Source organism: Duganella sp. FT27W (genome assembly GCF_009295655.1).
GTDB classification, from domain to species: Bacteria; Pseudomonadota; Gammaproteobacteria; order Burkholderiales; family Burkholderiaceae_D; genus Rugamonas; species Rugamonas zoogloeoides.
Genome location: NZ_WHIV01000001.1, coordinates 228,284 through 285,954 on the forward strand (window position 1 = coordinate 228,284; position 57,671 = coordinate 285,954).

General features: G+C 66.8%; 45 protein-coding genes (2 of these 45 running past the window's edge). 27 read left to right on the top strand and 18 right to left on the bottom strand.

Going from position 1 to position 57,671, the window contains the following annotated elements; translation table 11 throughout:
- The 4 genes in view from F8197_RS01025 to F8197_RS01040 are tightly spaced (at most 51 nt apart) and all read left to right on the top strand, a layout consistent with a single transcriptional unit that may run on beyond the window.
- Nucleotides 1–642, top strand: the 3' portion of a protein-coding gene (locus F8197_RS01025) for a transketolase family protein (RefSeq protein ID WP_152879274.1). The gene continues 360 nt to the left of window position 1, outside the view; only the last 642 of its 1,002 coding nucleotides appear in the window; its start codon lies off the left edge, out of view; its stop codon occupies nucleotides 640–642.
- 51 nt (nucleotides 643–693) lie between these two features.
- A complete protein-coding gene (locus tag F8197_RS01030; RefSeq protein ID WP_152879276.1) occupies nucleotides 694–1,989 on the top strand; it encodes an MFS transporter in 1,296 nt (431 codons plus the stop codon).
- Between the two features lie 28 nt (nucleotides 1,990–2,017).
- A complete protein-coding gene (locus F8197_RS01035) occupies nucleotides 2,018–4,483 on the top strand; it encodes a pyrroloquinoline quinone-dependent dehydrogenase (protein WP_152879279.1) in 2,466 nt (821 codons plus the stop codon).
- The gene (locus tag F8197_RS01040) at nucleotides 4,480–5,631 is read left to right on the top strand and encodes a porin (RefSeq protein WP_227012004.1); all 1,152 of its coding nucleotides are present in this window, start codon (nucleotides 4,480–4,482) and stop codon (nucleotides 5,629–5,631) included. Before F8197_RS01035 ends, F8197_RS01040 begins: the two co-directional genes overlap by 4 nt.
- Here F8197_RS01040 and F8197_RS01045 read toward each other — a convergent pair.
- The 3 genes from F8197_RS01045 to F8197_RS01055 all read right to left on the bottom strand — a co-directional run bounded on the left by F8197_RS01045 (nucleotide 5,603) and on the right by F8197_RS01055 (nucleotide 8,079).
- Entirely contained in the window at nucleotides 5,603–5,947 is a 345-nt protein-coding gene (locus F8197_RS01045) for an XRE family transcriptional regulator (RefSeq protein WP_152879281.1), read from the bottom strand. The genes F8197_RS01040 and F8197_RS01045 overlap by 29 nt on opposite strands.
- A gap of 2 nt (nucleotides 5,948–5,949) precedes the next feature.
- Complete coding sequence (locus F8197_RS01050) at nucleotides 5,950–6,360, bottom strand: type II toxin-antitoxin system RelE/ParE family toxin (protein WP_152879283.1); 411 nt, start codon at nucleotides 6,358–6,360, stop codon at nucleotides 5,950–5,952.
- Nucleotides 6,361–6,549: 189 nt separating this feature from the next.
- Nucleotides 6,550–8,079 carry a tetratricopeptide repeat protein gene (locus tag F8197_RS01055; protein WP_152879285.1) on the bottom strand — a complete coding sequence of 510 codons (1,530 nt, stop codon included), beginning with the start codon at nucleotides 8,077–8,079 and terminating at the stop codon, nucleotides 6,550–6,552.
- A gap of 194 nt (nucleotides 8,080–8,273) precedes the next feature.
- On the opposite strand from F8197_RS01055, the gene F8197_RS01060 reads away from it, so the two are divergent.
- Nucleotides 8,274–10,079, top strand: a complete 1,806-nt coding sequence (locus tag F8197_RS01060) for a sensor domain-containing phosphodiesterase (protein WP_227012005.1) — start codon at nucleotides 8,274–8,276, stop codon at nucleotides 10,077–10,079.
- On the opposite strand, the gene F8197_RS01065 is transcribed toward F8197_RS01060, so the two are convergent.
- The gene (locus F8197_RS01065; protein ID WP_152879287.1) at nucleotides 10,055–11,251 is read right to left on the bottom strand and encodes an MFS transporter; all 1,197 of its coding nucleotides are present in this window, start codon (nucleotides 11,249–11,251) and stop codon (nucleotides 10,055–10,057) included. The genes F8197_RS01060 and F8197_RS01065 overlap by 25 nt on opposite strands.
- Nucleotides 11,252–11,390: 139 nt before the next feature.
- Here F8197_RS01065 and F8197_RS01070 point away from each other — a divergent pair, with 139 nt between their 5' ends.
- Complete coding sequence (locus F8197_RS01070) at nucleotides 11,391–12,062, top strand: hypothetical protein (protein ID WP_152879289.1); 672 nt, start codon at nucleotides 11,391–11,393, stop codon at nucleotides 12,060–12,062.
- Between the two features lie 9 nt (nucleotides 12,063–12,071).
- On the opposite strand, the gene F8197_RS01075 is transcribed toward F8197_RS01070, so the two are convergent.
- The 3 genes from F8197_RS01075 to F8197_RS01085 are packed head-to-tail and all read right to left on the bottom strand — an operon-like array spanning nucleotide 12,072 to nucleotide 15,551.
- Nucleotides 12,072–13,484, bottom strand: coding sequence for an amidase (locus F8197_RS01075; RefSeq protein ID WP_152879291.1), 1,413 nt, complete (start codon nucleotides 13,482–13,484; stop codon nucleotides 12,072–12,074).
- The gene (locus F8197_RS01080; RefSeq protein WP_152879292.1) at nucleotides 13,481–14,878 is read right to left on the bottom strand and encodes a cell wall metabolism sensor histidine kinase WalK; all 1,398 of its coding nucleotides are present in this window, start codon (nucleotides 14,876–14,878) and stop codon (nucleotides 13,481–13,483) included. The genes F8197_RS01075 and F8197_RS01080 overlap by 4 nt, the downstream gene beginning before the upstream one ends.
- On the bottom strand, nucleotides 14,871–15,551 hold the full coding sequence (locus F8197_RS01085) for a response regulator transcription factor (protein WP_152879294.1): 681 nt from the start codon (nucleotides 15,549–15,551) through the stop codon (nucleotides 14,871–14,873). The genes F8197_RS01080 and F8197_RS01085 overlap by 8 nt, the downstream gene beginning before the upstream one ends.
- A gap of 122 nt (nucleotides 15,552–15,673) precedes the next feature.
- On the opposite strand from F8197_RS01085, the gene F8197_RS01090 reads away from it, so the two are divergent.
- The 3 genes from F8197_RS01090 to F8197_RS01100 are packed head-to-tail and all read left to right on the top strand — an operon-like array spanning nucleotide 15,674 to nucleotide 21,394.
- Nucleotides 15,674–16,855, top strand: coding sequence for an efflux RND transporter periplasmic adaptor subunit (locus F8197_RS01090; protein ID WP_152879296.1), 1,182 nt, complete (start codon nucleotides 15,674–15,676; stop codon nucleotides 16,853–16,855).
- Complete coding sequence (locus F8197_RS01095; RefSeq protein ID WP_152879299.1) at nucleotides 16,848–19,922, top strand: efflux RND transporter permease subunit; 3,075 nt, start codon at nucleotides 16,848–16,850, stop codon at nucleotides 19,920–19,922. The genes F8197_RS01090 and F8197_RS01095 overlap by 8 nt, the downstream gene beginning before the upstream one ends.
- The gene (locus F8197_RS01100; protein WP_152879301.1) at nucleotides 19,919–21,394 is read left to right on the top strand and encodes an efflux transporter outer membrane subunit; all 1,476 of its coding nucleotides are present in this window, start codon (nucleotides 19,919–19,921) and stop codon (nucleotides 21,392–21,394) included. Before F8197_RS01095 ends, F8197_RS01100 begins: the two co-directional genes overlap by 4 nt.
- Here F8197_RS01100 and F8197_RS01105 read toward each other — a convergent pair.
- The 5 genes from F8197_RS01105 to F8197_RS01125 form a co-directional block, all read right to left on the bottom strand.
- Complete coding sequence (locus tag F8197_RS01105) at nucleotides 21,375–22,655, bottom strand: MFS transporter (protein WP_152879303.1); 1,281 nt, start codon at nucleotides 22,653–22,655, stop codon at nucleotides 21,375–21,377. The two genes, F8197_RS01100 and F8197_RS01105, sit on opposite strands and share 20 nt — an antisense overlap.
- A gap of 57 nt (nucleotides 22,656–22,712) precedes the next feature.
- Nucleotides 22,713–23,945 carry an HD-GYP domain-containing protein gene (locus tag F8197_RS01110; protein ID WP_152879305.1) on the bottom strand — a complete coding sequence of 411 codons (1,233 nt, stop codon included), beginning with the start codon at nucleotides 23,943–23,945 and terminating at the stop codon, nucleotides 22,713–22,715.
- 96 nt (nucleotides 23,946–24,041) lie between these two features.
- The gene (locus F8197_RS01115; protein ID WP_152879307.1) at nucleotides 24,042–26,243 is read right to left on the bottom strand and encodes a hybrid sensor histidine kinase/response regulator; all 2,202 of its coding nucleotides are present in this window, start codon (nucleotides 26,241–26,243) and stop codon (nucleotides 24,042–24,044) included.
- Between the two features lie 13 nt (nucleotides 26,244–26,256).
- The gene (locus F8197_RS01120) at nucleotides 26,257–26,616 is read right to left on the bottom strand and encodes an Hpt domain-containing protein (RefSeq protein WP_056146418.1); all 360 of its coding nucleotides are present in this window, start codon (nucleotides 26,614–26,616) and stop codon (nucleotides 26,257–26,259) included.
- The gene (locus tag F8197_RS01125) at nucleotides 26,613–27,239 is read right to left on the bottom strand and encodes a response regulator (protein ID WP_152879309.1); all 627 of its coding nucleotides are present in this window, start codon (nucleotides 27,237–27,239) and stop codon (nucleotides 26,613–26,615) included. The genes F8197_RS01120 and F8197_RS01125 overlap by 4 nt, the downstream gene beginning before the upstream one ends.
- A 211-nt stretch (nucleotides 27,240–27,450) precedes the next feature.
- Here F8197_RS01125 and F8197_RS01130 point away from each other — a divergent pair, with 211 nt between their 5' ends.
- The 5 genes from F8197_RS01130 (at nucleotide 27,451) to F8197_RS01150 (ending at nucleotide 35,811) form a co-directional block, all read left to right on the top strand.
- On the top strand, nucleotides 27,451–28,812 hold the full coding sequence (locus tag F8197_RS01130; RefSeq protein ID WP_152879311.1) for a hypothetical protein: 1,362 nt from the start codon (nucleotides 27,451–27,453) through the stop codon (nucleotides 28,810–28,812).
- Nucleotides 28,813–28,966: 154 nt separating this feature from the next.
- Nucleotides 28,967–31,714: a TonB-dependent receptor gene (locus F8197_RS01135; RefSeq protein WP_227012006.1), complete on the top strand. Its 2,748-nt coding sequence runs from the start codon at nucleotides 28,967–28,969 to the stop codon at nucleotides 31,712–31,714.
- 1 nt (nucleotide 31,715) lies between these two features.
- Complete coding sequence (locus F8197_RS01140; RefSeq protein WP_152879313.1) at nucleotides 31,716–32,690, top strand: glycerophosphodiester phosphodiesterase family protein; 975 nt, start codon at nucleotides 31,716–31,718, stop codon at nucleotides 32,688–32,690.
- Between the two features lie 52 nt (nucleotides 32,691–32,742).
- Nucleotides 32,743–35,199: a pectinesterase family protein gene (locus F8197_RS01145; RefSeq protein ID WP_152879315.1), complete on the top strand. Its 2,457-nt coding sequence runs from the start codon at nucleotides 32,743–32,745 to the stop codon at nucleotides 35,197–35,199.
- A gap of 87 nt (nucleotides 35,200–35,286) precedes the next feature.
- Nucleotides 35,287–35,811, top strand: a complete 525-nt coding sequence (locus F8197_RS01150; RefSeq protein ID WP_152879317.1) for a M23 family metallopeptidase — start codon at nucleotides 35,287–35,289, stop codon at nucleotides 35,809–35,811.
- Between the two features lie 37 nt (nucleotides 35,812–35,848).
- Here the strand turns inward: F8197_RS01150 and F8197_RS01155 are convergent, their stop codons facing one another.
- Nucleotides 35,849–36,448 carry a GbsR/MarR family transcriptional regulator gene (locus tag F8197_RS01155; RefSeq protein ID WP_019920031.1) on the bottom strand — a complete coding sequence of 200 codons (600 nt, stop codon included), beginning with the start codon at nucleotides 36,446–36,448 and terminating at the stop codon, nucleotides 35,849–35,851.
- A gap of 113 nt (nucleotides 36,449–36,561) precedes the next feature.
- Between F8197_RS01155 and cydD the strand changes: the two genes are divergently transcribed.
- From cydD to F8197_RS01195, 8 genes are all read left to right on the top strand, one after another.
- Entirely contained in the window at nucleotides 36,562–38,343 is a 1,782-nt protein-coding gene (gene cydD / locus F8197_RS01160; protein WP_152879319.1) for a thiol reductant ABC exporter subunit CydD, read from the top strand.
- Nucleotides 38,340–40,118 carry an amino acid ABC transporter ATP-binding/permease protein gene (locus F8197_RS01165; RefSeq protein WP_152879321.1) on the top strand — a complete coding sequence of 593 codons (1,779 nt, stop codon included), beginning with the start codon at nucleotides 38,340–38,342 and terminating at the stop codon, nucleotides 40,116–40,118. Before cydD ends, F8197_RS01165 begins: the two co-directional genes overlap by 4 nt.
- Nucleotides 40,119–40,162: 44 nt before the next feature.
- Complete coding sequence (locus F8197_RS01170; protein WP_152879323.1) at nucleotides 40,163–41,767, top strand: cytochrome ubiquinol oxidase subunit I; 1,605 nt, start codon at nucleotides 40,163–40,165, stop codon at nucleotides 41,765–41,767.
- 10 nt (nucleotides 41,768–41,777) lie between these two features.
- Complete coding sequence (cydB, locus tag F8197_RS01175; RefSeq protein ID WP_152879325.1) at nucleotides 41,778–42,932, top strand: cytochrome d ubiquinol oxidase subunit II; 1,155 nt, start codon at nucleotides 41,778–41,780, stop codon at nucleotides 42,930–42,932.
- A 21-nt stretch (nucleotides 42,933–42,953) separates the two neighbouring features.
- Complete coding sequence (gene cydX, locus F8197_RS01180) at nucleotides 42,954–43,055, top strand: cytochrome bd-I oxidase subunit CydX (RefSeq protein ID WP_152879327.1); 102 nt, start codon at nucleotides 42,954–42,956, stop codon at nucleotides 43,053–43,055.
- 89 nt (nucleotides 43,056–43,144) lie between these two features.
- Entirely contained in the window at nucleotides 43,145–44,788 is a 1,644-nt protein-coding gene (locus tag F8197_RS01185) for a nuclease-related domain-containing DEAD/DEAH box helicase (RefSeq protein WP_152879328.1), read from the top strand.
- Between the two features lie 93 nt (nucleotides 44,789–44,881).
- Nucleotides 44,882–45,133, top strand: coding sequence for a hypothetical protein (locus F8197_RS01190; protein WP_152879330.1), 252 nt, complete (start codon nucleotides 44,882–44,884; stop codon nucleotides 45,131–45,133).
- Nucleotides 45,134–45,146: 13 nt separating this feature from the next.
- Entirely contained in the window at nucleotides 45,147–46,169 is a 1,023-nt protein-coding gene (locus F8197_RS01195; RefSeq protein WP_152879332.1) for a YafY family protein, read from the top strand.
- A 3-nt stretch (nucleotides 46,170–46,172) separates the two neighbouring features.
- On the opposite strand, the gene F8197_RS01200 is transcribed toward F8197_RS01195, so the two are convergent.
- Nucleotides 46,173–47,033 carry an MBL fold metallo-hydrolase gene (locus F8197_RS01200; protein WP_193333297.1) on the bottom strand — a complete coding sequence of 287 codons (861 nt, stop codon included), beginning with the start codon at nucleotides 47,031–47,033 and terminating at the stop codon, nucleotides 46,173–46,175.
- 134 nt (nucleotides 47,034–47,167) lie between these two features.
- Between F8197_RS01200 and F8197_RS01205 the strand changes: the two genes are divergently transcribed.
- A complete protein-coding gene (locus tag F8197_RS01205) occupies nucleotides 47,168–47,422 on the top strand; it encodes a hypothetical protein (RefSeq protein ID WP_152879335.1) in 255 nt (84 codons plus the stop codon).
- Here the strand turns inward: F8197_RS01205 and F8197_RS01210 are convergent.
- The 3 genes from F8197_RS01210 to F8197_RS01220 are packed head-to-tail and all read right to left on the bottom strand — an operon-like array spanning nucleotide 47,419 to nucleotide 53,141.
- A complete protein-coding gene (locus F8197_RS01210) occupies nucleotides 47,419–48,831 on the bottom strand; it encodes an efflux transporter outer membrane subunit (protein WP_152880745.1) in 1,413 nt (470 codons plus the stop codon). The two genes, F8197_RS01205 and F8197_RS01210, sit on opposite strands and share 4 nt — an antisense overlap.
- Nucleotides 48,831–51,980 carry a multidrug efflux RND transporter permease subunit gene (locus tag F8197_RS01215; protein ID WP_152879337.1) on the bottom strand — a complete coding sequence of 1,050 codons (3,150 nt, stop codon included), beginning with the start codon at nucleotides 51,978–51,980 and terminating at the stop codon, nucleotides 48,831–48,833. The genes F8197_RS01210 and F8197_RS01215 overlap by 1 nt, the downstream gene beginning before the upstream one ends.
- Before the next feature lie 21 nt (nucleotides 51,981–52,001).
- Nucleotides 52,002–53,141, bottom strand: coding sequence for an efflux RND transporter periplasmic adaptor subunit (locus tag F8197_RS01220; protein WP_152879339.1), 1,140 nt, complete (start codon nucleotides 53,139–53,141; stop codon nucleotides 52,002–52,004).
- Between the two features lie 164 nt (nucleotides 53,142–53,305).
- On the opposite strand from F8197_RS01220, the gene F8197_RS01225 reads away from it, so the two are divergent.
- Genes F8197_RS01225 through F8197_RS01240 form a run of 4 tightly spaced genes read left to right on the top strand, consistent with a single transcriptional unit; the run spans nucleotide 53,306 to nucleotide 57,636 of the window.
- The gene (locus F8197_RS01225) at nucleotides 53,306–54,022 is read left to right on the top strand and encodes a response regulator (RefSeq protein ID WP_227012007.1); all 717 of its coding nucleotides are present in this window, start codon (nucleotides 53,306–53,308) and stop codon (nucleotides 54,020–54,022) included.
- Entirely contained in the window at nucleotides 54,019–55,113 is a 1,095-nt protein-coding gene (locus F8197_RS01230) for an ATP-binding protein (protein ID WP_152879343.1), read from the top strand. The genes F8197_RS01225 and F8197_RS01230 overlap by 4 nt, the downstream gene beginning before the upstream one ends.
- Before the next feature lie 58 nt (nucleotides 55,114–55,171).
- Entirely contained in the window at nucleotides 55,172–57,247 is a 2,076-nt protein-coding gene (locus F8197_RS01235; RefSeq protein WP_152879345.1) for a TonB-dependent receptor domain-containing protein, read from the top strand.
- A gap of 2 nt (nucleotides 57,248–57,249) precedes the next feature.
- Nucleotides 57,250–57,636 carry a MerC domain-containing protein gene (locus F8197_RS01240; RefSeq protein ID WP_227012008.1) on the top strand — a complete coding sequence of 129 codons (387 nt, stop codon included), beginning with the start codon at nucleotides 57,250–57,252 and terminating at the stop codon, nucleotides 57,634–57,636.
- Nucleotide 57,637: 1 nt separating this feature from the next.
- Here F8197_RS01240 and F8197_RS01245 read toward each other — a convergent pair whose 3' ends face one another.
- A protein-coding gene (locus F8197_RS01245; protein ID WP_019920021.1) for a Fur family transcriptional regulator crosses the window boundary here: on the bottom strand, nucleotides 57,638–57,671 show its 3' portion. The gene runs 335 nt beyond the window's last position; only the last 34 of its 369 coding nucleotides appear in the window; the start codon falls outside the window, past its right edge — the gene reads right to left on this strand; its stop codon occupies nucleotides 57,638–57,640.

Sequence of the window (57,671 nt, forward strand, 5' to 3'; positions counted from 1 at the left end):
AACGTCAAGATCTGCGCGGCCCTGCCGGGACTGACCACCGGCTATGGCCCCAGCCACCAGGCCACCGACGACCTGGCGATGATGCGCGCCATTCCTAATCTTACCGTGATCGACCCGTGCGATGCGCTGGAAACCGCGCAGTGCGTGGCGGCCATGGCCAGGCACGAGGGGCCGGTCTATATGCGCCTGCCGCGCGGCCGGGTGCCGCTGGTGCTCGACGAATTCGATTCCAGCTTCGAAATCGGCAAGGCGCGCCTGCTGCGCGACGGTCGCGACGTGCTGGTGATCGCCAGTGGCCTGATGACCATGCGCGCGCTGGAGGTGGCGACCCTGCTGGCGTCCAGCGATATCGCGGTGGCGGTGCTGCACGTGGCCACCATCAAGCCGCTCGACACCGAGACCATCGTGGCCGAGTGCCGGCGCGCGGGCCGCCTGGTGGTGATCGCCGAGAACCACAGCGAGATCGGCGGCCTGGGCGAAGCCATCGCCATGGCCCTGTTGCAGGCGCGGGTGCAGCCGACGGTGCGCCACGTGGCCTTGCCCGACCGCTTCCTCGACGCCGGCGCGCTGCCCACGCTGCACGACCGCTACGGCATTTCCACCGAAACCATGGCCGCCAATATCCGGCGCTGGCTGGGCTGATGCGCCTGACGTAATCACGCAGTACCATTAAAACTACAAGGAGACACGGCCATGAGCCTGAACCAGTCGGTGGCGTTGACGCCCAAACAATCAATCGGACAGAAAAAGCGGATCTGGATTTACGTCTTCCTGTTTACACTCACCCTGATCAACTACGTCGACCGGGTCTCGCTCTCGGTGGCGTCGCATGCGCTCAAGGAGGAGTTCGACATTTCGCCGATCGCGATGGGCTACCTGTTCTCGTCCTTCGTCTGGCTGTACTTCATCGCGCTGATCCCGATGGGCTACCTGGTGGGCCGCTATGGTCCGAAAAGCGTCAACAGCTACGGCATCGGCGTGTGGTCGATCGCCACCGTGTGCACGGCATTCACCACCGGTTTTACCTCGTTGATCACCTGCCGGCTGATCATGGGCGCCGGCGAAGCCACCACCTATCCGGCCGGGGCACGCGTGGTGCGCGACTGGATGCCGGTGGGCGAGCGTGGCCTGGCCACCGCCGTCTTCCACAGCGGCAGCCTGGTGGGGCCGGCCGTGGGCGCGATCGGCTTCGGCTGGCTGATCACCGCGTTCGGCTGGCGCATCGCCTTCGTGGTGGCCGGCGCCATCGGCTTTGTCTGGCTGGCGGCCTGGCTCAAGTGGTACCAGCATCCGTCGAAGGCGCCGTGGTTGAGCGCTGCCGAACTGGCCGAGATCACCGCCGACGAAACCGCAGCGGCCAGCCGCGCGTCGGCTGCTCCAGCGCTCGGCTTCGCCGGCCTGGTACGCTCGCGCACGATGTGGGCGATCGGCCTGTCGCATGGCTGCGCCGTGTACGCCACTTATTTTTTCCTGACCTGGCTGCCGACCTACCTGCAAGCCGAAAAAGGCCTGACCGTGATGACCAGCAGTTTTTACACCGCCATTCCCTACCTGGGCGCGGCGGTGCTGGCGGTGCTGATCGGGCGCCTGAGCGACAAGTTGGTACGCCCGCAAGCGGCTGCCAACGGCCAGCGACGCTTTGTCGTCGGCGCGGTGCTGGTGGCGTCGTCGGCGATTTTCCTGGTGCCTCTGCTGGCCAGCACCTGGGCCATCCTGCTGGTGATCACGCTGTCGCTGGCCACGTGCGCCTCGGCGATCTCGCTCAATCTCTCGCTGGTCAACGACCTGGTGCGTTCCGGCGAGGACGTGGGTACCGCCGCCGGCTTCATCACGGCCGTGGGCAACCTGTTCGGATTGCTGGCGCCGATTGCCACCGGCTACCTGGTGGCCAATACCGGCGGCTTCGCGATGGCATTTACCGTGGTCGGCGCCTTGCTGATCGTGGGCGCCGTGCTGTCGGTATTCGGCGCGCGCCGTCCGGTGCAGTAATCATCTTTCAAATTCAATTCGGAGTGTCATGAGTACTACCAATCAAGCAGCCGGCGGCGCCGGCGGGACCAGTGTCGTCTGGCGCATTGCGGCCATCGCACTGCCGCTGTTTATCGGCGTGTTCGGCCTGGCCATGGCCGCAGGCGGCATCTGGCTGGTCGCCGTGGGCGGCAGCAGTTATTACGCGCTGGCCGGACTGGCGTTGCTGGCGGCCACCTGGCTGCTGCTGCGCCGCCGGCGCGCCGGCCAGTCGGTGATGGCCGCCGTGTGGGGCGCCTCGCTGGCGTGGGCGTTGTGGGAAGTCGGTTTCAATGGCTGGGGCCTGGTGCCGCGCGTGGTGGGCGTGACCGGGCTGTTCATGCTGGCGCTGGTGCTGTCGCCGGTGATCAATGTGGCCAGTGCCACCGCTAGCGGCGGGCGGCGGCTCAAGTTCGACCTGGCGCAGCGGTGCGGCCTGGGCCTGGCGGTCGCGGTGCTGCTCGGATTGCTGTTCCTGGTGTCGCGCGAGACGTTCCCGGATGTCGCCGGCCAGCCGGTCGCGGCGTCGGGTGCCTCCGGTGCCGGCGGCGCCGGCGCCGACTGGGCTTACTACGGCGGCGACGCCAAGGCCCAGCGGTACAGCACCGTGGCGCAGATCACGCCTGCCAACGTGGACCGGCTCGAGCGTGCCTTCGTGTTCCATACCGGCGACCTGCCGGCCAGGGGCGAGCGCTATTCTCCGGCCAACACCCCGCTCAAGATCGGCAATGACCTGCTGGTGTGCTCGGCCAAAAACATCCTGATCGCGGTCGATGCCGCCAGCGGCAAGGAAAAATGGCGCTTCGATCCCAAGGTGCCGAGCCAGGCCATCGCCCATGCGGCCGTGTGTCGCGGCGTGGCCGTGTACACCGCGCCCGATTTGCCGCCCGATGCCGCGTGCAAGACGCGCGTGATCAGCAACACGCTCGATGCGCGCCTGGTGGCGGTGGACATCCGCGACGGCAAACCGTGCGCCGACTTCGGCGTCAACGGCCAGGTGGACCTGTGGCAGGACCTGGGCAAGAAGGTGCCTGGCTGGTACTCGCCCACCGCCGTGCCCACCGTGGTGCGCGGCATGATCGTCACCGGCGCCCAAGTACGCGACGGCCAGGACGAAGATGCCCCATCGGGCGTGGTCCGTGGTTACCACGCCGTGACCGGCAAGCTGGCCTGGGCCTGGGACCTCGGCAACCCCGACAATGTGCACGGCCCCAAGCCGGGCCAGACCTACACGCGCGGTACGCCGAACATGTGGACCAGCGCCGTCGGCGACGAGCAGCTGGGACTGGTGTATCTGCCGATCAGCAATTCGTCGATCGACTATTACGGCTCCAACCGCAGCGCGGCGGAAAACAAGTACTCCGATTCGCTGGTGGCGGTGGACGTGACGACCGGGCGCGACGTGTGGCACTTCCAGGCCATGCGCCACGACCTGTGGGACTACGACCTGGGCAGTCAGCCGACCCTGCTCGACTACCCGGGCGCCGACGGCAAGCCGGTGGCGGCGGTCCTGCTGCCCACCAAGCAGGGCGACCTGTACATCCTCGACCGCGCCACCGGCAAGCCGTTGATCCCGGTCGGCGAGGTGAAGGCGCCCAAGCTCGGTTCCGTCGAACCCGCATTTGTTGCGGCCACCCAGCCTATCTCCGGCTGGCACAGCTTGCGCAAGGCGGACAAGACCGAAGCCGACATGTGGGGCTTTTCGCCGGTGGACCAGCTGATGTGCCGCATCCAGTTCCGCCAGTCGAATTACGCCGGCTACCTGACGCCGCCGTCGGTGGACCGGCCGTGGATCCAGTACCCCGGCTATAACGGCGGGTCGGACTGGGGCTCGGTGGCGATCGACCCGGTGCGCCGCGTGCTGATCGCCAACTACAACGACATTCCGAACCGCAGCCAGCTGGTGCCACGCGCCACGGCCGACGCCATGGGCGTGCAACCGATCTATGCCAGCAAGGACGCCAACGCCAAGGCCGCCGGCAAGGGCGAGGGCGAGGGCGGGGCGTCGGTGTACCCGCAGATCAATGCGCCGTATGCGATCAGCGTCAACGCCGGCTGGCGCAATCTCGGCACCGGGGTACCGTGCACCGCGCCCCCGTATGGCGGCATCCGCGCGATCAGCCTCGATACCGGCAAGACGCTGTGGGATGGTCCGCTCGGTACCGCGCGCCGTAACGGTCCGTTCGGCATCCCTTCGGGCATCCCGTTCAATATCGGCCTGCCAAATAACGGCGGCGCGGTGGTCACGGCCGGCGGCCTGGTGTTCATTGCCGCCGCCACCGACAACCTGTTCCGCGCGATCGATATCCGCACCGGTCGCACCGTGTGGCAGGACGTGCTGCCCGCCGGCGGCCAGGCCAACCCGATGGCCTATGAGATCAACGGCCAGCAGTACATCGTGATCGCCGCCACCGGCCATGCCTTCATGGAGACCGGTAACAGCGACGCCATCATCGCCTACAAGTTGCGGCCATGAGCGCGTACGGCAAGCGCGTGATGGTACTGGGCGCCGTGGTCGTGGCAGCGATCGTGCCGGCGGCGGCGACTGCGGCGACCGGTGCAGGCGCAGGCGCACAGGTCGCGGCGGTTTCGGCGGTTTCGGCGGCATCCGCAACCACGCTGACGGTCTACGGCCTGCTCGACATGGGACTGGTACGCGAAAGCGGCGGCGCGGCCGGCGCCGTCACCAGGCTGACCAGCGGCCTGTCGAATGGCTCGCGGCTCGGCTTCAAGGGCACGGAGAGTTTGGGCAACGGCTGGTCGGCGCTGTTCGTGCTGGAGTCGGGCGTGCAGCTCGACAGCGGCGTGATCGGCCAGGGCGGGGTGCTGTTCGGACGCCAGAGTTTCGTGGGCCTGAGCGGCCCGGCAGGCACATTGACCCTGGGCCGCCAGTACACGGCGCACTTCGATACGCTGGCGCTGGCCGATCCGTTTGCCAGCGGCACCGTGGGCGACGCCAAGAACCTGCTGCCCAGCACCGGCGACGCCGCCACCCGCCTGACCAACGCCATTCATTACGCCTGGCAGGGACAGCGCGGCTGGCGGCTGGAGGTGCAGCATGCGCCGGGCGAAGTGGCCGGCAGCGCCAGTGCCGGGCGCCAGTGGGGCGGCGCCGTCGGCTACACGATGGGGGCGCTACAGTTGCGACTGGGCTACCACTACCGCAACAACGATACGCCGACCACGCATCTCTCCGCCGCCCGCAACACCTTGCTGGCGGCAGTGGTGAACCTTGGCGCGGTCAAGCTGCATGCCGCGTACGGCATCGATCGCGGCATCAACAGTGCGTTGCCGCGCAACGGCGGCAATCCGTACGGTTACCCGGCGCTGGCGATTGCCGGCCAGACCACGGACAGCACCGATGTGCTGCTGGGCGTGTCCGCGCCGTGGGGGCCGCACACGGTGCTGGCATCGTACGTGCGCAAGGACGACCACGGCGCCACCGCGCGCGACGCCCGCCAGGTCGCACTCGGCCACCGCTACGCGCTCGCCCCGCGCCTGGACACCTACATGGTGCTGGCGCGCCTGCGCAACCACAACGGCGCCAGCTACACGCTGGGCAACGCTAGCGAAACCGGCACCGGCAACCGCGCGGTCAGTGCGGGGATTCGGTATCGGTTTTGAGGAAGTTGGGCAGGTCGATGCGCACGCCGTTCTTGTTGACGACCGACATTTCCAGCGTCAGGTCGAGCGACTTCAGGAAGCGGCGCAAGGTTGAAACATAGGTATCCGAGCGTTGCTCCAGCTGGGAGACGGCATTCTGGTTGATGCCGAGCTCCCTGGCCACTTCGGCCTGGGTTTTGCCCATCGCTTTGCGAAACTCGGACAGCGTGCTGGCGCTGGCCAGGGTTTCCTGGATTTTTTTCTCGGCCAGCGCGGCAATTTTGGCTTGCCGCTGCGGCGACAGGTCGTCGAGGATGTGGTTGAGATCGGTAGTCATGGTTACCTCCTGAAATAGTTGACCAGCTTGGCCCCGGCCCCAGTAACTTGCCTGAGCGTTCCCAGGTGCCGGTCGTAGCGGGCGTTGGCAATTTTCAGCAAGCCTTTGTAAAACTTTTCCTGATTGATGCCCTGCTTGTCTGCGGCAACCAGGATGACCGCTTGCTGGACCGGGTCGAAAGCAAAGATCGCGCGCCAGATTTCCGCACCGTTGTTGGCCTTGAACCGCAGCTCTTTCATGTTCGGATGCCTGGGGTTGTGCAGTGTTCCCACGTGCGGCCGATCGGCGGCAGGGCCCAGCGTTCTGACGATAATTGCCGAAGCCAATAATTCATCCTGAACGTCGGGAGAGAATCGCTTGAATTCTGCAACGAAATCGTCGTGGAACGTCACCTTCCATTCAGTATTTTTCAATTATCATCTCCAGATGATATCATGTCAAGGTGATTTTTATCGTCAGCCGCAAATTGCGGCTCCCGATTGTTTTGACGCGACAGTGCCGACAAGGTTCCGGCGTCAGCCGGACTTGTTGCGATGGCGGGAGGGAGAGGAGAGTGGGCGGCGGGTCGTCGGACAACGACACCGCCGCAGCAGCCGAGAGCGCTACCTGGTTTTCGTACCGGAACCGGGCTTGAGCAACGCGTCTGCCCTGGCCAGTTCCGCCTGCGACAGCTGTGGCTTCACGTCGGCCAGCGCCGCGTCGGCTTCCGGGTAGCGCGCCTGCTTGGCCAGGCTGAACCAGACGTAGGCCATCGACAGGTCCTTGGCGCCGCCTTCGCCGTTGCGGGTCATGATGGCCAGGTTGTACATGGCGTCGGGCTGCGCCTGCATGGCGGCGGCGTTGAACAGCTTGCGCGCGGTTTCCAGGTTTTGCCCCACCACTTCGCCCTTGTAGAAATAGGTGCCCAGTGCGTTTTGCGCCGCCGGCACGCCCTTGATGGCGGCTTCCCTGTAATAGACCAGCGCGCGCTTGGGATCGGGCGCCACGCTTTCGCCGAAGTCGTACATGCGGGCCGCCGCCAGCTGCGCGCCCGGGTGGCCTTCCTTGGCGCCGGCGGTGAAGTAGGCGCCCGCCATTTTCAGGTCCTTGGGTACCTCGTTACCATCGTAATAGGCTTTGCCGAGCTGGAACAGCGCCGGTGCATAGCCCGCCTCTCCGGCTTCCTTCAGGTACTTGATGCCCTTGTTGACATCCTTCTGGCCGGCAAAGCCGGACAGGTAGGCGCTGCCCAGCATGGCGGTGGCCGGCGTGTAGCCGGAGTCGGCCGCCACTTCATAGAATTCGAGGGCCTTGCGTGGATCGCGCTGCATGCCGGAGCCCACCATGTACACCTTGGCCAGCGTCATCGCCGCTTCGGCCCGCGTGTTCATCAGTTGCGGATGTTTCGGGTCGAAGCGCATGCGGTCGTTCGGCCCGAAGCGCTGGTTGACAGACTTGTCGAGCCAGTAGAGGGCCTGCTTGTTGTCGACGGCGGTGCCCTTGCCTTCGAGGTACATGCGGCCCAGCATCAGCGCGGAGAAATCGTTGCCCAGCTTGCTGTAGTTCTGCTTGAATTGCGCCATTGCTTCCACGTAGTCGCCCTTGTCGTAGGCGTCCAGGGCCAGGTTCAGCGTCTTGTCCTTGCGCGCGATGCTGTTGCGGCCGGCGGCGAAACGGCGGTCGGTATTCGAGCACTGCACCGACGGCGTCATGGCGTCCGGGGCCTGCGTCGTGCCGGTGCCGAAGTCGGAGCCGGACGGCTTCTCGGCGAAGTCATCGCCCATGGTGTTTTTGCCGGAGGCATCGCCCATCGGCGCCACGTCGCGGATGGTATTGATGTCGTTCGAGATGCCATGGAAGCTCATGATGTAGTCGATGACGAGGTCGTCATCCTTGGCGTCGTAGCCGGACATGAAGGCGCACGACGACGCGAACTTGCGGCCCAGCACGCGGCTGTCGGCAGCGATGAACTCGGTCGGATCCTGCAATTTGCGCTTGCCGGTCACAACGACTTCCGGCCGGGTGGCAGTCTCTCCGGCAGACTGCGCCGCTTGCTGCGCGCCTGCGGGGGAACACAGTAGTGCGGATTGCAGGGCTAACAACAGACCCAGTAACTTGAAAGGACTGCCCATCACCCGCATGGCTGGCAACATGATATCTCCAGAGTATTTGTTATCGGAAAGCTAAATATAACGCTTTCCCGTGGCTTTGGCTGCATGATCTCAGGAAACAATCAGCAGCCTGACCATGTGCCAGTGCCGTATGTTGCAAAAAATATCTTTATATTGTTAAGAAGAAATTTAGCGGACGCTGGGTTACAATGAGCGATCGTCCGAATTTTCATACCATGACATTTTCTCCTCCCGTATTGCGCAGCGAAAACGAGCGTCTTGCCGCCTTGCGCGAGTTGTGCCTGCTCGACACGCCGACCGACCCGGCGTTCGACGAGATGACTTTGCTTGCCACGCATGTTTTCGGCACCTCGATGGCGCTCATTTCGCTGGTGGACGATGGGCGGCAATGGTTCAAGTCGCGCATCGGCATGGCCGTGCGGGAAACGCCGCGCTCGCAGGCATTTTGCGCCTATGCGCTCCATAGCGTCGAGCCGCTGATCGTGCTCGACACGCTGCTCGATCCGCGCTTTGTCGACAATCCGCTGGTGACCGGATCGCCCGGACTGCGGTTTTATGCCGGCGCGCCCTTGATTACAAAAGAAGGCCTGTGCCTGGGAACGTTCTGCGTGCTGGACGCCGCGCCGCGCACTGCGTTCGATGCGCGGCAGGTGACCCAGTTGCGCCACTTCGCGCGGCTGGCCATGATGCGCATCGAAACCCTGCGCAGCATTGGCTATGCCGATACGCTTACCCAGTTGCCCAATCGCACCCGCTTCCTCGAAGACGTGGGGTTGTGGATCAACGATGCGCCGGATGATGGCCGCCACCTGTTCGCGGTGGCCGTGGACGTTTGCGGCCCTGCTTATTTTCAGCAGATGCAGTCGGCATTCGGCGCCGATCACGGCGACGGCTTCCTGCAAGTCGCAGCGCGGCGGCTGGCGCACGCACTCGGTCCGGCGCCTGTGTACCGGATCGACACCACGGTAATGGCTTGCGTGCTGGCCGCCGAGCACGAGGCGGCGCTCGAGGAGCAGTTGCGCGCGCTGCAAGCGCAGCTTTCCCAGCCGTGCGAGTACCAGGGCATACCGCATGCACCGGCCGTCACGCTGGGTGCCGTAGCGCTGGCCATGCCCGACGCCACGCCGATGGCCGATACCGCGCGCGTGTTGGGTGCCGCGCTGGCCCACGCGCGCACCGCGCACCGGCCCTGGGCGATCTACCATCCGCAACTGGACGCCGCGCAGCAACGCGCGTTCCGCATCCTCGCGGCCATCCCCGGCGCGCTGGCTGCAGAGGGCCAGTTGCAGCTGTATTACCAGCCGCGCATCGACCTGGCCGATGGCGTGTGCACCGGCGTGGAGGCACTGCTGCGCTGGGACCATCCCGAGCTTGGGGCCATCAGTCCCGCCGAGTTCATTCCGCTGGCCGAAAAGACTGCGCTTATCGGCGACATCACGGCATGGGTGGTGCGTGCGGCGCTGGCACAGGCAGAAATCTGGCACGGCGCCGGCTTGCGCCTGACCGTGTCACTCAACGTCTCGGCGCTGGACCTGGCCACCGCCGCCTTTGCCGATCTGCTCGACCGCCTGCTGGGGCAAATCCGCGTCGATCCGGCGCTGATCGAGATCGAATTCACCGAAAGCGCCGTGGCCGACGATCCGGTATCTGTCGGCGTACAGCTGCGCCGCCTGCGTGCGCTAGGGCTGCAGATCGCCATCGACGATTTCGGTACCGGCCACAGCAACTTCAGCTACCTCAAGCAGATACCTGCCACCACCCTCAAGCTCGATCAATCGTTCGTCCGCACGCTGCCCTCCGACATGCACGACGTGACCATCCTGTGCGCCATGATACGGCTGGGTCACGAGTTCGGCCATCGCGTGGTGGCCGAGGGGATCGAGACGGCGCAAGCATACGAGCTCCTGGCCAGCTGGGGATGCGACGAGGGGCAGGGCTACTGGATTGCCCGCCCCATGCCCGCCCCACAGCTGACCGACTGGCTGGCGCCCGCCGCTCAGCGCTTGCGCGCCAGCTCGTAGTCGTACCGCAGCGCGGCGGCGCTGGCCAGTGCCAGGACTGTGCCGGCCACGCATACGCCGTTCCAGCCGCCCAGGCGCCAGGCCAGCGACCCCAGTGCCGAACCGGTTGCCGCGCCAGCGAAATAGCCGGTCATGTACACCGCGTTGATGCGCGACCGGGCGCCGGGGTCGAGCTGGTAAATCACGCCCTGGTTGCTGATGTGGATGCCCGCCAGGGCGATGTCGATCAACAGGGTGCCCAGCAAGATCCAAGGCAGGCTGGCCAGCCCCAGGCGCAGCGCGCCCCAGCTAACCAGCAACAGCAGCAGGCAGCCGGCCGAAGTAGCCGTTCCCCAGCCCCTGTCGTTCAGGCGCCCGGCCACGCTGGCCATCATGGCGCCGGCCACGCCCAGCAGGCCGACCAGGCCGATCTGGCTGTCACCAAGCGCGAAGACTGGACCCGAGAGCAGCAGCGTGGTGGACGACAGCAGCACGCTCACCGAGGCAAAGGTCAGCGCCCCGAGCAAGGTCCGGCTGCGCAGGCGCGGATGGTGCGCGGCCAGCGCCACGAGCGAACGCAGTACCTGTCCGTAGCGCAGCGCGACCGGATTGCGCGAAGCGGGCAGCGCGTGCCACAGCGCCAGCGCCAGCAGCACCATCAGGCAGCCCGCCGCCCGGTACACGGTGTGCCAGCCCCCAAGGTCCGACAGCAGCCCGGCCGCGCTGCGCGCCAGCAGGATGCCGCTGAGCAGGCCGCTCATCACGAGACCCACGGCGCGGCCGCTGCGCTGCGGTTCGGACAGCGTGGCCGCCATCGGCACCAGGGTTTGCGCGGCCACCGAGAACAGCCCGGTCATGACGGTGCCCGCCACCAGCATGGCGAAACTGCCGGCATAGCCGCTGATGAACAGGCCGGCGGCAGCCAGCAGCATCAGGCCGCTGGCCAGGCTGCGCCGTTCCAGCATGTCGCCGAGCGGCACGAACAGCAGCAGGCCCAGTGCGTACGCCAGCTGCGACACGGTGACCGTGAGCGCGGCGGTGGCGTCGCTCACGTCCAGCGCCACGGCAATCGAATGCAGCAGCGGCTGATTGAAGTAATTACTGCCGGCGCACAGACCGGTGGCGACCGCCATCAGCAGCAGTACCGGGGTGGTGAGGGAGGTAGCGGGGGTAATGGTCTGGGTGGAATGCATGCGGACATCTCGATGAAAGCGATGAGTGCACTATAAAACCTCAACTTATGTTGAGGTCAAGCAGGATGTAATATTTAACTAATTCCCGCCGCAGTCGCCTGTTACCGGTACCGATCATTCTTCCGCACCGGAGAACGCCATGTTGTCCTCACCGTTATCCCGCGCCGCCCGGGCCGAGCCGCTCACGCCGGGCGGCGATACCGCCAGCCGCCTGCAGGCGCAGTCGCTGGAGGCGATGGCCAAGCTCAAACAGAAGCAGGCCGACCAGGCGCGCGAACGCGCCGCCGTGATCCGCGCGCTGCGCACGTCGTCGGCGCAGGCGGCCAAGGCGGCCGCGCGCGAACGGATCGAGATGATCAAGAAGCGTATCGAGGAACTGCTGCACCTGCTGGCCCTGTTCGGCAGCAGCGGCGCCAGGGGTGCGCTGCAGGAACTCAAGCAACTGTCCAACCAGCTCAAGGAAGCTGCCGCCGTGCTGCGTTCCGGCGATGGCGCATCGGCGGCGGAATCAGGGGGCGAGATCGCCGCGCCGTCGGCGCCTGCTGCACCGTCGGCACCATCGGCACCAGCACCAGCAGCGCCGGCCGACGCCGACCACGCCGAGGGCCGCGCCGCCTACGCCGACCAGCAACAGGCAGCCGATGCCGAGGCCAACGACCCGTTCAAACACCACGACCACCGCCGCACCGCCCAGGACAGCCAGCGCGACGCAGACGAACGCCTGATCGACAAGGTCCAGAAAGCGCTGCGCTTCGTCCAGGTCATGGCCGAAGCCGACGTCAAAAAAGAGAAAGCTGCGGCGGCACGTTGACCTCGCAGTTCAGTTGAGGGCGGCTTCGACGGTCCCGGCGGCGTCGAACAGGCGCGCTTCCGCCCCCGGCGCGCACAGCAGCGAGACGCTGGGCACCAGGCCGGTGGCCGCATCGCGGTATTTCCAGGCCGGCACCGCGATGGCCGGCAAGTCCAGGTAGTTGCCCATGGTGTGGGCGGTAAACAGGCCGTTGACGCCGGGTTTCAGCGATTGCCGGTTCATCTTGCCGTGGGGCGGCGCCAGCAATCCCAGCGTGGGCAGGACCATCACGCCGTCAACGCCCAGCATGGCGTGGTAGCGGGCGCGCGCGCTGGCGTATTCTTCGGCGATGCGCGCCACCGTGGACTGGCGGCGCGGTTTCATCAGCGGCGCGATCAGCATCCACGTCAGCAGGCCATTGTCGATGGTGGGACGGCGCAGCAGTTGCGCTGCCAGTTCGCGCCACGGCGAGAAGGGCGCCGCGCCCGGCGTGGACAGCAGCCGGATCCAGGTATCGTAAAAGTCGTCGAGGATGACTTTCGGGATTTGCAGGAACAGGTGGCGCACCTGCGAAAAATCCTGCGCTTCCTCGCGGTAGCCACTGCCGACCAGCGCGCTTCTCGCTGCCGCCAGCGCCTGGCCGATGCAGGCATCCTGTATCGTCATCGGGAAGCCGCCCGGCACCACCAGCCGGCCACCGGAGTCGCCTCCTGCATTGCTGCCCGCCCCCAGCGGCCGCTGGGCGATCACGTCGTACACCAGTCGCGCGTCGCGCACGCTGCGCGTGAGCGGCCCCAGGCCCAGCCAGGTGCGGGTGTTGCCTGTCACCGTGGGCCAAGTGCCGGTACCATCGACCGCCGCCGAATGCGGCTTGAAGCCCACCACGCCGCAGAACGCGGCCGGTATCCGGATCGAACCGAGGATGTCCGACCCCACCCCGAATACCGAACTGCCGGATCCCACCAGCGCGCCTTCGCCACCGCTCGAGCCGCCCGCCACCCGGTCCGGCGCCAGCGGGTTATTCGTGCGGCCGTAGCGGGGATTGGTCGATTCGGCCGTCATCGCCAGTTCCGGCACATTGCTGCGGGCGATCACCACCGCGCCGGCAGCCTTCAAGCGCCGCACGATCTCGGCGTCCTGCGCATGGTGTTCGGGCGCCATCCGCTGCGAGCCGGCCGTGACCTGCTGGCCGGCCAGGCCGAAGGTCTCCTTCACGCTGCACGGCAGGCCGAACAGCGGCAGCGACCTGTCGCCTTCGCGATCGAGCCGGCGCGCTTCGGCCAGCGCCGCGTCGTGGAAAATGCCGGTGGCGGCGTTCAGGCGCGGCTGCTCGTGCGCCAGCGTGTGCAGGTGCTGGCCCACCAGTTGTTCGGCGGTGAGGGCGCCCGCGCGCAGCTGTTCGAGCAGGGTGACGGCGTCGGGTGATCGGTGCGATGGGGTCATGGTGTCTCTTGTAGTTGTACGGTAAACAGCGCGCCGCCGCCGGGGCGGTTGGCGGCCGTGATGGTGCCGCCGCCGGCGCGCATGATCGATTGCGACAGCGCCAGGCCCAGGCCCACGCCGGCCACTTCGCTGGCGCGCGCGCCGGTGCCGCGGAAAAAGCGGTCGAATACGTACGGCAGTTCGGCGGCGGCAATGCCCGGGCCCTGGTCGGCCACCGTCAGCAGTACGGCACCATCTTTCTGTTCCAGGCCGATCTCGATGCACCCGCCCGGCGGCGAAAATTTCAGCGCGTTTTCCAGCAGGTTGCGCAGCACCAGTCCCAGCGCAGCCTGGTCCACCTGCATGTGGTCGGCCACGGCGCCCGCGTACGACAGCGCGATGCCATGCTCGCGCGCCGGCGCTTCCATGCGGGCGATGGTGTCGCGCACCAGTGCAGTCAATGCCACCCGCTGGCCGGGGCCGCGTTCCTGGCCAGCGTCGATCCGCGCCAGCATCAGCAGTTCCTCCACCAGCGTGGTCAGGCGCTCGACTTCTTCCAAGCACGAACGCAGCGCGGCCACGTAATCGCCGCTCTCGCGCGGGCGGCGCAGCGTGATTTCGATTTCCGCGCGCAGGCGCGAGAGCGGCGAGCGCAGTTCGTGCGAGGCGTCGGCGGTGAAGCGGCGCTGGGTTTCGAACGCGCCTTCGATCCGCTCCAGCATGGCGTTGAGCGTGGTGACCAGGTGGCCGATTTCATCGTCGCCACCCGGGTGCGGCAGGCGCCGGTCCAGGTGGTTGTCTTCGATGCGGCCGGCCTGTTCGACGATATTTTCGATCGCCACGAACAGCTTGCGCGACAGCCGCGCGCCGGCCCAGCCCAGCGCCGCCATCAGCGCCACCGCCATGGCGGCAAACAGCAGCGCGGCCGAGCGCAGCGTGCTGTTGGCGTCGTCGAGCGAACCGGCCACCTGCACCGCGTACAGCTGGCCTTTGACGCGTGCGGGCACGGATACCATGCGCAGCGGCTCCTCGCTGGTGTCGGGCAGGGTCTCGAACACGGTGCGCCCTGCCGCCAGTTGCTCGAGCAGCTGGGACGACGCCGGCAAATCCTCGGTACCCAGGTTGCTGCTGCGCGCCAGTATCCAGCCCTGGCTGTCGATGATCTGTACCAGCCGGTCGAGCCGCGTGAGCGAGGGCGGGGCGCTGCCTTGCGGCGCTTCGTGCACGCGGATGACGGCGGCGCCGCCATCGGTGAGCATCGCCGCCTCGGCTTCGGCCAGTGCCAGCAGCGCAGTGTCGAGCTGGCGGTTGACCGATTGCGACAGCACCCACCAGCCGGCGCCCGCCGTCGCGCCCACGGCGGCCAGGATCGCCAGCAGGTGCACCGCGATCAGGCGCTGGCGCAGGCTAAGCATCGCCAGTGTCCACCTGCGAGGACAGCCGGAAGCCGCGTCCGCGCACGGTCTCGATCAGCGGCACGGCGCCGGGCGTATCGACCTTGCGGCGCAGGTTCTTGATGTGGACGTCGATCAGGTTGTCGATGGCGATCAGGTCCGCATGCCATACCTGCTCAGCCAGTTGCAGGCGGGTGACGACGGCGCCGGCATGGCGCATCAGCAGGTCGAGCAGGGCGTATTCCTTGGCCGTGAGCGCAAAGCTGGCGCCGGCGCGAGTGGCCGTGCGCGTGCGGGCGTCCAGCGCCAGGTTGGCCACTTTGAGCACGGCCGGCTGCGCACGGTCGAAGCGGCGCAGCAGCGCGCGCACCCGCGCCAGCAGTTCGTCGAACGCGAACGGTTTGGTCAAATAGTCGTCGGCGCCGGTATTGAGGCCGGTGATGCGGTCGGCCACGGCGTCGCGCGCGGTGAGCATCAGCACCGGCAGCTCGTGGCCGGCTTGCCGCCATTCCGCGCACAGGGTCACGCCATCCTTCCCCGGCATCATCCAGTCGAGGATGGCCAGGTCGAAGCCGGCCGGCGTGGCCGCTTCGTGCGCGCCGTGCGCGACCTGCACCCGGAAGCCTTCTTCCTCCAGGCCGCGCGCCAGCAGCCGCGCCGCTTTGTGATCGTCTTCTACCAACAGGATGTGCATGGGGGCCCTCGACTGGAACCCGAGTATAGCAGCGCGTGCGAGCAAAAATCCTGAAGAAGTATTCAGGATGCAGTGCAGCATAAATTCGTACCATGGCGGCCGTAGCTTCAGGGAGAACCATCATGAAAAATACCAAACACACTGTCGCGGACCGCCGCTGGTCCCGTTTCATCCCCGGCCCGTTCCTGCTGGCCGGCCTGGTCGCCGTGGGCCTGATCGCCTGGGGCGCGCATGGCATGCACGCCATGCAGACCGCCAATGCTGCCGCGCCGGCACCCCCTGCGCCCGAACTGGTGCGCGAAGCCGACGCCATCGTCGTGCCGGCGACATCGCCGCTGCGCCGCACGCTGGTCGTGGCGCCAGTTCAGTCGCAAAGCCTGGCCGCGCCGTTCGTGCTGCCGGCAACGGTGGAAGCCGATCCCGCGCGCCTGGTGAAAATCACCACGCCGATGGCGGGGCGCGTGGTACGCCTGGAGAAGCAGCTGGGCGACGCGGTAAAAGCCGGCGACATCCTGTTCGTGATCGACGCCCCCGACCTGGCCCAGGCCGGCGCCGATGCGGCGCGCGCCCAGGCGGCATTGACGCTGGCAGCGAGCAGCCTGCAACGCCAGCAGGCGCTCGACCACGAGCAGCTGACGGCACGGCGCGACCTGGAACAGGCGCAGAGCGACTACGCGCAGGCGGCCAGCGAGGCTGCGCGTGCCGCCGCCAGGCTGCGCCAGAGCGGCGTTCCGCATGGCGGCGACGTAAATGGCGGCACACTGGTCGTACGCGCCCCGATCGCCGGTCGCGTGGTGGAACTGTCCGCCGCGCGCGGCATGTACTGGAACGACGCCACCGCGCCGTTGATGACGGTGGCCGACCTGTCTCACGTCTTCGTCGGCATCAATGCCCAGGAAAAGGACCTGGCCCAGGTGTATGTCGGCCAGGCGGCCAGCGTCCGCCTCGACGCCTATCCCGAACCGTTGCAGGGCGCCGTGCGCTACGTGGGCGAGATGCTCGATCCCGATACCCGCACCGTCAAGCTGCGGGTGCCGTTCGAAAATCGCGACGGCAGGTTAAAACCCGGCATGTTCGCCACGGCGACCTTGAGTGCGCGCGCGCGTCCGGCCATCCTGGTGCCGTTGACGGCCGTGGTGCAGGGCGGCTTTGCCAGCCGCGTGTTCGTGGAAACGGCGCCGTGGCGCTTTGCAGCGCGCGAGGTGACGCTGGGCGCGCAGGTGGGCGACAACGTCGAAGTGCTGTCCGGCCTGGCGGCAGGCGCGCGCATCGTGGTCAAGGAAGGAGTGCTGCTCAATGATTGATCGCATCGTCCACCTGTGTTTCAAAAAGCGTGGCATCGTCGCGCTGATTTTTCTCCTCGCCACCCTGTATGGGGCCTGGTGCTGGACCCAGCTGCCGCTCGAAGCCTATCCCGATATCGCCGACACCACGTCGCAAGTGGTCACCCAGGTCAACGGCCTGGCCGCCGAGGAGGTCGAGCAGCAGATCACGATACCGCTCGAACGCGAAATCATGGGTACGCCCGGCATGCACGTGATGCGCTCGAAATCCACCTTCGGCCTGTCCCTGATCACCGTGGTGTTCGAGGACGGCGCCGAAGATTACTGGTCGCGCCAGCGCCTGCAGGAGCGCATTGCCGGCGTCACGCTGCCGTACGGCGCCCAGCCGTCGCTCGATCCGCTGACATCGCCGATCGGCGAGATTTACCGCTACACGCTGGAGTCGAAGTCGCGCAGCCTGCGCGAGCTGTCCGAATTGCAGCGCTGGACCGTGGTACCGCGCCTGAAACAGGCGTCCGGCGTGGTCGATGTGACCAACTTCGGCGGCGTGACCACACAGTTCCTGATCGAGTTCGATCCGGCCAGATTGAGCAAGTACAGCCTGTCGCTGGCGCAGATCACAGCAGCGATATCGGCCAACAACGCCAACGCCGGCGGCAGCATCCTCACGCGCGGCGAGCAGGGCATGGTCGTGCGCGGCGTGGGCCTGATCCGCAGCCTCGATGACCTGGGCAATATCGTGGTGGCGCAAAAGGGCGGGGTGCCGGTGCTGATCAAGGACCTGGGCACGGTCACGCTGGGCCAGCAGGAACGCCACGGCATCCTGGGCAAGGACCATGTGTCGGATACCGTCTCGGGCATCGTGCTGCTGTTGAAAAACCAGAACCCGTCGCGCGTGATCGCCGGCGTGCACGAAGCAGTGGCCGACCTGAACGACCACCTGCTGCCCAGGGATGTGAAAGTGGTGGCGTACATGGACCGCAGTTCGCTGGTGGAAGCGACCGTGCACACGGTCGGTAAAACGCTGATCGAAGGCGTGGTGCTGGTCACCTTGGTGCTGGTGCTGTTCCTGGGCAGCGTGCGCGCGGCGCTGATCGCGGCCGCCGCCATTCCCGTATCGCTGATGACGGCCTTCATCCTGATGCACCACTTCAAGGTGCCGGCCAACCTGCTGTCGCTGGGCGCGATCGATTTTGGCATCATTGTCGATGGCGCCATCTTCGTGCTGGAGGCGATCCTGCGCCGGCGCGAAGAGCAGCCGGAAGGACTGCTGGACGAAGGCGAAGCGCTGGCCGCCACCAGCCAGGTAATGAAGCCCACGCTGTTCGGCATGCTGGTGATCATGGTGGCGTACCTGCCGCTGTTCGCGTTCCAGCGCATCGAGTACAAGCTGTTCTCGCCGATGGCGTTCGCGGTAGGCTTTGCCTTGCTGGGCGCCTTGCTGATGACGATGATGGTGATCCCGGGCCTGGCCCACTGGGCCTTCCGCAAGCCACGCAAGATTTTCCATAACCCGCTCTTGGGATGGCTGATGCCGCGCTACGAAGCGCTGCTGCAACGGCTGGTCGGCAAATCCAGGCTGGTGCTGGCGCTTGCCGGCGCCACGCTGGCGGCGGTGGTGCTGTTGTGCGGCGCCATCGGCCGCGACTTCCTGCCGGCGCTCGATGAAGGCTCGATCTGGCTGCAAGTGACGTTGCCACCGGGGATTTCGCTGGACAAGGCCACCCGCATGGCGAACGCCCTGCGCGACGCCACCCTCAAGGAGCCGCAAGTGGCCCACGTGGTCACGCAACTGGGCCGCAACGACGAGGGCACCGATCCGTTTACGCCATCGCACATCGAGTGCGCGGTCACGCTCAAGCCTTACGACCAGTGGCCGTCAGGCATGGCCAAGCAGGACCTGGTCGATCGGCTGGCTGCGCGTTACCGCGACCTGCCCGGCACCGACGTCGGCTTCTCGCAGCCGATGATCGACGGCGTGCTCGACAAGCTGGCCGGCGCCCACAGCGACCTGGTGGTCAAGGTGTATGGCGACGACTTCCAGCAGACCCGCAAGCTGGCCGGCGCCGTGGAACGCCTGCTGCGCACCGTGCCCGGTGCGCAGGACGTGATCATCGACCAGGAGCCGCCGCTGCCGCAGGTGCGCATCGATGTGGACCGCGCCGCCGCTGCGCGGCTGGGCATCAACGTGGCCGACGTGATGGCGCTGATCCAGACCGGCATCGGCGGCAGCCCGGTGGCGCAGGTGTACGTGGGCGACCGCAGCTACGACGTGGCCGCGCGCTTTGCCGGTGCCGCCCGCAGCGATCCGCAGGCGATCGGCAACCTGGTGCTGACCAGCCCCAATGGCGCGCACGTGGCGTTGTCGCAGGTGGCCCATATCGGCATGGCGCAGGGCGAGACCACCATCACCCGCGAGATGAACCGCCGCCACCTGACCGTGCGCACCAACCTGCGCGGGCGCGACCTGTCGTCCTTCCTGGCCGAGGCGCAGGGCCGCATCGCGCGGGAGATTCCGTACGACCATGCGCGTTACCAGGTTACGTGGGGCGGGCAGTTCGAGAACCAGCAGCGCGCCCAGGCGCGCCTGGCGGTGATCGTGCCGGCAGTGCTGGCGCTGATGTTCGTGATGCTGTTCTCGGCCTTCGGCAACCTGCGCCAGCCGGGGTTGATCCTGCTGGTGGTGCCGCTCTCGCTGCTGGGCGGCCTGGTGGCGCTGCAATTGCGCGGCATGACCCTGAATGTGTCGTCGGCGGTGGGCTTTATCGCGCTGTTCGGCGTGGCGGTGCTCAACGCGGTGGTGATGCTGTCGAATCTTAACCGCTGGCGCTTGCTGCTGCCGGACGACCTGCGTGCAGCCGTCATCAGGGGTGCCAGCGAGCGGGTGCGCCCGGTGCTCACCACCGCCACCGTGGCCGCGCTGGGTCTGGTGCCGGCGGCGCTGGCCCATGGCCTCGGCAGCGACGTCCAGCGCCCGCTGGCCACCGTGGTGGTGGGCGGCCTGGTGACCGCCACCGCGCTGACGCTGGTGCTGCTGCCGGCCCTGTATTACCTGATCGAACAACGTATGAAAAAGGAAGCCGCATGAAAAAAGTGATTGCTGCCCAACTGGTCGCCATCGCGCTGGCCATGCTGATCGCCGGCTGCGCCGCCGGTCCCGATTTCGTCGCCCCGGCCGCACCCACGGTGCAGCGCTACACGGCGCAAATACTCGACGGCGAAGCTGCGCAGCCCGGGCATACCCAGAAACTGGCGGCAGGCCAGGAGGTGCCGGCGCGGTGGTGGACCAGCTTCGGCTCGGAACCGCTCAATGCACTGGTGGCTGCGGCATTGGCCGCCAACCCGGACTTGCAGGCCGCGCAGGCAGCGTTGCAAGCTGCGCGCGAAAACGCCGCCGCCCAGCGAGGACTGTGGTGGCCGGACGCCACGCTGCAGGTATCCCCCACGCGCCAGCGCGTTGCCGATACGCTGTCGAGCCCCACGGCTGCCGGGGCCAACCTGTACTCGCTGCACACGGCGCAACTGAACGTGGGGTACTCGCCCGACGTGTTCGGCGGCGTGCGGCGGCAGGCGGAGGCGGCCCGCGCCCAGGTGGACGTGGCGCGCTACCAGGGCGATGCCGCGCGCCTGACGCTGGCGGCCAACGTGGTGCTGGCCGCCATCAGCGAGGCGGCGCTGCGCGCCCAGCTCGACGTCACGCGCGAGCTGGCGGATTTGGCCCGGCGCCAGCTCGATGCGACGCGCGCCATGCAGCGGGCCGGCCAGGTCGGCAGCGCCGACGTGGCGGCGCAGGAGGCGGCGCTGGCGCAAGTGGAGGCCGGCGTGCCGCCGCTGGAAAAGCAGGCGGCCCAGCAGCGCAACCTGCTGGCGGTGCTGGGCGGGCGCACGCCGGCCGACGGCGCCGGCGCCGCTGCGCTGGACTTCGACAGCCTGGTCCTGGCCGGCACGCTGCCGGTGAGCGTGCCGGCGCGGCTGGTGGAACACCGCCCCGACATCCGCGCCGCCGAAGCGCAACTGCACGCGGCCAGCGCCCAGGTGGGCGTGGCCAGGGCCGCTCGCCTGCCCAATATCGCCTTGACCGCCACGCTGGGCAGTTCGGCGCTCGATGCCGGCACGCTGTTCAAGTCGGGGGCAGGGTTCTGGAGCATTGGCGCGGACCTGGTGCAGCCGCTGTTCAAGGGCGGCGCCTTGCGGCACCAGCAGCGCGCGGCAGAGGCGGCGTACACCCAGGCGTCGTTCCAGTATCGCAGCGTGGTGCTCACCGCTTTCCAGAATGTGGCCGATGCGCTGCACGCGGTGGATGCCGATGCGCGCGCGCTGCGTAGTGCGGACGCCGCCGAACAGGCCGCGCGCCGCAGTCTCGGCATCGCCCAGCGCCAGTGGCAACTGGGAGCGCTGGCCTACCCGGCGGTGCTGCTGGCGCAGCAGTCGTGGCAGCAGGCCAGCGTGGCGTTGATCGCCGCCCGCGCCGCACGGTATGCGGACACGGTGGCGCTGTTCCAGGCGCTGGGCGGCGGCTGGACCGATGATCTCCAGGTCGCTAGCGCTGGCCGTCCCTGACGAACAGCGCGGTGGCGATGCCCACCGCGCACAGCGTGATCACGTACCAGGCTGGCGCCAGCGGCTGCACCTTGAGCATCAGCGTGACCATCACCGGGGTGAGGCCGCCGAACACGGCGTAGGCCAGGTTGTACGAGAACGACAGGCCGGAGAAGCGCACCGGTGCGGGGAACGCGCGTACCATCACGCTCGGCACCACGCCCACCACGCCGACCGCAAAGCCCAGCAGCGCATACAGCGGCAGCAGCAGGTCGGGGCGCACCTTCACCGTGGTGTAGAACCCGTAGGTGCAAACGGCCAGCAGCAGCGCGCCGCCGATCAGCATGCGGCGCGCGCCCAGGCGGTCGGCCAGCACGCCGGCCACCACGCAGCCCATGGCCAGGCACAGGGTGGCGGCGGTGTTGGCCATGAGCGCGGTGCGGGCATCGAAGCCATAACCCTTTTGCAGCAAGGTGGGCGTCATCAGGATCACGACCACGATCGCGGCCGACAGCATCCAGGTGAGCAGCATCGACAGCACCACCGCGCCGCGATGCTCGCGCAGCACGGCCTTGAGCGGCAGTTCGGCGGCCAGCGCCTTGCGCTGTTTCAGCTCGGTGAAGACGGGCGTCTCGTGCAGCCAGCGGCGCAGGTACATCGCGCCCAGGCCGAACACGCCGCCCAGCAGGAAGGGCAGGCGCCAGCCGTAATCGAGCACCTGCTGTGGCGTGAACACGCTGTTGATCCCGGTGGCCATCAATGAGCCGAGCAGGATGCCCATGGTGAGGCCTGCCGTAAGCGTGCCGCACGCGTAGCCGATATGGCGCGCCGGCACGTGCTCGGACACGAACACCCAGGCGCCCGGCACCTCGCCGCCCACCGCCGCGCCCTGCGCCACGCGCAGCATCAGCAATAGCAGCGGGGCGGCCAGGCCGATGCTGGCGTAGGTGGGCAGGAGGCCGATCAGCAGCGTGGGCACGGCCATCAGCAGGATCGACAGGTTGAACATTTTTTTGCGGCCCAGCAGGTCGCCGAAATGGGCCATCACCATGCCGCCGATGGGGCGCACCACGTAGCCGGCGGCGAAAATGCCGAAGGTCTGGAACAGCCGCATCCAGTCCGGCATATCGGGCGGGAAGAACAGGGCGCCGATGGTGGTGGCGAAAAACACGAAGATGATGAAGTCGTAGAATTCCAGCGCGCCGCCGAGGGCGGCCAGCGCCAGCGTCTTGTAGTCCTGGCGGCCCAGCGGGCGCGCGCTTGCCTGAGAGATGTCCAGCATCGAAAGGTGTCTCGCTATTGTTGGTTGAACAGTAGCGCCATTCTAGACGGAATCGGCTCAGGTCCAGAAATGCGACAGGTCGCCCAGGTTCCAGGTGTCCGGTTCTTCGTAGCCGGCGATGCCTTCGGTGCCCTGGTCGTGCATCAGGTCCAGCGTTATGGGCGGGATGTGCATGTCCTTGCGTATCGAAAAAAACACCCGCACCACGGGCGCCAGCAGCGAGCGGCTGTTATCGACCACCACCGCCAGTCGCTCGGAGCGCAGCCGCACCAGGGTGCCCAGCGGGTAGATGCCGATGCACTTGACGAAGGCGGCGAACACCTGGGCGTCGAGGTGGCCGCTGCGGGTCCATTCGGCCATGCGCCGCAGCGACACGGCAGGGCTCCAACCGGCCTTGTACGGACGGTTGGAGGTGATGGCGTCGTAGATATCGCAGATCGCACCCATGCGCGCATGCAGGCTCAGTTGATCGCCGCGCAGCCCGTGCGGATAGCCGGCGCCGTCCACCCGTTCGTGGTGGTGCAGGCACACGTCCAGCGCCACCGGGTGCACATTGCCCGACTTGAGCAGCAGCGCGTGACCGGCCAGCGGATGCTGCTTGACGCTGGAGAATTCGTCGTCGGTCAGCTTGCCCGGCTTGTTGAGGACCGCAACCGGCACGGCCATCTTGCCCACGTCGTGCAGCAGGCCGGCCATGCCGCACTGGCGCACCTCGTCTTCGTCCAGGCCTAATTGGCGCGCCAGCGCCACCATCATCGCGCACACGGCCACCGAGTGCAGATAGGTATAGTCGTCGGCCTGCTTCAGGCGCACCAGGCTGATCAGCGCACCGGTATTGCGCAGCACCGAGGCCGAGATATCGTCCACCAGCGGCGTGGCCTGGCCCACGTCGATCAGGCGGCCCATGCGGATGTCGCCGAACATGGTGGTCAGCGCGCGGCGCGACTGGGCGATGATGCGCGCGGCGCGCGCCAGTTCGTCGGCGGTGCCGGTGGTGGGGCGTTCGGAGCGCTCCGGGATCGACCGCGTTTCCGCTGCCGCCACCGGCGCTGGCACTGCCGCTGGTGGAACGACCGGTGTTGGCGCGGCCAATGCCGGCGCGATCACGTCAGAACCCTTGCTGGTGTCGATCCAGACCTGGCGCACGCGGCCGCCCTGCAGCTTGGCCAGGTCGAGCAGGGATTCGATGGTGAACGAATTGCTCCAGAAAGGATTGTCGAACCAGGAGCCGCACACGGCGTGGACGTGCATGCCGAGGGCAAGCTGTTCGATGGTAATTTTCTTAAGCATGTAAATTGGTAAATTCGTTATATTCACTGATTGTGACAAATATACGCTAATTTTCCTTGGTGATACATGATTGTTTAGTGATTTTTGGTGAGAATGTTACGTATCTGTAATGGTGCAGCGGCGGATGGCTTCGGCAAACGCGGTGGCGGTGAAGGGCTTGGTGAGGTAGCCATCGGCGCCTGCCTCCAGGCAGCGGGCGCGGTCGCCGTCGATGGCGTTGGCGGTGAGCGCGATGACGGGCGTGCGCGGCCAGCCGCTGGCCGCTTCCTGCGCGCGCAGGCGCCGGCAGGCTTCGTAGCCGTCCATTACCGGCATCATGCAGTCCATCAGCACCAGGTCGTAGCGCCGCGCGGCCAGCGCCTCGAGCGCCTGCTGGCCATCGTGCACTTCATCGGCCGTCCAACCAAGCTTGCGCAGCAGGATGCGCGCCAGCTGGCGGTTCATTTCCGTGTCTTCCACCAGCAGCGCATGGCCTGCCGCCGCCGGCACGGATGCGGAGACCGGGTCCGGTGCGGGCTCGCTGCCGGCCGCAGGCTTTGGTACCAGCCGTGCCGGCAGCTCGAAGCTGAAGCTGGAGCCCTGGCCCGGCGCGCTGGTGCAGTGGATGGTGCCGCCCATCAGTTCCACCAGGTGCTTGCAGATGGCCAGTCCCAGGCCCGTGCCGCCGTAGCGGTTGCCGATGCTGCTGTCGGCCTGGCGGAACGGCTCGAACAGGTGCAACTGCGCCTGCGGGCAGATGCCGATGCCGCTGTCGGTGACCGTGTAGCGCAGCCGCCACTGCCCGCCGTCCGTGCCGGCGGCCGGTGCAATGGCCTGGAAGCCGATGCCGATGGCGCCCGACGGGGTGAACTTGATGGCGTTGTTGAGCAGGTTGCCCAGCACCTGGCGCATCCGCGCCGGATCGCCTTCCACGAGGCCCGGCAGGCTGTCCACATCGACGGTGATGCGCAGCTGCTTGCGCTCGGCGCTGGCGCGGTGCAGTGCCAGCACCTGGTCGATCAGCTGGGCCGGCGCGTAGGCTTGCCGTTCGAGCTGCATGTGGCCCGCTTCAACCTTGGAAAAATCGAGCACGTCGTTGATGATGTGGAGCAGTTCCAGCGCGGCCTGGTGTACATTGCCGGCATAGGTGCGCTGGGTGGCGTCGAGCCGGGTGTCGAGCATCAATTCGCTCATGCCGATGATGCCGTTCATCGGCGTGCGGATTTCGTGGCTGGTCACGGCCAGGAAGCGCGACTTGGCGGCGTTGGCGGCGTCGGCTTCGGCCTTGAGGGCCAGTGCCTGGCGCGCATCTTCCTCGCGGCGCTTGAGCAGGAAGGCCATCAGCACAAAGGCTACCAGCACTGCGATCATGCTGGGCAGGACCACCGCGCCCAGCATGCGCAGGTTGTTGCGCCAGCCCGCCAGCAGCAGGTCGTCGGTGATGGTGGCGTTGATGATCAGCGGGTAGTCGCGCACCACGCGCACGGCGCCCATGCGGGTCACCTTGCGCATGCCGTCGGCCACGCGCGCACTGCTGGTGAGCACCACGTCGTGCTGCTTGCCGGCGGCAATGACATCGTACGTGGCGCCGCCCAGGTTACGCTTGCCCATCATCGCCTCGCGCACGGGCCAGCGCGCCAGCAGCGTGAAGTCGCTGCGGTACAGCGAGATGGCGGCGTGCTCGCCCAGGCTGACGTTGCGGAAAAACTCGCCGAAGAAATCGCACGACACGCCCACCAGGATTACGCCGGCGAAACGGCCGGCATCGTCGTTCAGGCGCCGGCTTACATAAAAGGTCCAGGTCTGGTTGCCCTTGTTGCGCACCGGGGTGGAGAGGAACGGCTTGGGCGAGTCGCTCTGCGCGTGGTGCACAAAGTAGTCGCGGTCGGCCAGGTTGATGGCCGGCGCCGGGTGGCTGCGGGTGAAGTTGATCACGTCGCCGTTGGCGGCAATGATGGTGGCCACGCCGATCTGCGGCGACACGCTCATGCGGTCGCGCAGCGCCTGGTACATGCGGGCGCTGCCGAAGGCTGCCCGGCGCGCGGCCGGCGACGGGCCGGCCGTGCGGGCAGCGTCCGCGACCAGCGCGTCTATGCTGTCGAGCACCTGGTAGGTGGAGGTCATGGTCTGGGCGGTGTTCTCGGCCAGGACCAGGGTGAGGTTGTCCAGTTCGTCGCGCCAGTCGGCGATTTCATGGACGTACAGGCGCCAGCTCACCAGCGCGGTGGTCACCCCTAGCATGGCCAGCAGCACCACGCACACGATGACGGTGGCGCGGCGCGCGGTGAGGGCGGTCCAGCGGCGCCTGGCGATGATCATGGCAGGCCGCGCCTCAGTGCTGCGGCACCGCGCGCACGATGCTCTGAGTGACTTCGCGCATCACCAGCGCGAGCAGCGGCGACAGCTCCGCCTGCGCCGCATCGAGTGCGCAGCCCTGGCGCGCGGCCGACTCGTGGCGTTGCAATTGGCTCGACAGTTCGTTCGCCCCGATCAGCATCGCCATGCCCTTCAACGCGTGGCTGCTGGCGGCGATGGCGGCATGGTCGCGCCGCGCGAACGCCTGTTCCAGGCGGGCGAACAATCCCGGCGCATGCTCGAGGAAGGTGTGCGACAGCGTGATGAACGTACCGTGGTCGCCGGCCGCTTCCATCAGCACGGTGGGGTCGATGCTCTGGTAACGGTACGGGCTCATTTTGCGGCCCGCACGAACTGGGCGCAGCCGGCGCGCAGGTAGCCGCGCAATTCGTCGTAGTTGACCGGCTTGCTGAAGAAGACCACGCCCGGCGGCAGGCCGCCGCGCGCGTCGAGATCGGCCTCGCCCAGCGCCGAGACGATGGCAATGTGCATGGGACGCAGTTGCGGGTCGTTGACGATGGTGTTCAGCAGTTCGTAGCCGTCGATGCCGTCCATGACGATGTCGGTGACGACGATGTCAGGCTGGCGGCGCGCCACCTCCAGCAAGGCCTGGTAGCCGTTTTCGCAGAAGACCAGCTGCGCCGGCAGGTTCCAGGCGCCCAGGTGTTTCTGGTACAGGGTGCGCTGCATCGGGTTGTCTTCCACCACCAGGATGGTCGCTTGCTCGCGGCCCGGCCGGCGGGGCGCCGGTGCCGTGGGCGCAGCCGGGGTTGTGCCACCCGCATGGCCCTTGTACGCCAGCACCGCCGTCATCGGAATGCGGCGATGGCCGCCCCGGGTTTTCCAGGCATCGATGGCGCCCGATTCGACCAGTTGCTGGACCGAGGAAACCGACACGCCGAGAATTTCGGCGGCGCGCTGGGTGGTGCAGACTTCGTCGTTTTCAGTTACAGATTTCATTACAAGCAACTACCAGCAATCAAGGAAATTCGAGATTATCGGTAAAAATCATTTTAATCAATGAATTTGTGGATTTTAGCGGTATTTGGTGAATTGGCGTGTATATGGCGTAGAATCGTTGAGCGGGAGACAATAATTAATTCAATTCATGACGATGTCACATTCGGCTGCTAGCCTGTGCGCGATCATGTTCGGCTGGAGATGGAAGCGAATGGCAACGGAAGCAATCGCAAGCGCGCAGCTGCCCACGGGCGGACTGGCGGGGCAGCGTGACGAATTCACCGCCGCCCTGGAGCGCATCCTGGCCAGCCAGGCGTTTTCGCGCAGCGGGCGGTTGACGGCATTCCTGCGCCACGTGTGCGTGTCCGCGCTCGACGGTCAGGAAAAGCAGCTCTCCGAGCAGCGCATCGGCACCGCCGTGTTTGGCCGCCCCGACCACTACAATCCGTCCGATGACACCATCGTGCGCAGCACGGCGCGGCTGCTGCGCCAGCGGCTCGACCAGTATTATGACAACGAGGGACGCACCGAAGCGTTTCGTATCGCCATTCCGCGCGGCGCGTATGTGCCGGTGTTCGTGCCAGTGCCCGCGCCGCACGCCGCTGACGATCCCGCAACATCGTTCCCCAGCGCTGCCATGCCGCCGCCCGCCACCGGCCCTGCGCCCGCCGCCATGCCGATAGCCGCGCATGCTGCCGCCGTCGAAACCAGTCGCTGGCAGCGCTGGTGCCGGGCGGCGCTGGCGCCCGCAGTGATGCTGCTGGTGCTGGCCGCCATGACCGGCCTGTGGTGGCAGGCACGCGACGATGCGGCGCATGGTCCGGCGCAGGAAGCGAGTGCGCGGTTCTGGTCCACCATGCTGCCGGCCGACCGCGATACCACGCTGATCGTTTCCGATAACGGCCTGGTGATGTACCAGGGCGACACCCGCCGCGAAGTGCCGCTGGCCGACTACATTGCCAATCGCCCCGGCGCGGCGGACACGCCGGCGCTGGAGGTGGAGCGCTACAACGCGCGCCGTTACACCGGCATGTCGTCGGTCACCCTGGCGGCGGAACTGGGCAAGCTGGCCAGTGCCGCACCGCAGCGATATCACGTGCGTTTTTCACGGGACGTGAAACTGGCAGACCTCAAGCACGACAACACCATCCTCGTCGGGGTGGAGCAGTCCAATCCCTGGTGGGCGCTGTATCGCAACCAGTTCAATTTTCACATCGACTGGGACAGTGAAACGGGCGATTTTCTCATCCTGAACGACCAGCCGCGCAACGGCGAGCGCGCCCGCTATCCGTTCTCGGCGCGCGACCCGGCACGGCGCGGGTACGCGCTGATCGGCTTCAAGCGTAACCTGAGCGGCGACGGTCACACGCTGCTGATCGGCGGCACCACGTCGGCCGGCACCGACGCCGCCATCGAATTCATGATGAACCCCGCCCAACTGGCGCCGTTGATCCGGCAGGCGCAGCGCGCGGATGGCAGCATCGGCAACTTTGAAGTGCTGCTGCAATGCGTGTTGCAGGCCAACGGCAGCACCGATATCGCGGTGCTGGGAACACGGGTTGCGCCGCGCTGAAAACAGCGGTGTTGACTGCGTTTTTCACGGTGAGATTTGACCGTGAAACGCGCCACGCCGAGTAGCGCCGACCCTACACTCGATTCCGACCGCAGCAGGCATTCCAGCCGGCGCGGCACCATCTGCAAGGGGATCGAACAACATGAAGTACACCATGACCAAACACCGCTGGTTGCTGGCGCCCACCGCCGTGGCATTAAGCATGGCCGCCAGCGCCCACGCCCAGGAGGCCAGCCTTGAGAACAATGCGACGCCGGACACCGTCGTCACCGTCACCGGCATCAAGCGCGCCTATTTAAAAGCGATCGAGAGCAAGCTCGATCGCAGCGGCATTGCCGACGTGGTCAGCGCCAACGAGGTACAGGGCCTGCCCGACAATACCATCGTCGAAACATTGCGCCGCGTGCCGGGGCTGTCGGTACTGCCCACGCTGGACAACGAACACCCGCGCGACGAAGCGGCCACGCCGGTGCTGCGCGGCCTGGGCGCGGCCTACAACAACGTCACCATCGACGGTTCGCCGCTGGCGTCGCCGGGCACGCCCAACGGCAACCTCGGTTCCATCGGGCGCGGCGTGCGGCTCGACCTGCTGCCGTCGTCGATGATCAGCGAACTGGTGGTGTCGAAAACCTTCGGCGCCGACCAGGAACCGAATGCCATCGGCGGCGCCATCGACCTCAAGACGCGCAGCGCCTTCGAGCGCGGCGGCCGGCCGTTCTTCACCATCGAAGGGGCGGCAGGCGCGGCCAGCGACGGTTCGCGCCCTCGGCCGCAGGATCGCCTTGGACAGCGGGTGATCTCCACCGGCAGTTTGACCTTTGGCGACGACAAACAGTACGGCATGGTGGTATCGGCCAACTACCAGAAGCTCGACACCAGTACCGACACGCACATGACCACCGACACGGTGTTCGAGAATTTTTATGACGCCGCCGGCAATCGCCTGAGCGGCAATAACCTCGGCAACGGCTACGCCGTGCCGCAGCAGGACAAGTACTGGTATGTGCAGGACGAGCGCTCGCGCCTGGGCCTGACCGTCAAGCTGGAAGCGAAGCCGTGGCAATCGGTGTATGGCTTTGTCACCGGCGGCTACTACCGGTTCCGCGACCAGATGGTGCGCAACGAGAACCTGATCGACCCGCGCAACACGCTCACGGTGCTGAACCAGACCGCTACGTCGGGCCGATATCCCGGCGGCGACGTGGAAGTGGGTTATTCGCAGCAGGACATGACCAGCGCTACGCGGCTGCTGCAAAGCGGCGTCGATTGGCAGATCGCCGACCACGAGACGCTGGGCCTGCGCGCCAATATTTCGCGCGCCACGTACAGAGAACCGATCAGGATGATCAAGTACGGCACCAACGCGCGCTACAGCGCACCGGGCACCGGCGGCGCAATTCCCGTGGCCACGCCGGAATACGCGTTCGACTACGACACCAGCGGCCTGAATCACTCGTTCAACGTCTCGCCGGCGGCTTACAACAACCTGTCCAATTACAAGCTGCTGTATTACCGCGACGACTACCGCCGCTCGGCGCAGGACACCATCGGCAATGTGCGTGCCGACTACCGGCGCGATCTCGATCAGCCTGGCGTGGGCTTTGCCGTGGGCGCCGCTTACACGGTGGACCGTCCCGGCTACAACATCTACCGCAACGACCTGGAACCGAACACCAGCCAGCCTGCGCTCACGCTGCTTGGGGTGACCGGGCCCTCCGCGCCCCTGCGCTACAGCCAGAACGGCCTGGGGCTGATCACCATCGACCCGCAGGCGGCCAGCGCCCAGATCGAGGCGCTGCGCGCGGCCGGCGGCCTGAACACCACCAACCAGACCGCATTCAGCAACCAGGATAACTTCGAGCACCGCGAACGCACGCTGGGCGCCTACGCCCAGGTGAGCTTCAACACGGAGCGTTGGAAAACCCTGGTCGGTGTGCGCGAAGACCGCACGCTGCTCAATACCGCCGGTCGTGCGCTGGTGGCCGGCGCCTGGACGCCGCTGCCCACTTCGTCGCGCTACAACTTCCTGCTGCCATCGCTGCAAACCACGTGGCAGGTCAATCCGGACCTCGACCTGCGCGCGGCCGCCAGCCAGACCATCGGCCGGCCTACCTATGATTCCTACGCTGCGCGCAGCGCCATCAGCTTCACCAACGTCGGCGACACGGGCAACCCCAACGCCACCGGCGTCGCGGTCACGGTGGGCAACCCGGACATCAAGCCGCGCCTGTCCACCAATACCGACCTGGCGCTCAACTACCGGCTGCCGAAGGCGGCCAACGGGCTTTTATCGCTGGCGGTATTCAACAAGGACATCAAGGACGAGATCTTCAACCAGGCCTCGCAGGGCTATACCTACCAGGGAGTCAACTACGTGAACGCGGTGGTGACGCGGCCGGCCAATGCCTCGAAGGCATCGATCCGGGGTGCCGAACTCAGTGCGGTGGTCAACTCGCTGGGCTGGATCCATCCGCTGATCGCCGACATGGGTTTCAGTGCCAACTGGAGCGCGCTCGATGGCAAGATGACGGTGCGCCGCTCCGATGGCGCCGCACGCGATATCGACCGCCTGGTGGGCCAGCCGGACCGCACCGCCAATCTCACCGTGTTCTACGCGAGCGCCGGACTGGAACTGCGCGCGGCCTACAACCGCCAAGGCAAGGCGCTGCGCTCGATCGTGCCCGATATCGCCTGGCAGGACCTGTACTGGGCGCCGCGCTCGCAGGTGGACCTGCAGGCCAGCTACAAGCTCACGCGCGAGCTGACCCTGTTCGGCCAGGTGCAGAACGTCGCCGGCAAGCGCATGACCAGCCTCACCGGTCCGTCGATGAACCTGCTCAAGGATACTTACTCGGTGCCCAAGGTGGCGTGGGTGGGTTTGCGCTACACGCCGGAGTTTTGACATGAGCCGCTTATTGTATGCCTGCGGCCGGGTGGCGCTGCTGCTCGCTTGCTCGATGTCCGCCATGGCGGCCGACCGCACCGATGATATTCGCCGCAAGTTCGACGACCCGTCCGCCGGCGTGTTCATCGCCGCGCACCGGGGCTGCCACAATGCGTCGCCGCACCAGAAGCTGGAGGCGGCGCCCGAAAACTCGCTGGCCGCGCTCGAGCACTGCGTGAAGCTGGGCGTGGACATGATGGAGCTCGATGTGCGCCGCAGCGCCGATGGCGCCCTGGTGGTGATCCACGACGCCACCGTCGATCGCACCACCGACGGCAAGGGCAAGGTGTCCGATCTGACGCTGGCGCAGTTGCAAGCGCTGCGCCTCAAGCAAAACATGGGCGCCCAGATGTCGCCGGATCTGACCGACGAACGGTTGCCCACCCTGGCGCAGATGCTGGGCGCCGCCAGGGGACGCATCATGATCAACCTCGACATCAAGGACGACGATATCTACGCTCAGACCATCGCCGAAGCAGCAGCACAGGGCATGGCGCGTTATGTGCTGGTCAAGAGCTTTGTCGATCGTGATGCTGCCGGCGTGGGCGCCGACGATCCGGCATTTGCTGCGGTCCCTTATATGCCGATCGTGGGCGCGTGGACCGCCAAGGGCGGGGGCGCCGGTACGGTGCAGGTGGTGACGCGCCAACTGGCGGCGCAGCGGCGGCCGGCCGGCGTGGAGCTGGTATTCCTGCCGCGCGAGCAGTTGGCGCCGGTGCGCAAGCTGGCGGCATCCGGCGGCGTGCGGCTGTGGGCCAATACCCTGACGTCGGTGGGCGTAATCAGCGTGATCGGCATGGGCGGCGACCTCGAAGCGCTGCGCACATCGGGCCGCGCCTGGGGCGATCTGATCGCCGCCGGCGTGGACACCATCCAGACCGACGAACCGGGGCCGCTGCTCGATTTTTTGAAGCGGGAGGGTATTCTTCACTGACTGCGCATGGTTTAGAATGGGCGGCCAATAAAACGTTTAACCTGGAGACCCGATGTCCTTGACCGCTCTGCTGGCGCTGGCCGCGCTGGCGCCCGTTGCCACCCAGGCCCCCGCTGTTAATGGTGTTGATCGCCCACCGGCGCCCGCAACCGCGCCCCTTGAAACCAGGGCGCCGCTGCGGATCGACGCCGATGCACCGGTGCGCATACTCGGCCGGTCCGACGCCGATGCGTACGTGGAGGCGCGGTTGCGGCCATTGCCCGCTGCCGGCGCCGATGGCCGCGCCTACGTGGTGGGCCGCTATCAGGATGCCGGCAACTGGTACGGCGCCGGCCTGGCCTGGCAGGATGCCAAGGGACGCATGCAGATCGAGATCGTGCGCATCCAGGACGGCCGTCTTACGCGCCTCAAACAGTTCAACCGCGCGGCCGCCACCGATGCGCGCTTTTACACGGTGCGGCTCGAAATGGCCGGCAACAGCCTCACCGCCTACCTCGACGGTGAACGCATCACCAGCGTGATCGACGGCGGCCTGGCGCAGGCGGGCGGTTATGGCGTGGTGGCGCAGGGCGCGCCGTTCGAGATGAGCGTGCCGGTAACCGGCGCCGCCACCGACAAGCCGGCGCGCCTGGCGCTGGCGCGCGTGCCGCAGCGGGTGCAGTTGTCGGTGGGGGATGCGCCGGTGTCGCTGGCGGTGAGCGCGCTGGGACCGTATCGCATCGTGGCTGCTGCCGATGCCGATGCCGGTTCCAATGCCAGTGCCAGCTCCAACACCAGTGGCAACGGCACCGCCAGCGCCAACGCGTCTCTGCTCCTGCCGGGCTACCTCACGCCGAGCGCGTTGCAGGACGCCGCCATGTCCGCACCAGCGAACGGCGCACAAACGATACGCTTTACGGCCAGTGTCGCGCAGCCGGCGCTGGTGACTGCAACGGTGGCCGATGGCGCGCTGGTGCTAGCGCCGCGTGCGGCCGGCGTTACCACCGTCACCCTGGCCAGCCCGGACAACCCCAATGTGCAATCGGTGCTGGAAGTGCGGGTAGCTGCCGCCAGCCCGGCGCGCCAGTCCGATATCAAGCTGGCAGGCGCGGTTCTGCCGGCCATCGGCGAACGTGACGTGCCGTTCGATACGCCGCTGCGGCTGCGTTTCGACCAGGCGCCGGTGCTGGGAGGATCCGGTGGCGCCATCCGCGTGTACCGCGTGCGCGATGGCGCGCTGGTGGACACCGTCCGCGCCGGCGGCGAGGCCGATTTGCTCGGCTACGCCGGCCAGCCGCTGCGGCGCGCGGTGCGCTGGCAGCCGGTGGCTATCGAAGGACAGGACGCCATCATCCACCTGCACAATGCCAAACTGGCGCCGGGCGAGCAGTACCGGGTGACTGTCGATGACGGCGTACTGGTCGGCGCCATCGGCGGCGTGGCGTTTGCCGGGGTGACGCAGCAGCAGGGCTGGACTTTTCACACCCGCGCCGCGTTGCCGCCGGGCGCCCAGGCGCTGGTGGTGGACGATGACGGTGCAGCGGACTTTCGCACGGTGCAGGGCGCGCTCAATTACGCCATGCAGCACACCGCCCGCACGGCGCCGGTCACGGTCACCATCCGCGATGGCCGCTACCAGGAACTGCTCTACCTGCGCGGCAAGGACAACCTCACCCTGCGCGGCCAGAGCCGCGACGGCGTGGTAATCGACGCCGTCAACAGCGACGGCGTCAACCCCGGCTCCGGTACGGCGCAGGATGCGCGTGCGCCCGGTATCACCGGCGGGCGCGCGGTGTTGCTGGTCGAGGATGCGGACATGGTCACCATCGATGGCCTCACGCTGCGCAACAGCGCCTTGCGCGCCGCGCCTAACGGCGGCCAGGCCGAGGCGCTGTTCTTCAACAGCGAGGGGCGCCTGATCGTCAAAAACGCCAGCTTGTTCAGCGAGCAGGATACGGTGCAGGTGCGCGGCTATTCGTGGTTCTACCGCTCGCTCATCGCCGGCAATGTGGATTACATTTGGGGCAACAACCGCGCCGCGCTGTTCGAGGACAGCGAACTGCGCACCGTCGGCGATAGCGGCAATGGCAAGAGCGGCGGCTACCTGCTGCAGGCGCGCACCGTCTCCGCGCAGGACAAGGGCTTCATGTTCGTCAACAGCCGCCTGACCCACGGTCCCGGCCCCACCGGCAACGACGTGCCGGCCGGCGCCACCTGGCTGGCCCGCAGTCCCGGGTACGCCGCCACCTGGGACCACGTGGCCTTCATCAACTGCCGCATGGGACCACACATCGCACCGGTCGGCTGGGCCGGACCAAACGTCAGGCAGCCGGCGCCCAACCCGGGCCAGGCCACCGCCACCGCCGGCTGGCGCGAGTACGGCAGCATGGACCTCGAAGGCAAACCGCTCGACACCAGCGCGCGCCAGTTCGGCCGGGTGCTCGATGCGCAGGAGGCCAAGGCGGCTTACACGACGCGCGCGGAATTTTTTGCGGGGTTTGGCGGGGGCAGGGGATGGCGCCCCGAATAGAAAACGAATCGGTCTAGCGAAAGAGGTAACATCCGGATTTGATCGAAGCAAAGCGCAAACATGAGGGCTGTTCGGATTTTTCTACGTATGCTGGTGATTGCCGTCGTCCTCATCGTGGGCTACGTCTTCTTCGGACCAGGCATCGAACGCGCCATGTACACCGTGCGCCTGGCAGCGATGGACAAGCCGGCCACGCTGCCGGTGCCGGTCGAAGGGATCAAGCCGCGCGCCTTGCGCGATACCTGGGGCGGTGCGCGCAGCGAGGGGCGCAAGCACGAGGGCATCGACATCTTCGCCAAACGCGGCACGCCCGTGCTGTCCACGACCGAAGGTATCGTTGCCCGTGTCGGTACCAATCGCCTAGGGGGCCAGGTGGTGTGGGTAATGGGACCGGGCGGCCAGCGTCATTACTATGCGCACCTCGATCGCTACGCGGACGTGGCAGCGGGCATGCGCATCGAGGCGGGCACTGTGCTGGGCTACGTTGGCGATACCGGCAATGCCAAGGGCACGCCGCCGCACCTGCATTACGGCGTCTATGACATGGGCGGCGCAATCAATCCGTATCCGCTGTTGCGTGCGGAACCGACTGGACCTGGCAAAAGAAACTGACGCGACCCATATGGCGTTACCAGCATGAGCAAACCGCTCAGTCCTGGCTAGCCTTGCTTTTGCCGCCCAACAGGCGGTCCTTGGTGCTGAGGAGCTTTTGCACCTTGGCGCCCATCTTCATCAGTTGCGCCAGCGATTCGGGCGACAGGTGCTGCATCTCTTCGAACCAGGTGTTGGCCAGGTCCACCAGTTCGTACATCTCGCGCATGCGCTGCTGGGCGTAGCGGTCGCCCGGTTCGCCGGCTGGCGCCATCAGCGATTCGCGCAGCACCGTCAACGTCGGCGCCACCTCGCGCCGGCGTCGTTCGGCCGCCACCACCTTGAAAATCTGCCAGACATCGCCCAGCGATGAAAAATACTCGCGCCGGTCGCCCGGCAGGCGCGTCTGCCGTATCAGTCCCCATCCCTGCAATTCCTTCAGGCCGATGCTCACGTTCGACCGCGAGAACGTCAGGTGCTCGGCGATTTCGTCGGCGTGCAGCGGCTGCTCCGACACGAACAGCAGCGCATATACCTGTCCCACCGTGCGGTTGAAACCCCAGCGGCTGCCCATCTCGCCGAAGTGGCTGATGAAGCCCTGGGCCAGTGGCGTCATCTGGAAGTTATTCGGTGTCGGCGTGGCTGGCGTATTGGGCATGGTGGACGTCTCTGGCTATAAAAATTGATGTACATCATCGTTCCGGCGTATTATACTAAAAATCGAATTTACAAGAATTTCTGAAAACTCAGTAATTACAGGATGTTGTTGCCATGTCTTCCGCAAGCGTTTCACTGCCGGTATTCGTCGTTCCCCGCCTGCCCGCGCTGGTGCAGGGTGCCGCCGCCCTCGTGTGGTTGCCGCAGGCGGCGCTGCTGGCCTGGGCGGTGCAGGGCATGGTAGAGGGTGCCGGATGGCGTGCGGCGTTGCTGCCGGCGGCGGCCGTGCTGGCGCTGGGTGTGCTGCGCGCACTGGCCGAGGCCTGGGGGGCGCGCGCCATGTATGCGGCGGCGCGCAGCCACTTGTCGGCGCTGCGGGCGCACGCCGTGGCCGCGCTGGCGCGCCGTTCGCCGCTGGACCGCGATCGCGCCCGGTCGGGGCAAGCGGCCAGCGTGCTGGCCGAGCAGGCCGAAGCCGTAGTGCCTTACCTGGTGCGCTTCCAGCCGGCGCGCTGGAAGGGCGTGCTGGCGCCGCTGGCCATCGTGGCGGCCATCGCGCCGCTGTCGTGGATCGCCGCGCTGGTGTTGCTGGTGGCAGCGCCCCTGATCCCCGTCTTCATGGCGCTGGTGGGCATGGGCGCGCAAGCGGCCAGCCGCGCCCACATGGTGGAACTGGGCGGCATGAACGCCTTCCTGCTCGACCGCCTGCGCGGCCTGGCAACCTTGCGCGCGCTGGGCGCCGTGGACGCCACCGCCACCCGCCTGGGTGACACTGCGCAGTCGCTGCGCCGCCGCACCATGGCCGTGCTGCGTATCGCATTCCTGTCTTCTGCCGTGCTGGAACTGTTTTCGGCGCTGGGCGTGGCGATGGTGGCCGTGTATATCGGCTTCTCGCTGCTGGGCACCCTCGACTTTGGCGCATGGGGCACACGACTGACGCTGGCCCAGGGCCTGTTCATCCTGCTGCTGGCGCCAGCCTTTTTCGAGCCGCTGCGCGAACTGGCCGCCGTCTGGCACGACAAGGCGGCCGGCGAGGCGGGACTGGCCAGCCTGCGCGACCTGGCGGCAGATGGGGTGATGCTGGTTGGTGCCGGTGATGGTCTCGAATTGTGTGCCGGCGTTGGTGCCAACGTTACGACAGGCGCCGCCGCAGTTGGCGTTACTGTCGCTACCGGTTCTGGCGTAGCTGGATGTGCTGCACAAATGGCAGCCGAAGTCGCTCCGTTAAGGATACTGCCGTCGGTTGACGTCCGCAATCTGCACTTCGCTCACGCCGGCGAGCAACCGCTGTTTGACGACTTCTCCTTCACCGTGCGCGCAGGCGAACACGTGGCGCTGCTGGGTGCGAGCGGCGTTGGAAAAACCACTTTGCTGGCCATGCTGGCGGGCCTGCTGCCAGCGCAAGCAGGAGAAATCCGCATCGGCGGCACCATCCTCGATCACGCCAGCGCTGCGACGCTGCGCCGGCGCATGGCCTGGATGGGGCAACGCCCGCACGTCTTCACCGCCCCGGTGGCGGACAACATCACCCTTGGCCGTCCGGTGACCACCGACCTGGCCGTGACCGACGCGCTGCACCTGGCCGGCCTGGGCGCCGTGGCGCAAGCACGGCCGGAAGTGATGTTGGGCGACGGCGGCCACGGCGTGTCCGGCGGCGAGGCCGTGAGATTGGCACTGGCCCGGGTGGCCGTGTGGCCGCATGCCGATCTGCTGCTGGTGGACGAACCGACCGCGCACCTCGACAGCGAAACCGCCACCCGCGTGACCGATGCGCTGCTGGCGCTCGCCAAGGGCAAGACCATGCTGGTCGCCACCCACGACCCGGTGCTGGCCGCACGCCTGCACCGTGCCATCGACCTGTCCGCGCGTACCACGCCACAAAGGAGCATCGCATGAACGCTCCATCGCATGCAGCACTGCGCCAGTTGCTGTTGGCCGAACCGAAACGCCTGCTGCTGGGCGCTGTGCTGGCGGCATTGACCACGCTGGGCGGCATGGCCTTGCTCGGGCTGTCCGGCTGGTTCATCACTGCCACCGCCATTGCCGGCATGAGCGCCTCGACTGCCTTCATGTTCGACGTGTTTGCGCCATCGGCTGGCATCCGCCTGCTGGCGCTGGGGCGTACCGGCACCCGCTACGCCGAGCGGCTGGTGACGCACGACGCCACCTTCGGCGCGCTGGCCGAACTGCGCGTACGGCTGTTCCGGGGCTGGTCGCTGCCCGATGCCGCCAGCCGCCTGCTGCGCAGCCCGGCCAAGTTGTTGTTCCGCCTGACCGCCGACATCGATGCGCTGGAGTCGCTGTACCTGCGCCTGCTGGTGCCGGCTGCCACCGCGTTGTGCGCGGCCGTGCTGGCCGGCGTGGTGGTCGCTTTCATGCAGTGGCAACTGGGCGTGGTGCTCGGCCTGTGGCTGCTGGTGTGCGGCGGCGCGATCACCTTGCTGCTGTTAAAAAGCGCGATCCGTCCCGGTGTGGCCCGCTCGCGCGCCGTGGAAGCGCTGCGCGCCCGCGCCATCGACCTGGTGGCCGGTCAGACCGAACTGGCCATGGCCGGGCGCCTGAATGCCCAGTGCCAGGCCCTGGCGCGTACCGACCACGCGCTGGCCCGCGCCGACCTGGCCTTGATGCAGCGCGACACCCGCGCCGGCGCGGCGTTCGGCATTGCCGGCAGCGCCACGCTGGCTGCGGTGTTGCTGGCCGCCGCCGCGCTGGTCGAGTACTGCGCCATGCCGGTGCCGCTGGCAGCGCTGGCGATCCTGATTGCGCTCGCCGCCATGGAACCGTTCGCCGGCCTGCGGCGCGGTGCGCTGGAAGCAGGGCGACTGTGGCTGGCAATGAAGCGGCTGGGGCCCAGGCTGGAGCAGGGCCTGGCGCCGGCCGGTGCAACTACGAGCGCTGCCGCTGACACGGTAGCGGCCAAGCCGACCGACGCCAACGTCACCGCCAACATCCCTGGCCCTATCGACATCAACGCCGCTGGCAATGCCAACACCTGCGCCGCCATCGTCTTCGAGCACGTATCGGCCGCGCAGTCGGGCAGCACGCCGGTGGTCCACGCCATCGACCTGCGCATCGCCCCCGGCGAGCGGGTAGCGCTGGTCGGCCCCAGCGGCGCCGGCAAATCGACCTTGCTGGCGCTGATGGCCGGCGAGATCGCGCCACTGGACGGCAGCGTGCACGCAGCCCAAGCCTGCCTGTTCACCCAGCGCACGGAACTGTTCCAGGACAGCATGCGCGACAACCTGCGCCTGGCCGCGCCCGATGCCGATGACGACCGCCTGTGGAACGCGCTGCAAGCGGCGGGGTTCGATGTGCAAGTGCGCGCCTTCGGCAAGGGACTGGACACCATGCTGGGCGAGGGCGGGCTGGGACTGTCGGGTGGCCAGGCGCGCCGGCTGGCGCTGGCGCGGTTGCTGCTGCATCCGTCGCGCGTGTGGCTGCTCGATGAAGCAACCGAAGCGCTGGACGCCGCCACTGCCCGCGACGTCCTGCAAAGACTGGACCGGCACGCGCGCGCTGAAGGGCAGACCGTGATCATCGCCACCCATCTGCGGCGCGAAGCATCGCTGGCCGACCGGCTGGTTGGCGTGCGCAACGGCCGCATTGCGTTCGATGTGCGGCGGGGAACGCAGGATTTCGACGCCGCGCTGGCTGCGCTGCGGCAGGACTGAATCAGCAATCAACTATTGTAAATTGTAATAACCAGGGAAACATCATGGACTTCGATATCGTCGCCTTATCCAGGCTGCAGTTCGCGCTCACTGCGCTGTACCACTTCTTGTTCGTGCCGCTCACCATCGGCCTGTCCATCATCCTCGCCATCATGGAGACCGTGTACGTCATGACCGGCCGCACCATCTGGCGCGACATGGTCAAGTTCTGGGGCGTCCTGTTCGGCATCAACTTCGCCATGGGCGTGGCCACCGGCATCGTCATGGAATTCCAGTTCGGGATGAACTGGAGCTACTACAGCCACTACGTGGGCGACATCTTCGGCGCGCCGCTGGCCATCGAGGGCCTGATGGCCTTCTTCCTCGAAGCGACCTTTGTCGGCCTGTTCTTCTTCGGCTGGGACAAGCTGTCAAAACGCGCGCACCTGGTGGTGACATGGCTGGTCGCACTGGGCTCCAACCTGTCGGCGCTGTGGATCCTGATCGCCAACGGCTGGATGCAGAACCCGGTCGGCGCGGCACTCAATCCGCAAACCATGCGCATGGAAGTGACCGACTTCGGCGCCGTGCTCACCAACCCGGTGGCGCAGGCCAAGTTCGTGCACACGGTGTCGGCCGGCTATACGGTGGCGGCCATCTTCGTGCTGGGCATCTCGGCGTGGTACCTGCTCAAGGGCCGCCATGTGGCGCTGGCCAAGCGGTCGATGACGGTGGCCGCCGCGTTCGGCCTGGCCGCTTCGCTGTCGGTGGCGGTACTCGGCGACGAGAGCGGCTACCAGTCGTCGGAGCATCAAAAAATGAAACTGGCCGCCATCGAAGCCATGTGGGAAACGGAACCCGCGCCGGCCGCCTTCACCGCCTTGGGCTTCCCTGACCAGCAGGCGCGCGAGACGCATTATGCGCTGCATATTCCGATGGTGATGGGCCTGATCGGCACCCGTTCACTGAACACCGAAATTCCCGGCATCGCCCAACTGGTCCGCAAGGGCGAGGACACCATCCGCGACGGCATCGTCGCCTACGACGCGCTGCAAACCATCTGCGCCGTGGCGCCGGGCAGCCCGGTACCCGCCGCCGCCAAAGCGGTATTCGAAGAGAAGGGCCAGGCGCTCGGCTATGCCCTGCTGCTCAAGCGCTACGTCGATGATCCGCGCCAGGCCACGCCCGCGCAGATCCACCAGGCCGCACTCGATACCGTGCCGCCCGTGGCGCCGCTGTTCTGGTCCTTCCGCGTGATGGTCGGCCTGGGCATCTTCTTCATCGCCCTGACCGCGACCTTCTTCGTGCTGTCGGTGCGCCGCACGCTCGACCGGCACCGCTGGCTGCTGAAAGTGGCGGTACTGGCGATTCCGCTGCCGTGGGTGGCCGTGGAAGCCGGCTGGATCGTCGCCGAGCTGGGACGCCAGCCCTGGGTGATCGAAGGCGTGCTGCCCACTGCCATGGCCGTGTCGCACCTGGGCGTGGCCACGCTGCTGGCGACGATTGCCGGCTTTGCCGCGATCTATACCGTGCTGCTGGTGATCGAAATGAAGCTGATGCTAAAGGCGATCCGCAAGGGCCCGGAGGAATTCACCGTGGCCGCCGTGCCAGCGGCACCGAAGCGCCGCACGCTGGCGGCGCCATCGGTCAACCAACCCCAATCCGCTTGAGGAGCACATCATGATCCTGCATGAATTACTGTCTTACGAAACCCTGCGCCTGGTGTGGTGGATACTGCTTGGCGTGCTGCTGATCGGCTTTGCCGTCACCGATGGTTTCGACCTGGGCACCGGCATCCTGCTGCCGTTCGCCGGCAAGACCGACCTGGAACGGCGCGTCATCATCAACAGCATCGGCCCGGTCTGGGAGGGCAACCAGGTGTGGCTGATCCTGGGCGGCGGCGCCATCTTCGCCGCGTGGCCGCAACTGTACGCGGTGTCGTTCTCGGGCTTCTACCTGGCCATGTTCGTGATCCTGACGGGACTGATCCTGCGCCCGGTCGCCTTCAAATTCCGCAGCAAGCGCGAAGACCCGCGCTGGCGCGCGCGCTGGGACTGGGTGCTGTTCTTCTCCGGCGTGGTGCCGGCCCTGATCTTCGGCGTGGCTGTCGGTAACGTGCTGCTGGGCGTGCCGTTCCGCTTCACCTACGACATGCACATCCTCTATGAAGGCACGTTCTTCGGCCTGCTCAATCCCTTCGCACTGCTGTGCGGCCTGGTGTCGGTGGCCATGCTGGTAATGCACGGCGCGGCCTGGCTGCAGCTGAAAACCGACGGCGAGGTCGCCGACCGTGCGCGCCGCTACGGCAGCGTGGCGGCAGTGGCTACCGTGGCGCTGTACGCGGCGGCCGGCGTGGCGCTGTGGCAGGCGGTCGATGGCTATCGCATCACCAGCGCCATCATTACCGAAGGTCCGTCGAACCCGCTGTTCAAGACCGCGCAGGCAGCCACCGGTGCCTGGTTCGCCAACTTCGAAAACCATCCGTGGACCTGGGCCGCACCGGTACTGGGCCTGGCCGCGCCGCTGCTGGCGCTGGTGCTGATGCGCGCGCGGCGCGGCGGGCTGGCGCTGCTCGCTTCCGGCGCGGCGATTGCCGGCATCATCCTGGGCGTGGGCGCGGCCATGTTCCCGTTCATCCTGCCATCGTCGCTCGACCCGCGCGCCAGCCTGACGGTATGGGATTCGTCGTCGAGCCATCTGACGCTGTTCATCATGCTGGTGGTGTCGAGCGTGTTCATTCCGCTGATCGTGGCCTACACCAGCTGGGTGTACAAGGTGTTGTGGGGCAAGGTCGATGGCGAGGCGATTGCCGACCATCGCGGCCATGCTTATTAATTGTCGATAAAGGAGTCAATCATGTGGTATTTCGCCTGGATTCTGGGGCTGCCGCTGGCAGCGATGTTTGGTGTGCTCAATGCGATGTGGTACGAGATGGCGGAGGACGATGCGGAGCGCTAAAGCGTGGAATTGCCTGAACTGGAATCGATAATCTGAAATAATTTCCAATATGAATTATTATCTCAGGGAATCTTTTTCTCGGGAATCTTATGGCTGTACTTATTCCGTCGACGGCAGGGGCGCTCAGGCAGGACGGCGGACTGTATCGGGAGCTCGACCTGGTCCAGGGACTGGCGCAATCGTTACCGGATGGGTATGAAGTTTTTCATGGCATCCCCTTGCACGCCGTGCATCGCGGCCATGACCATTATGGTGAAATCGACGTGGTGGTCATGGCGCCGGGCGGCGCGCTGCTGCTGATGGAAGTGAAGGCCGGGCCGGTGCAGGTGCGCGATGGCCAGGTGTACAAGCTCTACGGCAAGGCAGAATGCGATGTCGGCCGCCAGAGTCGCCTGCAGCGTGCCGGCCTGCTGGGGCGCTTGCAAGATGCCGATCTCGATACCAGCGTTGCGTGTTGCCTGGTGGTCCCCGACTATCGCCTCACCGACGAGGAAGCCGTTTCTATCGCGCGCGAACGCATCATCGATGCCGAGCGCTACCCGCAAGTGGCCATGCTGGTGCGCGAATGGCTATCGCAGGGCCGGGACTGCCAGCGTCTGGACGTGTTGCGCCGCTTTTTGCGCAACCAGTTTCGCGTCACCGTTGATCTGGCGACCGCGCGCGATCAGCTCAATCGCACCACGCGTGCGCTGGCCGATGGCATGGCCACGTGGGTTCCGCGTATCGCTGCGCCGTCCGGAGTGCTGCGGGTGCATGCCACCGCCGGTTCCGGCAAGACCCAACTGGCATTGCGCCTGCTCGAAACGGCTGTCGTCGAGGGGCGGGCAGTGGCCTATCTCTGTTACAACCGGCCGCTGGCCGACGCCATGCGCATGCATGCGCCTGCGCGGGCCGAAGTCGTCAATTTCCATGAACTGGCGGTCGATTATGTCCGGCGCTGCGATGGTGAACTCGACTTCAGTCAGCCGCGCGCGCTGGAACAGGCAGCCGAACGCTACACGCGCGACAGCATGGCCCGGGTGGCGCGCCTCGATGTGCTGGTAATCGATGAAGGACAGGATTTCGAACCGGCCTGGATCGAAGCCGTGTGCGAACTGCTGCGACCGGAGGGGCGCTTGTACCTGCTGGAAGACCAGGATCAGCGCTTGTACGAGCGTGGCGATTTCGAGATCGCCGGCAGCGTTGACGTGGACAGCTACGACAACTATCGCAGTCCGCGCCTGATTTGCGACGTCATCAACGCGCTGGGCCTGTCCCGCCGCGCGGTCGACAGCCGCAGTCCTCACCAGGGCGAAGTGCCTGGCTTCCATCACTATGCTTCTCATGATCAGATGCTGGAGCAGATCGAACGGGCGGTAAATGGCTTGCTGGCCCGGGGCTTTGCGTTGGCCGACATCGTGGTGCTCAGCCACCGGGGCCGCGCGGGTTCGTCACTGACGGACCTGCGCCAGATCGGACCGTGGCGCACGCGCCAGTTCACGGGCAAATACGACCGCCACGGTAATCCGCTGTGGACCGAGGGAGAATTGCTGGTGGAATCGGTCTACCGGTACAAGGGACAAAGCGCGCCTGCCGTGGTGCTGGCTGAACTGGCATTCGACGTGTTGACGCCGCAGGAAAAGAAAAAACTGTTCGTTGGCCTGACCCGCGCGCAAATGGCCGTCGAGATTGTCCTGACGGCCGCCGCCGAACAAGCCATGCTGGCCGAGATGTCCCGGCGCGATCGCGCCTGAGGGCAGACGTTTCTATCTGCCTGCGACAGCATCTGGCGCAGCAGGCCTTAAGGTGGTTGGTGTTGCGCCGCATGGCGCGCCTGATCATCGACAATGACCGACATCACGCCAGATCTTTCCCTTGCGGACCAGGCAGCCGCTTACGCCGGCGCGCAGTACCACATCTCGGGGCCATGGCTTGCTTGTCCGGTAGTGCGTCTCAAGACGCGCTTTGGGCTGACGCTGGCGATGGCGGAAGTGTTGGCGCAGCACTTGCACGACAGCGGAGTATGGCGCTTGCATCGCGTGCCGTCCGGACTGGCATGTGCCGAGATCGCGCCGCCGGCGCCACCCGAACCGACTTGAAGGAGTAAATGTATTGTCCACCAACCAGAAATCCCTGCTGCGCCAATGGCACATGCTGCGGCAGGTGCCACGCGCACCCGCCATGATCACCGTCGCGCAGCTGTGCGAACGGCTGGCCGACGCCGATTACAAGGTCACGCCGCGCACCGTGCAGCGCGACCTGAAGGAGCTGATGGAGGTGTTTCCGCTCCAGCCGAACGAGGAGAGCAAGCCCTTTGGCTGGAGCTGGATGCGCGACGGCGCCGCCTTCAGCCTGCCCGGCGTAACGGTGCCCGAGGCGCTGGCGTTGACGCTGCTGCAGCAGCAACTGGGCCACCAGCTGCCGCCCGATACGGCGGCCGCGCTGCAATCGCATTTTGCTGCTGCCGCGCGCACGCTCGGCACGGTGGGCGACCAGGTGCCCTCGAAGGCATGGCTGGGCAAGGTGCGCAGCATCGCTGCCGCGCAGCCGCTGCTGCCGCCAGCGATCGATGCCGGCGTGCGCGATGTCGTGTATGGCGCGCTGATGGCGGACCGTCAATTGACGCTGGCCTACCGCAAGCGCGACGTGGCGCAGCCGGCCGAGTATCCGGTGGTGCATCCGCTGGCGGTGGTCCAGCGCGGCGCGGTGATTTACCTGGTGTGCATGTTTGCCGACTATGCCGACGTGCGCACCCTGGCGCTGCACCGCATCGCGCATGCCGTGGCGCGGATGGAGCCGGCGCGCAAGCCGGCCGGCTTCGATCTCGACGCCTACGTGGCCTCGGGCCAGTTCGGCGTGGTGGCCGGGGCGCCGATGCGGTTGCGCGCGGTGTTTACGCGCCAGGCCGGCGAGCACCTGTACGAAACGCCGCTGTGCAGCGCTCAGCAGCTCGAAGCGCTGCCCGGCGGCGGTCTGCAACTGTGCGCCACGGTGCCCAACACGCGGGCGCTGGTCTGGTGGCTGCTGGGCTTTGGCGACGGCGTGGTGGTGCACGAACCAGCCGCGCTGCGCGCCGAGATCGCGGGCATGGCGCGCAATATGGCGCACGCTTACGGCCAGTCGCAACCCGTGTAACCGCTACTTTTCCTGGCCAAACCGCCCGGACGTTTGCGCCAGCTGCTCGTACGCGCCCTTGATATTCAGGGGCAGCCACTCGCGGTACTTCGCATAGCCCGCGTACTTGTCCAGTTTGATGTCCTGCTGCAGTTGCGCCAGCGTCTTGCCCTGGTTCATGCCATCGAGGACGGCGGCGCACAGGTCTTCCAGGTAAGCCAGGAACTCGCGTACGTCGGCCTTGGTGCCAGTCTGACCATGGCCGGGAGCGACGGTGTCGAAGTCGATCGCCAGCGCCTGGTGCAGCGACGCGATCATGCCATCGAGATTGTAGTAATACAGCTCCATCCATGGCAGGCGTTTCAGGACGATCCAGTCAACCACGAACAGTGTTTTCGCATCCGGCACGTACAGGCTGATGTTGCCGGCGCCGTTATTGGGGCCGTGGTAGCGCAGTTCGATGGGCCGGCCTTCGAAGTCGACATTCAACCGGTCGCTGAACGTGATGTCGGGCAGTGCGGTGGGTGCGCGGTTGCGGGCCAGGTCGGCCGCCGCCAGCTGGTGAGCGATCACGCGCGTGCCCGGTTCTTTCCACACCTCGCCGCCGAACACATGGTCGCCGTGGTTGTGCGAGTACACCAGGTGGGTCACCGGCAGCTTGCCGAACCGTTTGTCCACCTCCCCCTTGAGCCAGCGCGCGGCGTCGGCGTTGATCGGATCGGTCATCAGCACGCCGCGCTTGCCCACGATGAAGATCGAGTAATGGGTGTCGTTCTGGAAGCGGTAGATATTGTTGCCGAGGTCCGTGATCGCGCGCTGCGGCGCGGCCGATGCCGCGGTGGCGGAGAGCAGCAGGGCGCAGGCGAGCAGTAGCCGTTTGAGCATGGAAGGTCCTGGTTGAGTGTGTGGTCTGCCCCCCGAGCATAGCCGCGATACCGGCAGCATGGCGCACCGCTCCCGCGCGCCGCGCGCAGCGGCCCTGCGGTTATATTGGCGCTTCAACCTTTTGGAGCCGCATCATGCCGATCAAAACCATCGATGAGTACCAGGTCGAATACATGGCCGAGCCGCTGGAGGGCAGCGACCAGTGGGGCGCGTTTGTCGCCATCTCGGCGCCGTCCGCCACGCCCATGCACATGAATGTGATTCATGCGCGCCAGCGCGTGGCGGCCGACCAGGTGTTCGGCTCGGAAGCGGAGGCCGAAGGCGCGGCCGAACAGGCGGTGCTGGCGCTGCTGGAGCAGGTGCGCAATCCGCCGCCGGCACCGAATTAACCCTCGGCGCCACCCCCCAGCGCCTTGTACAGCGCCACCGCCGACCGGAACTGGTCACGCCGCAGGTCGAGCAGGGTGCCCTGCGCGGCGTACGACTGGCGCTGGGCGTCGAGCAGTTCCAGGCGGCTGTCCTGGCCGGCGCCGTAGCGCAGTTTCGACAGCCGTTCGCGCAGTTCGGCCGCGTCCACCACCCGTTGCTGCGCGTCGATTTGCAGCCGGTACGTCTGGCTGCCGGCCAGCGCGTCGCCCACTTCGCGGAAGGCCGACTGGATCGCCCGTTCGTACTGCACCACCGCGATCGACTTGCGCACTTCGGCCAGTCGCAGCTCGGCGCGCAGGTAGCCGCCGTGGAAGATCGGTTGCGTCAACTGTGGCGCGAACGACCAGTTGCGCTGGCTGCCCCGGAACAGGCCACCGATCTCCGGGCTGGCGAAGCCCAGTTGTGCGGTGAGCGAAATGCGCGGGAAGAACGCCGCGCGGGCGGCGCCGATATCGGCATTGGCAGCCACCAGCGCGTGCTCGGCCTGGATGATGTCCGGCCGCCGCGCCAGCAGGTCCGATGGCAGTCCGGCGGGCAGGGTGGTCAGCACCGGTTGTTGCGACAGCGCCGCGCCGTCGGGCAGGTCGGCGGGGAGGGCGGCGCCCACCAGCAGTTCCAGGTTGTTGTGCGCCAGCCGCAGCGCGCGTTTGCGCACCTGCAGGTCCGCTTCCGCCGTCGCCACCTGGCCGCGCGCCTGGGCCAGGTCGATGCCGCTGCGCTGCTGCGCCGTGTGCAGGCGCTCGGTGAGCGCGAGCGACTGGCGCCAGTCGTCCAGCGTGCGCTCCGTGAGCTCCGCCTGCTCCTGCGCCAGCCGCTGTTCGAGGTAGGCGTCCGCCACGGCCGCGATCAGGGTCAGGCGCGCGGCGCGCTGTCCTTCCACCGAGGCCAGGTAGCGGGCGAAGGCGGCGTCCGACAGCGAGCGCAGGCGACCGAAGAAATCGAGCTCGAAGGCGTTGATCGCCAGGCCGGCATTGCTGCTTTCCTCGATCGCCCGTGGCTGGAAGCCGCCGGCACTGTTGGTGCCGATCGCGCGCTGGCGCGTGGCGCCGGCCGCGACATCGACCTTGGGCAGGCGGTTGGCGTCCTCGATCCGGTACTGGGCCTGGACCGCGGCGACATTCAGTGCAGCTTCGCGCAGGTCGCGGTTGTTGACCAGCGCCAGTTGCACCAGCTGTTGCAGGCGCGGGTCGGGCAGCATGGTGCGCCAGGCTACGTCGGCGCCGGTGCCGGCGTTCGAATCAAATGAGGCGGCAGAGGCAGTGTCGGCATAGCTGGCCGCCACCGGCAGCGCCGGTTTTTCCAGCGGGGGCGTGAGCGAGCACGCCGACAGCGCGCCGGCCACGAAGACAGTCATCAGTGTAGGGCGCATCATGGCGCTTGCTCCTCGAGCTTGGGTGCGGCAGATGGCTGCTGGCGCCAGCGCGCCAGGCGCTCGGAGCCGCCCACCACCATTACGAAAAATACGGGGACGAAGAAAATCGCCAGCACGGTGGCGGCTACCATGCCGCCGAACACGCCGGTGCCGATCGCGTGCTGGGTCTCGGCGCTGGCGCCGGTGGCGAGCATCAGCGGCACCACGCCCAGCGTGAAGGCCAGGGATGTCATCAGGATCGGCCGCAGGCGCAGTCGCGCCGCTTCGATGGCCGCTTCCACCAGCCCTTTGCCCTCTGCATGCAACTGGCGCGCATACTCCACGATCAGGATCGCGTTCTTGGCCGACAGGCCGATGATGGTGATCATGCCCACCTTGAAGAACACATCGTTCGGCATGCCGCGCAAGCCCACCGCCAGCAGGGCGCCCATCAGGCCCAGTGGCACCACCAGCATCACCGAGACGGGAATCGCCCAGCTTTCGTACAGGGCAGCGAGCACCAGGAATACCACCAGCATCGACAGCGCCATCAGCAGCGGCGCCTGTGCGGCCGATTCCTTCTCTTGCAGCGACTGGCCGGCCCAGGCCACGCCGAAGCCGGGCGGCAGTTGCGCAGCGAGGCGCTCCATCTCGGCCATCGCTGCGCCGCTGGAAACGCCGGGCGCGGCACCGCCGCTGATGCGGCTCGACAGGTAGCCCTGGAAGCGCACCAGTTGCAGCGGCGTTTGCTGCCACACCGGCTGGACGATTTCTTTCAGCGCCACCATGCCGCCGTCGCTGTTACGAATGCGCAGCGCCAGCAAGTCGTCGAGCTGCATGCGCGCCGAGGCATTGGCCTGCACGATCACCTGCTGCATGCGGCCGGCGTTGGGGAAGTCGTTCACATACGTCGAGCCGGTGGCGGTGGTGAGCATGTCGCTCACGGCGGCGAACGATACGCCCAGGGCTTCGGCCTTCTTGCGGTCGATTTCCAGGCGCACGCTGGCGCCGGGCGGCAAGCCGTCCGGATAGACCATGCCCAGCAAAGGGCTTTGCGCCGCCAGTCCGAGCAACTGGTTCTGCGCCGCCTGCAGCGCGGCGGCGCCCTGGTTGGCGCGGTCCTGCAGGCGCAGCACGAAGCCGGACGAGTTGCCCAATTCGTCGATGGCCGGTGGCAGTACCGACATGATCATGCCTTCGCGCGCGGCGCCCATCGCCATCTGCGCCTGCAGCACTTCCTCCTGGGCGCTGGCGCCGTCGCGGTCGGGCCAGTCCTTGAGCATGGTGAAGGCCATGGCCGCATTGGGACCGGAACCGGAGAAGCCAAAGCCCAGCAGCGATTGATTGACGTCGATGCCGGGACGGCTGGCCACGTGCTGTTCGTACTGCTTGACCACGTCCAGCGTGCGGCCGGTGGTGGCGTCGGACGGCAGCTGGAACGACGTGATGAAATAGCCCTGGTCTTCTTCCGGCAAAAAGGCGGATGGCAGGCGGGTAAAGCCCCAGGCCATGGCGGCGGCAATCGCCGCATAGAGCAGCATCATGCGCCCGCCGCGCTTGAGCAGCGCGGTGGTGCCGGCCGCGTAGCGGGCCGTCATGCGGTCGAAGCTGCGGTCGAACCAGCTGAAGAAACCTTTTTTGACATGGTCTTCGGGGCCGATCGGTTTGAGCATGGTGGCGCACAGCGCCGGCGTGAGCGTGAGCGCCAAAAATGCCGAGAACAGGATAGCTACCGCCATCGCCACCGTGAACTGGCGGTAGATCACGCCCACCGAACCGGCGGCCAGCGCCATCGGGATGAACACGGCGGTGAGTACGGCGGTGATGCCAACCACTGCGCCGCTGATTTCCTTCATGGCCCGCGACGTCGCCTCGCGCGGCGACAGGCGCTCGGTGGCCATCAGCCGTTCCACGGCCTCCACCACCACGATGGCATCATCGACGATGATGCCGATCGCCAGCACCATGCCGAACATGGTGAGCACATTGATCGAATAACCGGCCACCGCCATCACGGCAAAGGTTCCCATCAGCGCAATCGGCGCGACGATGGCCGGTATCACCGTGTAGCGCACTTTTTGGAGGAACAGATACATGACCAGGAATACCAGCACCATGGCTTCCACCAGCGTGGTCACCACTTTTTCGATCGAGATCTTGACGAACGGCGCGGTATCGAACGGCACCGAATACGCCATCCCGGGCGGCATCGATTTGGCCAGTTCCGCCATCCGTGCGCGGATGCCGGCAGCCGTGGCCACGGCGTTGGCGCCGGGCGAGAGCGAGACGGCAGCGCCGGCCGACTGCACGCCGTTTTCGCGCGCCTGGAAGTTGTAGCTTTGCGCACCCAGTTCCACCCGCGCCACGTCGCCCAGCGTGACCAGCGAACCGTCGCGGCCCGCGCGCAGCACGATGGCGGCAAACTCCTGCGCATTGCGCAGCTGGCCCTGCACCGTGAGCGGCGTGGTCACGCGCTGGCCGGGCACGGACGGCGTGTCGCCCACGCGGCCAGGCGCGATCTGCACGTTTTGCGCGGCGATGGCGGCGGTCACGTCGCCCATCGAAACGTTATGGGCGATCAGCCTTTCGGGATCGACCCAGATCCGCATGGCCCGCTCGGCGCCGAACAGCTGCACCTTGCCTACGCCGGGTACGCGGCGCAGTTCCTCGATGACGTTGCGGGCCAGGTAGTCGCCCAGCTCCAGCGCATCGGCGCCTTTGCCGTTCTTCGCATCGGCATTGAGGCTGATGATCATCAGGAAGCCGGACGATGCCGATTCCACCGTTACGCCGTTCTGGCGTACCGTCTGCGGCAGGCGCGGTTCGATCGACTTGAGCCGGTTCTGTACATCGACCTGCGCCAGCTCGGGGTTGGTGCCGGGCTTGAAGGTAACGGTGATCGAGGCCGAACCCGAGGTGTCGGTGGACGATTCGTAGTACAGCAGGTTTTTGACGCCCGACAGTTCGCGCTCGATCAGCGCCACTACCGCGTCGTTCATGGTTTGCGGCGAGGCGCCGGGATACACGGCGCTGATGGTGACGCTCGGTGGCGCCACCGACGGGAAGCGGGCGATCGGCAGGTTGGGCAGCGCAATCAGCCCGAACAGCACGATGAAAATGGCGACCACCCACGCGAAGATGGGGCGGTTGATAAAGAATTGAGACATGGCTGGTATTTTCCTGTGCGATCAGCGTTGCGCCGTCTTCGACGCCGCCGGCTGCCACGGTTGTGGCGCCGCCTGCAGGCCGTCCTGCAGCCGTTCCTGGCCCTCGACCACCAGCACGTCGCCGCTTTTCAGACCGGACCGGATCACGTATTGATGGTTCACCACCGGTCCCACTTCGATCTTGCGCAGGCTGGCCTTGTGGTCCTTGTCGAGCGTCCAGGCCAGTGCTTCGCCGTCGGCGCCGCGCTGCACCGCCTGCTGCGGCGCCATCAGTTCGTTCGACGCGGCGCTGCGGGCGATGCGCGCGCGCACGAACATCCCGGGCAGCAGCGCACGGTCGGCGTTGTCCACCAGGATGCGCAGGGTGGCGTCGCCGGTGCCGGCGTCCACGCTCATGTCCGAGAACAGGATGCGCGCCTTGGCGGCATACGGCTTGCCGTCGGCGTCGAGGATGGTGACGGCCACGCCATCGGTTGCGCGCGCCCCCAGCGCATGGATCGAGGCGATCATCGCTGCCGGCTGGCGCACGTCCACGTACACCTTGTCGGTCTGCTGGATGCGGGCCATGGGGTTGGCATCGAGCTGGCCCACCAGCGCGCCTTCGGTCACCAGCTCGGAGCCGATGCGGCCCGAGATCGGCGCCTGCACGGTGGTAAATGCCAGGTCCAGGCGGCGGCGTTCCAGCGCGGCGCGGGCCTGCGCCACATTGGCGGCAGCCAGGTCGCGTTCGGAGACAGCGTCGTCGAACGACTGGCGGCTGATGGCGTCGGCGTCGATCAGCGGTTGCAGCCGCTCGGCCTGGCGCGTGGTGCGCGCCAGCGTGGCCTGCGCGTGTTGGAGCGACGCTGCGGCGGAATCGAACTCCGCTTTCAACGGCGCCGGGTTGAGCTGGAACAGCGGCTGGCCGGCCTTCACTTCGGCCCCCTGTTCGAACAGGCGGCGCAGCACGATGCCGCCGACCTGCGGGCGGATGTCGGCCGTGCGCAGCGCCGCCACGCGGCCGGGCAGGTCGTCGTCGAGGGTGACGGCGGCCGGCTTCAGGGCCACCACGGTGACTGCCGGTGGCGGCGCAGCCGGCGGCGCGGCGCCTTGTTCGGAGCATGCGGCCAGGGCCAGTGCGGCCGCGATCATCAACGGCCATTTCTTCAACAGGGTATGCATAGGTTATTTATTCAGGTGGTCGTGCAGCGAGATTACGCTTCGTACATGCAAGTTCGATGGGGGAAGTGTGGAGATTCGGTGGAGGCGAACGATATTTTTCCGCACTGGCAAACGCGCGCCGGGCGGCGGTATCATGGTCGCCTATGCAAAAACCTCACGACACTATGGAAGCTCCTCCGGATTCCACCCAGGCGCTGGTGCTGGTGGCCGAGGACGAGGCGGAAATCGCCCAGATCCTGATGGCCTACCTGGCGCGCTCCGGCCTGCGCGTAGCGCACGCCGCCGACGGCCAGGCCGCGCTCGATATGCACCATGCGCTCAAGCCCGACCTGGTGCTGCTCGACGTGATGATGCCCCGGCTCGATGGCTGGGCGGTGCTGTCCGAAATCCGCCGGCGCGGTCACACTGCCGTCATCATGCTCACCGCGATGGACCAGGATATCGACAAACTCACCGGCCTGCGCATCGGCGCCGACGACTACATCGTCAAGCCGTTCAACGCGGCCGAAGTGGTGGCGCGCACGCTGGCCGTGCTGCGCCGCACCTTGCAGGGCGGGGCGCAGCCGCACCAGCTGCTGCGCGCCGAAGGCATCGAGGTCGATCTCGAACATTATGAAGCGGCCGTGTGCGGCGCGGCCGGCCGCCAGGTGCTGGCGCTGACCATCACCGAATTCCGCCTGCTGGCGCACATGGCGCGTGCGCCCAAGCGGGTATTTACCCGCGCCGAACTGCTGGCCGCCTGCCTGCCTGAGGGCGAAACCCTGGAGCGCACCGTGGACAGCCATCTCAGCAAGCTGCGCAAGAAGGTGGAGGGCGCCGGCGCCGCCGGCCTGCTCGAGAGCGTGCGTGGTGTTGGCTACCGGCTGGGAGGCGGCGCATGAAGTTCGGCATGGGCCTGGGGCGCCAGATCACGCTGTCGATGTCGCTGCTCACGCTCCTGATCATCGTGCTGCTGCAAATCAGCTCTTACATTTTGTACGCGTTGCTGCTGCGTTATCAGCCCGAGTTGTTCGCCGATCCGCACAATTATTCGCCCACGCTGCCGGAGTGGCTGTACATGGGCATCTCGACCGTCGTCGCGGTGATCATCGCCATGGTGGCGGCAGCGCGGCTGTCGCGCCGCATCCTGGCGCCACTGAACGCCGTTGCCGCCAGCCTGCGGCGGGTGGCTGGCGGCGACCTGGCCGCGCGCGCTGCCGTCGATGACCGCCCGATCGGCGAGGCGTCGCAACTGGTGGAAGACTTCAACAGCATGGCCGAACGCCTGCAGCACATGGAGCAGGAGCGCGGCTTCTGGAATGCCGCCATCGCCCACGAACTGCGCACGCCGGTCACCATCCTGCGTGGCCGCCTGCAGGGGTTTACGGATGGCGTGTTCGTGCCCGACCAGGCGCAATTCCGCAGCCTGCTCACGCATGTCGAGGGACTTAGCCGGCTGATCGAGGACTTGCGCATCGTGGCGCTGGCCGGCAGCGGCCACCTGGAGCTGCACCGGGTGGAGACCAACCTGGCCGGCGACATCGCCACCGTGATCGCGCTGGCCGGCCCGGCCTTGCAGGCGGCGGGCTTCCGTATCGAGGTGGCGGCGGACGGCGAACCGGTGCTGTGCGATCCGATGCGCATGCGCCAGGCCTTGCTGGCGCTGCTGGAAAACGCCCGCCGCCACGCCACGCCGGGCCGGCTGCGCATTGCCGCCGTCGTCGCGGACGGCATGTGCGCCCTGCGGGTGGAAGACGAGGGGCCCGGCATTGCGCCGGAGCTGGCGCTGCACGTGTTCGAGGCATTCCAGCGCGGCGAACAATCGCGCTCGCGCGAGAGCGGCGGCAGCGGCCTGGGGCTGGCGGTGGTGGGCGCCATCGCCAAGGCGCACGGCGGCCAGGCGGCGTGCCGGCCGTCTGCCCTGGGCGGTACGCTGTTCGAGTTGCGCTGGCCGGCGGACCATATCGACGTACGGGATACACGTAACGCTTGAGTGTTTAATGATAATGACTTATCATTACCGACTATCAAGCATCGATAAGGAACTTCCCATGTCCGTTTTTCGCAGCAACCGCACCCCGATCGCCCTGGCCATTACGCTGGCATTGAGCCATTTCCCGCTGGCCCACGCCCAAACGGACTCTCGTTTGCCGGCCGATCCGGAGTCGGTGCCGACCGTGATCGTCTCGGCCAGCGCGCTGGGCGTGGTTGGCGACGACATGATCACGCCGGTGACGTCCATCGGCGGCAATGAGCTGGTGCGCGTGCGCGAATCGACCCTGGGCGAGACCCTCAACCGCCAGCCCGGCATTTCGTCGAGCCAGTTCGGCGCCGGCGCCAGCCGCCCGATCATCCGGGGCATGGACGGCCCGCGCGTCAAAATTCTGTCGGACGGCGCGGAAATCCAGGACGCTTCCACCATCAGCCCCGACCACGCGGTGGCGTTCGAGCCGATGCTGGCCGAGCGCATCGAAGTGCTGCGCGGTCCGTCGGCGCTGGCCTACGGCGGCGGCGCGGTGGGCGGCACCATCAACATCATCGACCGCAAGATTCCGACCGCGATTCCAGTCAACGGCCTGGAAGGCAGCGCCGAACTGCGCGCCAACTCGGTCGCCCGTGAAAAAGCGGGTGCATTCGAAGTGACCGGCGGCGCCGGCAGCTTCGCGTTCCACGCCGAAGGCGTCAAGCGCGAAGCCGACGCCTACAAGGTCGGTAAGGGATGGAGCGAAGGCCGCACCGTCGATGGCAGCTTCAAGGACACCGACACCGGTAGCGTGGGCCTGTCGTGGATCGGCGCCAACGGCTACCTGGGCCTGGCCTACACCAAGGAGCGCACCAGCTACGGCATTCCCGGCCACAGCCACGAATTCGAAGGCTGCCACCCGCACGGCGCCACCCTGCATTGCGGCGAGCATGAAGAGGAAGAAGGCCACGATCACGACCACGAACACGAGGAAGGCGCGATCCCCACCGTAAAACTCGACAGCAACCGCTGGGACCTGCGCGGTGAATACCGCGCGCCGGTGGCCGGCATCACCAAGGTGCGCCTGCGCGCCTCGCTTACCGACTACCAGCACGACGAACTGGAAGGCGCCGAAGTGGCGACCAGCTTCCGCAACAAGGCGCACGACGTGCGCGTGGAAGCGGAACACGCACCGCTGGGCGGCTGGCGCGGCGTGGTGGGCGTGCAAACGACCAAGCGCGATTTCGTCGCCGACGGCGAGGAAGCCTACGTACCGGCGACCATCACCAAGAAAAATGCCGTGTATGTCACCGAGGAATACAAGCTGCAGGACTGGCGCTTCGAAGCGGGCGCCCGCCACGAGTGGCAGGACATCACCGTCAACCAGGCCGGCTTGCGCGATCACGATGTGAGCGGTACGTCGGTCGCCGTGGGCGCGGTGTGGAAATTCGCGCCCGAGTATTCGCTGCGTGCGTCGCTGTCGCGCGCGCACCGCCTGCCTACCGCCGAGGAACTGTATGCCAATGGCGTGCACATGGCGACCAGCACCTACGAGATCGGCAACCAGGACCTGGACAAGGAAACCTCGAACAACGTCGATCTCACGCTGCGCAAGTATGCCGGCGCCACCACGTTCTCGCTGAGCGCCTTCCACAACAAGGTCGATAACTATATCTACGCCCGTACGCTGGACAACTTCGAAGGCTTCCAGCTGATCGAATACGCCCAGCGCGACGCCACCTTCACCGGCCTGGAAGGCGAAGTGAAACACAAGTTCTCGCCAGCGTTCGAGGCCACCGTGTTCGGCGACTACGTGCGTGCGCGCTTCGACAGCGCCGGCGGCGACCGCAACCTGCCGCGCATTCCGGCCGCGCGCCTGGGCACCCGCGTCGATGGCAACCTGGGCCAGCTGCACGGCCAGGTGGAGTTCTATCGCGTGAACAAGCAGGACAAGGTCGCCGACTTCGAAGGCGCCACGCCCGGCTACAACATGCTCAACGTGGGTACGCACTACACGCTGCGCCTCGGCGGCATGCCGGCGCAGATCTATGCGCGCCTGAACAACCTGACCAACGAACTGGCGTACAGCCACACGTCGTTCATCAAGAACTCGGCCCCGCTGCCGGGCCGGAATGTCACCGCCGGCGTGCGCGTGTCGTTTTGATGATGAAATACCTGATCCGGTGGGGCGACTACGCGGGCATGACGGCATCAGGCATCTGCCTGGTGCATTGCGTGGCGATGCCGTTCCTGCTGGCGGCGTTTCCCATGCTGGGCCTGGGCCACGAACATGATTCTGTACACTCGCTGCTGGTGCTGGGCGTGACGATACCGGTGATCGTGGCGCTGCTGCCGGGCTTTATCAAGCATCGCGAACCGGTGGCGCTGCTGCTGGGCGCTGCCGGCCTGGCAGCGTTTATCGTGGCGGTGTACGTGGTGGGGCCGCTGTTCGGCCAGGCCTGGGAAACCGCACTGGCCATTTGCAGCAGCCTGCTGCTGATCGTCGCGCATCGCCGCAACCACGGCAATTGCAAGAGCTGCGCGACCGATTAATCTACTTGCACTGGTCGCACAGGCCGTACAAGGTC

Excerpts from the sequence above, each read along its gene's own strand:
- F8197_RS01035 (WP_152879279.1), top strand. The coding sequence starts at position 2,018 with ATGAGTACTACCAATCAAGCAGCCGGCGGCGCCGGCGGGACCAGTGTC.
- F8197_RS01080 (WP_152879292.1), bottom strand. The coding sequence starts at position 14,878 with ATGCTTAGCCTGCGCCAGCGCCTGATCGCGGTGCACCTGCTGGCGATC.
- F8197_RS01120 (WP_056146418.1), bottom strand. The coding sequence starts at position 26,616 with ATGAGCCCGTACCGTTACCAGAGCATCGACCCCACCGTGCTGATGGAA.
- cydB (WP_152879325.1), top strand. The coding sequence starts at position 41,778 with ATGATCCTGCATGAATTACTGTCTTACGAAACCCTGCGCCTGGTGTGG.
- F8197_RS01125 (WP_152879309.1), bottom strand. The coding sequence starts at position 27,239 with ATGAAATCTGTAACTGAAAACGACGAAGTCTGCACCACCCAGCGCGCC.
- F8197_RS01210 (WP_152880745.1), bottom strand. The coding sequence starts at position 48,831 with ATGCGCCCTACACTGATGACTGTCTTCGTGGCCGGCGCGCTGTCGGCG.
- F8197_RS01200 (WP_193333297.1), bottom strand. The coding sequence starts at position 47,033 with ATGCTCAAACGGCTACTGCTCGCCTGCGCCCTGCTGCTCTCCGCCACC.
- F8197_RS01235 (WP_152879345.1), top strand. The coding sequence starts at position 55,172 with ATGTCCGTTTTTCGCAGCAACCGCACCCCGATCGCCCTGGCCATTACG.
- F8197_RS01220 (WP_152879339.1), bottom strand. The coding sequence starts at position 53,141 with ATGCATACCCTGTTGAAGAAATGGCCGTTGATGATCGCGGCCGCACTG.
- F8197_RS01030 (WP_152879276.1), top strand. The coding sequence starts at position 694 with ATGAGCCTGAACCAGTCGGTGGCGTTGACGCCCAAACAATCAATCGGA.
- F8197_RS01155 (WP_019920031.1), bottom strand. The coding sequence starts at position 36,448 with ATGCCCAATACGCCAGCCACGCCGACACCGAATAACTTCCAGATGACG.
- F8197_RS01130 (WP_152879311.1), top strand. The coding sequence starts at position 27,451 with ATGGCAACGGAAGCAATCGCAAGCGCGCAGCTGCCCACGGGCGGACTG.
- cydX (WP_152879327.1), top strand. The coding sequence starts at position 42,954 with ATGTGGTATTTCGCCTGGATTCTGGGGCTGCCGCTGGCAGCGATGTTT.
- F8197_RS01100 (WP_152879301.1), top strand. The coding sequence starts at position 19,919 with ATGAAAAAAGTGATTGCTGCCCAACTGGTCGCCATCGCGCTGGCCATG.
- F8197_RS01075 (WP_152879291.1), bottom strand. The coding sequence starts at position 13,484 with ATGACCCCATCGCACCGATCACCCGACGCCGTCACCCTGCTCGAACAG.
- F8197_RS01205 (WP_152879335.1), top strand. The coding sequence starts at position 47,168 with ATGCCGATCAAAACCATCGATGAGTACCAGGTCGAATACATGGCCGAG.
- F8197_RS01140 (WP_152879313.1), top strand. The coding sequence starts at position 31,716 with ATGAGCCGCTTATTGTATGCCTGCGGCCGGGTGGCGCTGCTGCTCGCT.
- F8197_RS01095 (WP_152879299.1), top strand. The coding sequence starts at position 16,848 with ATGATTGATCGCATCGTCCACCTGTGTTTCAAAAAGCGTGGCATCGTC.
- F8197_RS01090 (WP_152879296.1), top strand. The coding sequence starts at position 15,674 with ATGAAAAATACCAAACACACTGTCGCGGACCGCCGCTGGTCCCGTTTC.
- F8197_RS01225 (WP_227012007.1), top strand. The coding sequence starts at position 53,306 with ATGGAAGCTCCTCCGGATTCCACCCAGGCGCTGGTGCTGGTGGCCGAG.
- F8197_RS01165 (WP_152879321.1), top strand. The coding sequence starts at position 38,340 with ATGAACGCTCCATCGCATGCAGCACTGCGCCAGTTGCTGTTGGCCGAA.
- F8197_RS01185 (WP_152879328.1), top strand. The coding sequence starts at position 43,145 with ATGGCTGTACTTATTCCGTCGACGGCAGGGGCGCTCAGGCAGGACGGC.
- F8197_RS01085 (WP_152879294.1), bottom strand. The coding sequence starts at position 15,551 with ATGCACATCCTGTTGGTAGAAGACGATCACAAAGCGGCGCGGCTGCTG.
- cydD (WP_152879319.1), top strand. The coding sequence starts at position 36,562 with ATGTCTTCCGCAAGCGTTTCACTGCCGGTATTCGTCGTTCCCCGCCTG.
- F8197_RS01135 (WP_227012006.1), top strand. The coding sequence starts at position 28,967 with ATGACCAAACACCGCTGGTTGCTGGCGCCCACCGCCGTGGCATTAAGC.
- F8197_RS01145 (WP_152879315.1), top strand. The coding sequence starts at position 32,743 with ATGTCCTTGACCGCTCTGCTGGCGCTGGCCGCGCTGGCGCCCGTTGCC.
- F8197_RS01045 (WP_152879281.1), bottom strand. The coding sequence starts at position 5,947 with ATGACTACCGATCTCAACCACATCCTCGACGACCTGTCGCCGCAGCGG.
- F8197_RS01065 (WP_152879287.1), bottom strand. The coding sequence starts at position 11,251 with ATGCATTCCACCCAGACCATTACCCCCGCTACCTCCCTCACCACCCCG.
- F8197_RS01040 (WP_227012004.1), top strand. The coding sequence starts at position 4,480 with ATGAGCGCGTACGGCAAGCGCGTGATGGTACTGGGCGCCGTGGTCGTG.
- F8197_RS01240 (WP_227012008.1), top strand. The coding sequence starts at position 57,250 with ATGAAATACCTGATCCGGTGGGGCGACTACGCGGGCATGACGGCATCA.
- F8197_RS01230 (WP_152879343.1), top strand. The coding sequence starts at position 54,019 with ATGAAGTTCGGCATGGGCCTGGGGCGCCAGATCACGCTGTCGATGTCG.
- F8197_RS01170 (WP_152879323.1), top strand. The coding sequence starts at position 40,163 with ATGGACTTCGATATCGTCGCCTTATCCAGGCTGCAGTTCGCGCTCACT.
- F8197_RS01070 (WP_152879289.1), top strand. The coding sequence starts at position 11,391 with ATGTTGTCCTCACCGTTATCCCGCGCCGCCCGGGCCGAGCCGCTCACG.
- F8197_RS01055 (WP_152879285.1), bottom strand. The coding sequence starts at position 8,079 with ATGTTGCCAGCCATGCGGGTGATGGGCAGTCCTTTCAAGTTACTGGGT.
- F8197_RS01105 (WP_152879303.1), bottom strand. The coding sequence starts at position 22,655 with ATGCTGGACATCTCTCAGGCAAGCGCGCGCCCGCTGGGCCGCCAGGAC.
- F8197_RS01190 (WP_152879330.1), top strand. The coding sequence starts at position 44,882 with ATGACCGACATCACGCCAGATCTTTCCCTTGCGGACCAGGCAGCCGCT.
- F8197_RS01115 (WP_152879307.1), bottom strand. The coding sequence starts at position 26,243 with ATGATCATCGCCAGGCGCCGCTGGACCGCCCTCACCGCGCGCCGCGCC.
- F8197_RS01060 (WP_227012005.1), top strand. The coding sequence starts at position 8,274 with ATGACATTTTCTCCTCCCGTATTGCGCAGCGAAAACGAGCGTCTTGCC.
- F8197_RS01110 (WP_152879305.1), bottom strand. The coding sequence starts at position 23,945 with ATGCTTAAGAAAATTACCATCGAACAGCTTGCCCTCGGCATGCACGTC.
- F8197_RS01150 (WP_152879317.1), top strand. The coding sequence starts at position 35,287 with ATGCTGGTGATTGCCGTCGTCCTCATCGTGGGCTACGTCTTCTTCGGA.
- F8197_RS01215 (WP_152879337.1), bottom strand. The coding sequence starts at position 51,980 with ATGTCTCAATTCTTTATCAACCGCCCCATCTTCGCGTGGGTGGTCGCC.